This window comes from Streptomyces dryopteridis, assembly GCF_049606955.1.
In the GTDB taxonomy this organism is placed as follows: Bacteria; Actinomycetota; Actinomycetes; order Streptomycetales; family Streptomycetaceae; genus Streptomyces.
In genome coordinates, this window is record NZ_CP187113.1 from 5,280,466 (window position 1) to 5,335,788 (window position 55,323).

Genomic DNA, 55,323 nt, shown 5'->3' on the forward strand with positions numbered 1-55,323 from the left:
GTACGGCCGACATCCGACACCGCCGGGCGCGATGAGGGGCCGTCAGTCCCGCACCTGGGCCGGGATGTCCAAGGCCCTCCGGATCCGCTCGACCCGGTCCTCCCCGAGCAGCTCCCGGCACCGCTCGTACAGGGCCCGCAGCTCGGCCCGGTCGAGAGCCTTCGCCCGGTACACCGCCTGCCACGCGCCCCGGTCGATCACCTCGCGCTCCGCCCACCGCGCGATCTCGGGGTCCGGATCCGTCAACAACCCCACCCACGACCGCAGCCGCTCCCCGCGTCCCTGATCCGGGGTCAGCCGGATCCCGGCCCGGCGTACGTGCGCGGGCCGGTCGGGCGCGCGCCAGGCCGCCAGGTCCTCCGGGCGCACGCGGTCCGGCCAGGCCCGCAGGGTCAGCGTCGCCTCCCGGGTCACCGCCGGCCACGGGTCCGCGACCAGCTCCGTGATCCGCGCAGAGGGGACCACCTCGAAGGCGCGCAGCCCGGCCACCGCCGCCGCCCGCACCCGGCCCTCCGGGTGGTCGAGCAGCCCGATCAGCAGCGGTACGTCCGTGCCCCGGTCCCCGGACTCCGCCAACGACGCCACCAGCGGCCCCGTCACCGTCGCCGGGTCCGCGACCAGGGCGCGCACCCGGGCCACCGGATCCCCGCCGTCCTGCCGGCACAGCCACCGGGCGCAGGCCCGCACCAGCCCGGAGCGGTCCCCGAGCCAGGCCCCGGCCTCCGCGCCCCGCCCCGCCCCGCGCAGCGAGGTGATCCCCACCGCCCGCACCTTCGCCGAGCGCGCGCCCAGCAGCAGCTCCCGCGCCCGTTCCCGGCTCCCGGGCTCCTCCGCCCGGTCGGCCGGCGCAGCCAACGCGGTGGCGGCGGCCTCGGCGTACCAGACCCGGATCAGGGAGTCGGACTCCGAGGCGGCCTCCCGGGCCAGGGCCTCGGCCCCCGGGTCGGTGCCGGCGAGGGTGTGCCGCACGGCGAACCGGCGCGTCCACCGGTCCGGGTGGGCCCGCAGCTCGGTGAGCGCGGTGTAGGAGAGGCCGGCCACGGCCTCCTCGAAGCGGGCGGCGAGCCACCGCCCCCGCTCCCGCCGGGCCACCCGCAGGGCCGGCGGCAGCAGCTCGGGCACGGCCCGGCCCGGGGCCTCGGCCAGGATCCGCTCCAGCTCCCGCCGGGCCGCCGTCCGCACCGGCTCCACCCAGTCCGCGCACCGCACCACGACCAGCGGCCACAGTCGGGGTTCGGCGGCGGCCCCGAGGAGGGCGGCCTGCCGCTGCCGGCCGTCGTGGTGGCACAGCCGGGTCTCGGGCAGGTCCACGCGGGCCCGCAGCCGCCGGCCCGTCCAGGTCACGTCCGCGCGCATCGCCGCGTCGAAGGCCGGCCAGGTCGCGCCGTCCGTCACGTCGAGGACCTCGGCGGCGGGCGCGCCGGCCGCCATCCGGTCCACGGCCCGCGTCCACGCCTCCCAGTCGGCCCCGGCCCGTACCGGCCCGTCCCGCTCCGTCGTCTCGGCTCCCATGGGCGCCCACCCCTCTCGTCGCTGTCGCTCACCGCGATCGTAGGATCGGCCGCACCGCGCCCACCTCGGGTTTTTCCCTGACCCGACCCGGGCCGGGGGCAGCGCGCCCCCTAGGGGCCGCTCGCGGGTTCGACCGCATCATCATGCGGAGGCCCGCATGATCTCGCGGGTCGGGGGCGTGGCGTGTCGGTGCCTTCGCCCGCCCCGACCCCTCCAGGGATCCCCTGATCGCGGGGGTTCTCCGGCGAAAGGCCAGGTCAAAGGGCCCGCCGAAAAGCGCTTTGACGAAACATGCGGAGTGATGCATAGTTATGCCTTGCCAGTGATTGCACCGTAAGGAGAAACCCGTGACCGAGCGCGTCGTACTCGCCTATTCGGGCGGTCTTGACACGTCCGTGGCCATCGGTTGGATCGCCGAGGAGACGGGCGCCGAGGTCATCGCCGTCGCCGTCGACGTCGGCCAGGGCGGCGAGGACCTCGACGTCATCCGCAAGCGCGCCCTCGCCTGCGGTGCCGTCGAGGCCGAGGTCGCGGACGCCAAGGACGAGTTCGCCGAGGAGTACTGCCTCCCCGCGATCCAGGCCAACGCCCTCTACATGGACCGCTACCCGCTCGTCTCGGCCCTCTCCCGCCCCGCGATCGTCAAGCACCTCGTCGCCGCCGCGAAGAAGCACAACGCCTCGATCGTGGCCCACGGCTGCACCGGCAAGGGCAACGACCAGGTCCGCTTCGAGGCCGGCATCCAGGCCCTCGGCCCCGACCTCACCTGCATCGCCCCGGTCCGCGACTACGCCATGACCCGGGACAAGGCCATCGCCTTCGCCGAGGCCAAGGACCTGCCGATCGCCACCACCAAGAAGTCCCCGTACTCCATCGACCAGAACGTCTTCGGCCGGGCCATCGAGACCGGCTTCCTCGAGGACATCTGGAACGCCCCGATCGAGGACATCTACGAGTACACCGCGAACCCGGCCGAGCCCCGCGAGGCCGACGAGGTCGTCATCTCCTTCAAGGAGGGCGTCCCGGTCGCCATCGACGGCAAGCCCGTCACCGTGCTCCAGGCGATCCAGCAGCTCAACGAGCGGGCCGGCGCCCAGGGCGTCGGGCGGATCGACATGGTCGAGGACCGGCTCGTGGGCATCAAGTCCCGCGAGGTCTACGAGGCCCCCGGCGCGATCGCCCTGATCACCGCCCACCAGGAGCTGGAGAACGTCACCGTCGAGCGCGAGCTGGCCCGCTACAAGCGGCAGGTCGAGCAGCGCTGGGGCGAGCTGGTCTACGACGGCCTGTGGTTCTCCCCCCTCAAGCGGGCCCTGGACGGGTTCATCACGGAGGCCAACCAGCACGTCACCGGCGAGGTCCGGATGACCCTGCACGGCGGCCGCGCCGTCGTCACCGGCCGGAAGTCCCCCGAGGCCCTCTACGACTTCAACCTCGCCACCTACGACACCGGCGACACCTTCGACCAGTCCAAGGCCCAGGGCTTCATCGACATCTTCGCCCTGTCCGCCAAGATCGCCGCCAAGCGCGACCTGGGCTGAGCCGGCGGTGCGCCCGTCGCACCGGCCCGTGCCGCCTCCCCGGAACCTCCGCGCCGGGGAGGCGGCCCCGCACCCCCCTTCTTCCCTTCCTGCCATTCGAGGAGCAGCGCAGTGAGCAGCAACAACGGTGACGTCCGGCTCTGGGGCGCCCGGTTCGCCGACGGCCCCGCCGAGGCCCTGGCCAAGCTTTCCGCCTCGGTCCACTTCGACTGGCGACTGGCCCCCTACGACATCGCCGGCTCCCGCGCCCACGCCCGCGTCCTGCACAAGGCCGGCCTGCTCACCGCCGACGAACTCCAGCGCATGATCGCCGGCCTCGACGCGCTGGAGGCCGACGTGGCCGCCGGCACCTTCGTCGGCACCATCGCCGACGAGGACGTGCACACCGCCCTGGAGCGGGGCCTGCTGGAGCGGCTCGGCCCGGACCTCGGCGGCAAGCTGCGTGCCGGCCGGTCCCGCAACGACCAGATCGCGACCCTGTTCCGGATGTACCTGCGCGACCACGCCCGGATCATCGGCGGCCTGATCGCCGACCTCCAGGACGCCCTGGTGGGCCTGGCCGAAGCGCACGCCGACGTGGCCATGCCCGGCCGCACCCACCTCCAGCACGCCCAGCCGGTGCTCTTCGCCCACCACGTGCTGGCCCACGCGCAGGCCCTGTCCCGGGACGCCGAGCGGCTGCGGCAGTGGGACACCCGCACCGCCGTCTCCCCCTACGGTTCGGGCGCCCTGGCGGGCTCCTCCCTCGGGCTGGACCCGGAGGCCGTGGCCGCCGAGCTGGGCTTCGAGCGGGGCTCGGTCGGCAACTCCATCGACGGGACCGCCTCGCGGGACTTCGTCGCCGAGTTCGCCTTCGTCACCGCGATGATCGGGATCAACCTCTCCCGGATCGCGGAGGAGATCATCATCTGGAACACGAAGGAGTTCTCCTTCGTCACCCTTCACGACGCCTTCTCCACCGGCTCCTCGATCATGCCGCAGAAGAAGAACCCGGACATCGCGGAGCTGGCGCGCGGCAAGTCCGGCCGGCTGATCGGCAACCTGACCGGCCTGCTCGCGACCCTCAAGGCCCTCCCGCTCGCCTACAACCGCGACCTCCAGGAGGACAAGGAGCCCGTCTTCGACTCCTGCGACACCCTGGAGGTCCTGCTGCCGGCCTTCACCGGCATGATGGCCACCCTCACCGTCCACCGGGAGCGCATGGAGGAACTGGCCCCGGCCGGCTTCTCGCTGGCCACCGACGTGGCCGAGTGGCTGGTCAAGCAGGGCGTGCCGTTCCGGGTCGCGCACGAGGTCGCGGGCGAGTGCGTGAAGGTGTGCGAGGCCGAGGGCATCGAACTCGACCAGCTCACCGACGAGCAGTTCGCGAAGATCTCCGAGCACCTGACCCCCGAGGTCCGCGGCGTGCTCAACGTGCCCGGCGCGCTGGCCTCGCGCAGCGGCCGGGGCGGCACCGCGCCGAGCGCGGTCGCGACCCAGCTCACCGAGGTGAAGGCCGATCTGGTCATCCAGCACGCCTGGGCGGCGCACAAGCGCTGACCGGGCGCCACACGGCGGCGACAGGGGCGGTACGGGCGGACGGGCCCGGACCGCCCCTGTCGCGTGCCCGCTCAGTCGAGCCCGCGGGCCCACGCGGCGAGCAGCGCGAAGTCCTCGTCCACGAGCCCGATCCGCTCGTCGATCCGGTGGGCCAGGGCGTGCGCGGGGTGGTGCAGCTCGATGTACTCGCGGTCGGCCGCGGTGATGTCGTCGTCGATCCACGCGAAGGGCCGCAGGCCCGCGTACCGCACGATGTACTGGGTCTTCCAGAAGGTGCCGCGCGGGGCCCGGCCGTGCATCGTGGGCCACTCGATCACCGGCAGTCTCGGCAGTCCCAGGTGCGGGCCTATCCATTCGTTGGCCTCCTCCTTCCACGTGGTGGCCCACACCAGCTCGTAGTGCTCGGCCAGGGCCAGGAGCCGGGGCCCGTGCCCGTGATCGAGCCAGACCCGCAGTGGGCGGGGTGTGTGCTGCCACCCGGTGGGCCGCATCCGGTGCGTGGTGTACCCGGCCGGACGCCGTTGCGGCTTCGCGGCGTAGGGGTTGAGCGGGCCGTCCACGTCGATCAGGAGCAGGGGACGGCTGCCCGGCCCGGCTGTCCGAAACGCGTCGTTCATGGTGTGATCGTCTCCTCATCGCCTCAAAGGATTGAGACATCGTCGTCTCATTTGGGTTATGGTTGTCTCATGGCTTTGGATCGAGACCGCGTGCTCCGCGACGCCGCCGCCCTGCTGGCCCGAAAATCCACCGCGACGATGGACGAGGTGGCCAAGGCCGCCGGCATCAGCCGCGCCACCCTCAACCGGCACTTCGCGGGCCGGGACGCGCTGATCCGCGCGCTGGAGGACCTCGCCATCCGCGAGTTGGAGGCCGCCCTCGACGCCTCCCGGACCGACGAGGGCCCCGCCGACGAGGCCCTGCGGCGCCTCGTGGCCGCGAGCCAACCCTCCGCGCAGCTCCTCGCGTTCCTCGTCACCGAGAACCAGCTCTTCGAGGGCGACGCCGTCCACGCCGGCTGGGCCCGGATGGACACCCGCATCGCCGAGCTCTTCAAACGCGGTCAGGCCGAGGGGCGGTTCCGCATCGACCTCAGCCCCGCCTGGCTCACCGAGGCCCTCTACGGGCTGATCGGCGCCGCCGCCTGGGCCGTGCAGGACGGGCGGGTGGCCGGCAAGGACTACCAGTACATGATCACCGAGTTGCTGCTCGGCGGCGCACGACGGAGTGTGGAGAAATGACCCGAACCGAGCGGACACGCGAGGAACCCGGGACCGAGGTGAAGAGCCGCGGCAGGTGGCTCGCGCTCTCCGTGCTCGTGCTGGCCGTCCTCCTGGTCGCCGTCGACGCCACGGTCCTCGGCCTCGCCACCCCCTCCCTCAGCGAGGACCTCAAGCCCACCGGGGCCCAGCTCCTGTGGATCGGCGACATCTACTCCTTCGTCATCGCCGGTTTCCTCGTCTCCATGGGCTCCCTCGGCGACCGCATCGGCCGCAAGAAGCTGCTGCTGATCGGCGCCACCGCCTTCGGCTTGGTCTCGGTGCTCAACGCCTACGCCAACAGCCCCGAGATGATGATCGTGGCCCGCGCCCTGCTCGGTGTCGCCGGCGCTACCCTGATGCCCTCCACCCTCGCGCTGATCCGCAACATCTTCCACGACCCGCGCGAACGCAGCCTCGCCATCGGCATCTGGGGCGCCACCGCCTCGGCCGGCGCCGCCGTCGGACCCGTCGTCGGCGGATTCCTGCTCCAGCACTTCTACTGGGGCTCGGTCTTCCTCATCAACCTCCCCGTCATGGTCGTCCTCGTGGTCGTCGGCGCCAAGCTGCTGCCCGAGTCCAAGAACCCGGTCTCGGGCCCCTGGGACCTGCTCAGCGTCGCCCTCTCCCTGGTCGGCGTGATCGGCGTGGTCTACGCGATCAAGGACGCCGCGACCCACGGCGCGACCTGGGGCGTGGGCCTCGCCGCCGTCCTCGGCATCGGCTGCCTGTGGGCCTTCGTCCGCCGCCAGACCACCCTGGAGTCCCCCCTCCTGGACATCAGGCTGTTCCGGCACCGGGGCTTCTCCGGCGCCGTCCTGGCCGACCTGCTGACCGTCTTCGGCCTCTCCGGCCTGGTCTTCTTCCTCTCCCAGTTCCTCCAGCTCGTGCAGGGACGCGAGCCCTTCGAGGCGGGCCTGGCCGAACTGCCCGCCGCGATCGGCGCGGTGGCCACCGGCCTGGTGGCGGGATCGTACGCCCGCAAGTACTCCGTCCGCGTCATCGTTTCCGGCGGCCTCGCCGCGATCGGCCTGGCCCTGGGCGTGCTGACGGTCATCCACCGCGAGACCGGCTACCCGCTGCTCGGCGCGGCCCTGCTGGTCGTGGGCCTCGGCGCCGGCTTCTCGTTCACCGTCACCGCCGACGTGATCCTCTCCAGCGTCCCCAAGGAACAGGCCGGTTCGGCCTCGGCCGTCTCCGAGACCGCCTACGAACTCGGCGCGGCCCTCGGCATCGCCCTGCTCGGCTCCATCGTCACCGGCGTCTACCAGGGCTTCACCGCCCCCGCCGGGGTCCCGACGCAGGTCGCCGACGCCGCGCACGAATCCCTGGGCGGCGCCGTCGAGGCGGCGGGCGCGCTGGACCCGGCCACCGGCACCGCGATGGTCACGGCCGCGCAGGACGCGTTCGTCGACGGCCTGCGGATGGCGGCCGGGGTGGGCTCGGTGGTCCTGCTGGCCACCGCCGTCGCCGCCTGGTTCCTGCTGCGCGGCCAGAAGCTCCAGGACGGCATCGAACACTGACCCGGCCCCCGGCCGGACCCGGCGCCGGCGCGCACCCCCGACCCGGGGACGGTGCGCGCCGGCGCCGCGTGACATCCGTTCCCCGGACGAACCGTTGACATGATCACCGCGCCCGGCGACGATCCGGTCGGTGGAGATCACCGACCTGACCCCGGCCGAGGCGCGCGTGCGCGACGCGTTCACGCGCGGCCTGCCCGCCCACTTCGACCCGACGGCCCCGGTCGCCGAGCGGACCGTGCGCGGCGAGGTGCTGCGGGCCCTGCTCGTGGACGGGCCCGGCGAGGAGATCTCGGGGGCCATACCCGCCCTCGACGTGCGGCACGCCCGGGTCTCGGGCCGGTTCAACCTCAAGTTCGCCGAGGTCGCGCACCCGATCCGGCTGCGCGAGTGCCGCTTCGAGCGCCGCGTGCAGCTCTACAACGCCCGGCTGTACTCCCTCGTGCTCTCCGACTCGCACCTGCCCGCCCTGACCGCCGCGTCCCTGCGGGTGGAGTCCGCCCTGCGGCTCTCGCGCTGCCGCGTCGAGGGCCCGGTCCGCCTCACCGGGGCCCGCATCGACGGCGGCCTCTTCCTCGGCGGGGCGGTGCTCGGCGCGCCCGAGGACCGCGAGCGGGGAGAGGAGGACGAGGCGGGAGCGCGGGAGGCCACCCTCCAGATCAACCACGCCGAGATCCGCACCGACGTGATCGCCTGCCGGATGACCGTGCACGGGCAGACCCGGGCCAACGGGGCGGTGATCGGCGGCCTGCTCGACCTGGAGGACTCCGTCCTGGAGCACCCGGACGGGGTGGCCCTGCACGCCATCACCCTGACCGTCGGCAGCCACGTGCGGGCCCGGGGCCTGCGCGCCCGGGGCACCGTCGATTTCGCCGGCGCCCGCGTGCCCGGCCAACTGGTGCTCACCGGAGCCGAGTTGAAGACGCCCGGCAGGACCGCCCTGCGGGTCTCCAGCGCGACGGTCGGCGAACTCTGGCTGCGTTCCGGCCCGCCCGTCGAGGGCGCCGTCAACCTGCGCCGGAGCACCCTCGACCGGCTGCACGTCACCCCCGAGGCATGGCCCGGGACGGTCAAGCTCGAAGGGCTCGGGTACGGCTCCCTGCTCCCGCACCTGCCCGCCGCCGAACGCCTCGACGTCCTCGACCGCGACGAGGCCGGGTACCTGCCGCACTCCTACGAGCAGTTGGCGGCCGTGTACCGGAGCGTGGGCGACGAGGCCGGGGCCCGCGAGGTGCAACTGGCCCGGCTGCGCCGACACCGGGGCACCCTGCCCGCCCCCGCCCGCCTGTGGGGCCTGCTCCAGGACGTGACGGTCGGCTACGGCTACCGGCCCGCGCGCGCCGCGCTCTGGCTGCCGGCCCTGCTGCTGCTCGGCGCCGCGGCCTTCGGCGCGCACCCGCCGCGCGCCCTCAAGCCCGACGAGGCCCCCGAGTTCAACCCGATCTTCTACACCCTCGACCTGATGCTGCCCATCATCGGCTTCGGCCAGGAGGGGGCGTTCGCGCCGGCCGGTGCCTACCAGTGGCTCTCGTACCTGCTGATCGTGCTCGGCTGGGTGCTGGCCACCACCACCGCCGCCGGCATCAGCCGCGCTCTGCGCCGCTCCTGACGCCCCCGGCACGCGCGGACGCCCGCCCCCGGAGCCGGCGGGGACGGGCGTCGCGAACGAACGGGAGGGGCGGGCCTCAGGCGGCCTTGGCCTTCGTGGCGTACATGTCCACGTACTCCTGGCCGGACAGGCGCATGACCTCGGCCATCACCGAGTCGGTGACGGCGCGCAGCACGTACCGGTCGCGGTCCATGCCCTCGTAGCGGGAGAACTCCATCGGCTCGCCGAAGCGGACCGTCACCCGGCCCGGGCGCGGCATGCCCTTGCCGCCGGGCTGGAGCTTGTCGGTGCCGATCATCGCGAACGGCACCACCGGGGCGCCGGTCATCAGGGTCAGCCGGGCGATGCCGGTGCGGCCCCGGTACAGCCGGCCGTCGGGGGAGCGGGTGCCCTCGGGGTAGATGCCGAAGACCTTGCCCTCGTCGAGGATCCGGCGGCCCGTCATCAGGGCCGCGACCCCGCCGTTGGCGCCGTCACGGTCCACCGGGATCATGCCGGAGCCGGTGAAGAACCAGGCCATCAGACGGCCCTTGAGGCCCTTGCCGGTCACGTACTCGTCCTTGCCGATGAAGTGCACGGTGCGGTCGCACAGCAGCGGCAGGATCATCGAGTCGATGAACGTGAGGTGGTTGCCGGCGAGGATCACCGGACCGGTGCCCGGGATGTTCTCCACGCCTTCCACCTTGATGCGGAACATCATCCGCATCACGGAACCGACGGTGGCTTTGATGAACGCGGTACGGAACAACGGGGACCCTCCGGCGTCTGGACAAGGCTCGCGCACCACGACGCGTCCGTCACGGGGACGGCGGGCGCGGGTGCAGGTGAGGACCATACTCGTGGGTCACCTCCACGCGCACATCGGGTTCACGAGGTGGATACGCGGTGTTGACGTGCGTTGCGTTCATGTTCCGCCGTCGCTCGCCCGTCCGTCACCCGACACTCCCTACGATCGGCCCACCGAATCGGGCCCTTCGCCCCGGACCCCCGGAGCCTTGAGGCCCGTGCTCCCCCGAACCGGGGGGACACAACCGACGGATCGGTGCGAACCGACCGGGGCGCCGTGCCGTGCGCCCCGGTTGGCGCCGGGGCGCGCGCGACACCGCGCGTCGTGGCACCGGACCGCACGAGGCGACACGAGGCGAGGAGACGGGCCGATGACGGAACACGGGCGGGCCGAGACGGGCGCGGGACGACGCACGGTGCTGGGCGCGGCGGCGGCCCTGGCCGCGGGCGCGGGCGCGGCCCTGGCCCCGGCCGGGCGGGCGGCGGCCGCGCAGGCCGCCCCGCAGGCGGGCGCGGGCGGCGGCCGGGGCGGATACCGGAGCCTGCCGACCCCGACCGTGATAGGCCACCGGGGCGCGAGCGGGTACCGGCCCGAACACACCCTGGGCTCGTACCGGCTCGCGCTGGACCTGGGCGCGGACGTGATCGAGCAGGACCTCGTGCCCACCCGGGACGGGCACCTGGTGTGCCGGCACGAGAACGAGATCGGCGGGACCACCGACGTGGCCGCGCACCCCGAGTTCGCGGGCCGCCGCACCACGAAGACGGTGGACGGGGTCGCGGTGACCGGCTGGTTCACCGAGGACTTCACCCTGGCCGAGCTGAAGCGGCTGCGGGCCAAGGAGCGGATCCCGGCGGTCCGTCGGCGCAACACCCTCTACGACGGCCGCTGGACCGTGCCCACCTTCGAGGAGGTGCTGCGCTGGGCCGAGGCGGAGGGCCGGCGGCGCGGGCGCCCGGTGTGGCTGCACGTGGAGACCAAGCACCCCACGTACTTCCGGGGCCTGGGCCTGCCGCTGGAGGAGCCGCTGGCCCGGCTGCTGCGCCGGTACGGGCGCGACGGCCGCGACGCCCCCGTGTTCCTCCAGTCCTTCGAGCCGTCCAGCGTGAAGCGGTTGGCCGGGCTGGTCTCCGCGCCCGGCGTGGTCCTGCTGGGCGCGGCCGACACCCGGCCCTGGGACTTCGAGGCCGGCGGGGACCGGCGGACGGTGGCGGACCTGGTGACCCCGGCCGGGCTGCGGTGGATCGCCTCCTTCGCGCGGGGCATCGGCCCGACCCTGGACCTGGTGATCCCGCGCACGCCCGAGGGCCGGCTGGGCACGCCGACCACCCTGGTGCGCGACGCCCACGCCAAGGGGCTGATCGTGCACCCGTACACGGCGCGCAACGAGAACTCCTTCCTGCCCGTCGAGTTCCGTCGCGGGACGGACCCGGCCGAGTACGGGGATGTGTTCGGGGCGTTGAAGGTGTGGTTCGCGCAGGGCATCGACGGGATCTTCACCGACCAGCCGGACACCGCGCTGCTGGCGGCGCGGGAACCGAGCGCGCCCTGAGCGGGAAGCGGAACCTCCCCTTCGGGTGACTCGGCTCTTCCGTCAGAACCGTCCCGCCCGCCCCACGCGTCCAGCCCGTCATGGATACCGTCCCCGTCCCGACGCTGCCCTCCCCCCGGCCGGCGGCCGCGTTCGACCCCCTGCTGAGCGCGTGGGGCCCGCTGCTCGCGGCGGAGGCCGCGGCCGAGGCCCCCGCCGCCGGCCTCGACCCGGCCGATCTGGAGCAGGCGGTGTGGTTGCGCCTGCTGGAGGGGGAGCCGCCGGCGGGGGAGTCGGGGCGCTGGGTGGCCCGCGCGGTCCGCGAGGAGGCCCGCGCGGCTCGGCGGCGGGCCCGGCGCGAGGTCCCGTGCGCCGATCCGGCCCGGCCGCCGGGGGCCCGCCGGCCGCAAGGGCCGGTGCCCGAGGAGGAGGTGGTGCACCGGGAGCAGGAACGGGTGGTCCGTTCGGCCGTCGCCCGCTTGCCCGGCCGCTGTCCGCAGCTCATCGGGGCACTGCTGTCCCCCCGGGACCTCACCTACCGTGAAATCGCAGGAGAGTTGGGTATCTCACAGGGAAGCCTGGGGCCGGTTCGTTCCCGTTGCCTGGGATGTCTGCGCAGAATGCTCGCCGGCAAGGTTCCGGCTCCCGGCGCGTGGGGAAGGGAGCCGTAGACCGACGGGCAACAGGTGAGCGGGAGGCATCGCACATGGGCACGAGCGTGACGATTTCGGCGGCGACCGTCGAGGACGCCGAGCAGGTCTTCAAGCTGCGCCACCTGGCCTTCCAGAGCGAGGCCGCGCGCTACGACAACTGGCGGATCGAGCCGCTCACCCAGTCCCTGGACTCCGTCCGCGCGGAGCTGGCCGCCGGCGCGGTGGTGGTGGCCCGGCTCGGCGAGGAGGTCGTGGGCGCGGTCCGGGGATCGGTGGGCGAGGACGGCACCGGCGTGATCGGCGGGCTCTGCGTGCACCCCCGGCTCCAGGGCCACGGGCTCGGGGCCCGGCTCCTGACCTCGATGGAACGGGCCCTGGCCGAGGCCGTCGCCGACCGTGCGCCCGCCGCCCGCTTCCGGCTCCTCGCGGGCACCCGCGCCGATTCGGACCTGCGGCTGTACCGGCGCGCCGGCTACGTCCGCGTCGGGGACCGGGTCGCGGAGGACGGGGTGGAGATGGTGGTGCTGGAGAAGGAGGCCGGGGAGTACGTGGTCAGCGCCTGAGGGCCGCCCCCGCACGCCCTTCGGGGCGTGCGGGCCGCGTCCGCCGGCTCAGCGCTTGGCGCGCAGCCAGAGCATGCCGGTGATCGGCAGGATCACGGGGATGAACAGGTAGCCCATGCCGAAGTCGGACCAGACGGTGGCGTCGGGGAACGCCTCGGGCGAGATCAGCGTCCAGGTGCCCACGATCAGCACCCCGGCCAGTTCGGCCGCGCAGCACCCCAGGGCCGCCCGCCGGGCCGTCTCCCCGCCGCGCACCAGCGAGTACGTGATGAAGGCGTAGGCGAGGGCGGCCAGCGCGGACAGCGAGTAGGCCAGCGGGGCCCGGTCGAACTCGGTCGCGATCTGGTAGACCGAGCGGGACAGGGCGCCCACGACCATCACCCCGTACAGCCACACCAGCAGCAGTCCGGGCCCGGTGACGAGCCGCTTGCGCCCGCCGGGCGCGGCGGGGGCGGAGGTCGCGGCCGGGTCGCCGGCGGCGGTGGACGTGGTGCGCGCGTCGGCGTCAGGCACCGGGGCCTCCCCAGATGTCGTGGAGTCGTACTTCGAGGACCGCGAGGACGACCGCGCCCGCGGCCACCGTCACCGATCCCCACTTGGTCCGCTCGGAGAGCGAGAGCACGCCGGCCGCCGGGACCGCCGCGAAGGCGCCGAGCAGGTAGGCGACGAAGATCACGCCGCCCTCGTCGGGCTCGTCCCCGGCCCCGAGCCGCACCAGCCCGATCACGAGCTGGACCAGCGCCAGCAGGGTGACGACCGCCATCCCGCCGAAGTGCCAGTCCTTGGTCGGCTGGTCCTTGAGGGCGGCGTGCCCGCACCAGGCGGCGAGGGCGAGGGCGGCGATCCCGAGGGTCACCGTGAGCGCGACGTACATGGTGCGAGGGTATTACGGGCCGAAAGACCCGATGCGCGCGGCCCGGCCCCCGCGCTTTGCTGGAAGGCATGACCATGCACGCCGAAGCCCTGCTGTTCGACAACGACGGAACCCTGATCTCCTCGATGGACTCCGTCCACCGTTGCTGGACCCGGTGGGCGGGGGAGTTCGGCATCACCGAGGAGGCGTTCGCGGCCGTCGAACTGCACGGCCGGCCGGCCGTCGAGATCATCGCCGACCTGCTGCCCGCCGAGCGGATCCCCGAGGCGCTGGCCCGCATCGAGGCGCTGGAGATCGAGGACGTGGCGGGCGGGGTCGTGCTGCTGCCCGGCACCGAGGACCTGCTGTCCGCGCTGCCCGCGCACCGCTGGGCCGTGGTCACCTCCGCGACCCGCCCGCTGGCCGAGGCGCGGCTGGCCGAGGTCGGGGTGACCCCGCCGGAGCTGGTCGCGGCCGGGGACATCACGCGCGGCAAGCCCGACCCCGAGCCCTTCCTGCTCGCCGCCGCGCGGCTGGGCGTGGACCCGGCGGCCTGCGTGGTCTTCGAGGACGCGCCGGCCGGTCTCGCGGCGGGCCGGGCGGCCGGCATGCGGACCGTGGCCTTGACCACAACGCACCGGGCCGAGGAGCTGGTGGCGGACCTGGTCGTCACCGACCTGTCGGCGGTGTCCGTGCAGGTCAGCGACGGGGGAGTGGAGATCCTGACCCGGGGCTGAGCCGAGGTCGGCGTCCGGATGGCGGCGGAAAACTGTCCGCTATCCGGACACTTCTGATCGTTGAACCGACAGGTCTGCTTTACTGGGCCCATGACCACGACGAGCAGCCGCACCCTTGCGACCGAGGCGATCACGACGCCCGGTGCTCGTTGTATGTGTCGAATGTGCGCCTTCTGAGGGCCCCTCCCGCACGCCTCGCGCCCCGAAGCGAGCACCGGCCGCCGCCGCCCGCGCCGCATCCCCGCGACCCCGTCGCCCCCGATGCCCGCCACCGGCCGCCGCCCGCACCGCGACCGACCCGAGACACCTTTTCCTCCCGGTTTCGCCGCGTTCGCGTCCCCCAGATGTTTGCCCCGTGCCCGGCGCCCGCACCGCCGCGCACTCGACAGCGACGGAAATCCTGTGATCACCACATCGGGCCTCACGAAGGTCTACCCAGCCCGCGGCCGCGAGGTCACCGCCCTCGACGGCGTCGACCTGCACGTCCGCGAGGGCGAGGTCTTCGGCGTCATCGGCCAGAGCGGCGCCGGAAAGTCCTCCCTCATCCGCTGCGTGAACCTGCTGGAGCGCCCCACCGCCGGCACCGTCACCGTCGACGGCGTGGACCTCACCGCCCTCGCCGGTCGCGGCCGCCGCGCCGGCAAGGAACTGCGCGCCGCCCGCAGCCGCATCGGCATGGTCTTCCAGCACTTCAACCTGCTGTCCTCGCGGACCGTGCGGGACAACGTGGAACTCCCGCTGGAGATCCTCGGCGTCTCCGGCCGCGAGCGCACCACCCGCGCCCTGGAACTCCTCGACCTCGTCGGCCTCGCCGACAAGGCCGCCTCCTACCCCGGACAGCTCTCCGGCGGCCAGAAGCAGCGCGTCGGCATCGCCCGCGCCCTGGCCGGCAAGCCCAAGGTGCTCCTCTCCGACGAGGCCACCAGCGCCCTGGACCCCGAGACCACCCGCTCCATCCTCCAGCTGCTGCGCGACCTGAACCGACAGCTCGGCCTCACCGTCCTCCTCATCACGCACGAGATGGACGTGGTCAAGACCGTCTGCGACTCCGCCGCCCTCATGAAGCGCGGCCGGATCGTCGAGTCCGGCACCGTCGCCGAACTGCTGGCCACCCCCGGCAGCGAGCTGGCCGCCGAACTCTTCCCGCTCTCCGGCGGCCCCAGCGGCGAGGCGCACACCGTCGTGGACGTCACCTTCCACGGCGAGACCGCCGGCCGCCCGGTGATCTCCCAGCTCGCCCGCACGTACAACATCGACATCTCGATCCTGGGCGCCGCCATGGACACCGTCGGCGGACGCCAGATCGGCCGGATGCGCATCGAGCTGCCCGGCCGCTACGAGGACAACGTCGTGCCCGTCGGCTTCCTGCGCGAGCAGGGCCTCCAGGTCGACGTCATCGACGCCGACCCCGCCGGCCCCCGCGCCGACCACGAGCCGACCGTCCTCGCCGCGACCCCGGAAGGTGCCAAGTGACCTGGTCCGAGATGCAGCCCCTGCTCAGCCAGGGCACGTACGACACCCTGTACATGGTCCTGTGGGCCACCCTCGTCACCGTCCTGATCGGCCTGCCGCTCGGTGTCCTCCTCGTCCTCACCGACAAGGGCGGACTGCTGCAGAACCGGGCGGTCAACAAGATCGTCGGCGTGATCGTGAACATCGGCCGCTCGCTGCCGTTCATCGTGCTGCTGATCGCCCTGATCCCGGTCACCACGGCCATCGTCGGCACCTTCATCGGCCCCACGGCCATGATCGTGCCCCTCGCCATCGGCGCCATCCCCTTCTTCGCCCGGCTCGTCGAGACCGCCGTCCGCGAGGTGGACCACGGACTGGTCGAGGCCGTCGAATCCATGGGCGGCGGCGTCCCCACCCTGGTCTGGAAGGTGCTGCTCCCGCAGTCCCTGCCCTCGCTCCTCGCCGCGGGCACCACCACCGTGATCACCCTGGTCGCCTACTCGGCCCTGGCCGGCGCGGTCGGCGGCGAGGGCCTGGGCTCCATGGCCATCACCTACGGCTACCAGCGCTTCGAGACCGGCTTCATGCTCGCCACCGTCGTCGTGCTGATCGTCCTGGTCACCCTCGTCCAGCTCCTCGGCGACCTCGCCGTCCGCCTCCTCGCCCGCCGGGGCCGCACCGCCTGAGCCCCACCGGCACCGCGAACCACCGGCGCCCCAGACCACCCGCACCACCTCTGCCACGGGGTCACCACCCCGCACAGCCCGCACTTGTCGTGCTCGGGCCTGAAAAGAACGGGCCACCGCCCGATCGGAACGAAAGGCACTCTTCGTGCGCAAGAACACCAAGCTCACCGCCCTGGCCGCCACGACCGCCGCCCTGGCGCTGGGACTCACCGCCTGCGGCAGCTCCTCCGACCCGGCCTCCGCCGGCTCGGACACCGCGGGCAAGAAGGACGACACCAAGGCCCTCGTCGTCGCGGCGTCCCCGACCCCGCACGCCGACATCCTGAAGTTCGTCAAGGACAACCTCGCCGAGAAGGCCGGCCTCAAGCTGGAGGTGAAGGAGTTCACCGACTACGTCCTGCCCAACACCGCCACCGAGCAGGGCCAGGTCGACGCGAACTACTTCCAGCACAAGCCGTACCTCGACGACTTCAACAAGAAGAACAACACCCACATCGTCCCGGTGGTCAACGTCCACCTGGAGCCCCTGGGCCTGTATTCCAAGAAGGTCAAGTCCCTCGCCGACATCAAGGCCGGACAGACCGTCGCCGTCCCCAACGACACCACCAACGAGGGCCGCGCCCTCCAGCTCCTCGCCGCGAACAACCTCATCACCCTGAAGGAAGGCGTCGGCACCAGCGCCAAGCTGTCCGACATCACCGACAAGAAGGGCCTGGAGTTCAAGGAGCTGGAGGCCGCCACCGTCCCGCGCGCCATCAACGACGTGGACGCCGCCGTCATCAACGGCAACTACGCCCTGGAGGCCGACCTCAACCCGGCCAAGGACGCCCTGGCCCTGGAGAAGGCCGAGGGCAACCCCTACGCCAACTTCCTCGCGGTCAAGGACGGCAACCAGAACGACCCGCGGATCCAGAAGCTCGCCAAGCTCCTGAACTCCCCCGAGGTCAAGAAGTTCATCGACGACACCTACAAGGGTTCCGTCATCCCCGCCTTCGGCAAGCCCGTCGCCTGACCGGCGCGCGCCCGGCCCCGCACGCCCACCGGCGTGCGGGGCCGCCCGACGTCCGGCCCCCTCCGGCCGTCCCCCGGACACGCCCGGGGCCCGGACCCCGCGCCCCGACCATGCGCACGGCCGCGTCGATGTTGCATCCTGTGGACCTCATCACCGCCCAGACGCCGACCGGCCGCATGGAGTTGCGCATGACCCCCACCTTCCCGGACGTCACGATCAGCACGGACCGGTTGGTGCTGCGCCCCTTCGAGGCCGCCGACGTCCCCACCCTCACCGAGCTCATGAACGACGAGCTCGTCACGGCCTGGACCGACACCCCGCACCCCTGCACCGCCGCCGACGCCCACGCCTTCGTCACCCTGCGGGCCCCCGCCGCCCGCGCCACCGGCCGCGGCCTCGTCCTCGCCGTCACCGAGTTCCTCACCGGCCGCCTCGTCGGCCTCGTCACCCTCCGCGGCACCGACTGGCGGGTCCGCAGCACCGAGGCCGACGTCGTCACCGCCCCCTGGGCCCGCGGCGAGGGCTACGCCGGCGAGGCCCTCCTCGCCCTCGCCCACTGGCTGTTCACCGCCCGGGGCTTCGAACGCGTCGAACTGCGCACCGCCGCCGAGAACACCGCCGGCCAACAGATCGCCCAGAAGATCGGCGCCATCAGCGAAGGCGTCCTGCGCGGCGCCGGCATGGCCCGCGTGCCCACCGTCGAGGGCGGCTGGAGCGAACTGCGCACCGACCTCATCCTGTGGGGCCTGCTCCCCGAGGACCTCGACGACCCCGACGCCCTCGACACCGACGAGCCCCACGTCGCCTGGGACGAGGCCCCCGCCCCCAAAATCCCCGCCGGCCGCCGCCCGCGCGGCCGCGCCGTGCCCGTCGAACGCGGCTGACCTGCCCGGAACCGGGCCCACCGACCGGTAGTCTCACGACGTGTCGGGCCGGCAGCCGGCCCCCACCCCCCACCAACGAGGAGCGCAGAGGACGATGGCCGACCGGGTCACGGTGATCGGCTGGGACGGATCCCCCCTCGGCCGCGCGGCCCGCTCCGCGCTCGGCGCCGCCACCCTCGTGGCCGGCGCCGGCCACCACCTCGACCTCCCCGAGATCCCCGCCGGCGCCGAACGCGTCCGCCTCGGCAGCCTCGACCTCGCCGCCCGCCGCATCGCCGCCCACCGCGGCACCGCCGTGGTCCTCGCCGACGGCGACCCCGGCTTCTTCGGCCTCGTCCGCACCCTGCGCGCCCCCGAACACGGGCTGGAGGTCGAGGTGGTGCCCGCCGTCTCCGCCGTCGCCGGCGCCTTCGCCCGCGCCGGCATGCCCTGGGACGACGCCCAGGTCGTCGTCGCCGGCCGCCGCACCCTGCGCCGCGCCGTCAACGTCTGCCGCGCCCACCCCAAGGTTGCCGTCCTCACCTCGCCCGGCGCCGGCCCCGCCGAACTCGCCCTGCTCCTCGACGGCGTGCACCGCACCTTCGTCATTTGCGAGGAACTCGGCACCGATCGCGAACAGGTCACCGTCCTCACCTCCGACAAGGCCGCCGACCACACCTGGCGCGACCCCAACGTCGTCATCGTCATCGGCGGCACCCCCACCACCCCCGGCCCCGCCCCGACCGGCGCCCCCACCGGCCCCGCCGCCGGCTGGCTCCTCGGCCAGACCCCCGGCGTCGGCACCGCCGCCACCGGCCGCGGCTGGGCCCGCGCCACCGGCATCCCCGGCGCCGCCGAATCCCCCGAACTCCGCGCCCTCCAACTCGCCCGCCTCGGCCCCCGCACCGGTGACCTGCTGTGGGACATCGGCACCGGCTCCGGCGCCCTCGCCGTCGACGCCGCCGCCCTCGGCGCCGCCGTCATCGCCGTCGACGCCGACGCCCGCGCCTGCGAATGGGTCGACGCCGAGGCCCGCAAGCGCGGCGTCCGCCTCCAGACCGTGCACGGCCGCGCCCCGCACGCCCTCGAATCCCTCCCCGAACCCGACGTGGTCCGGATCGGCGGCGGCGGACCGGAGGTGGTCGAGGCCGTCGTCGAGCGCCGCCCCGAACGGATCGTCACCCACGCCTCCACCCGCGACGCGGCCGAGGAGATCGGACGCACCCTCGTGGAGCACGGGTACGCCGTCGAGTGCGCCCTCCTGCAATCCGTCGGACTCGACCCCCGCACCTGGACCGAACAGGCCCGCTCCGTCGTCTTCTCCCTCTGCGCCGAACGTCCCGCCGCCCGCTGAGGCGCGCCCCCCGACGGGAGTTCGGACCGGCCGGCGGAACAGGTACGGGACCCTCGACCCCCGGTGCCCGGATCACCCGGACATCCCCCCTGTCGGCGGGCCGGGGTAGGCTGGCCGATCGTCGTACCGCCTCCGGACCCGTCCGCGGGGCACCGCGACACCGCGGGGTGCGCGACGTGGCGCAGTCCACAGCCGACCGTGGCGAATCCGGCCGTCGGGTCGGGCGAACGGGCGCGACAATGCATGTGGGTTGCACCCGTCGCCGACCGAGGCGGACACCGGGTGACGAAGGAAGCACAACCGATGGGCGAGGGGTACGCATGACCGACACCGGCCAGGTTCCGGGCGAGGGGCTCCCGGACAACACGGGCACGGTGGACCCGCACGCCGTCCCCGAGCCGATCCCGTCTCAGGTCCCGGGCGGCTACGCCTTCCAGGACCTCGCCGACAACCCCGGCGACGAGGACGAGGTGCTGCTGATGCCCAGCGGCACCGGCCAAGGCGCCTGGAGCGACCCGCAGATCGTCCCGCAGGCCCCCGAGGTCCCCCTCGGCTACCCGACGGACCCCGCCCACCAGCACTACCAGCCCTACCCCGAGGCCGGCTACCCGCAGGCCGGCTACCCCGCCACCCCCGCCCCCGGCACCGGCTGGGTCGACCAGGGCTGGTCCGACACGGCCCACGAGGCCGGCGGCCGCGACTCCGGCTCCCTCGACCTCGGCGGCCTGCACGTGCCGCCGCCCGCCGTCGACCAAGGCGCCCCGCACCTGGCCCCGCACGCGGCGGCGCCGCTGCCGCAGGACGCGCGCCGCGCCCCGCACCTGGCCCCGCCCACCCCCGAGGCCGCCGGCGCCGGCGTGGTCCGCTCCCTGGCCGACCGCGGCCCGGCCGTGGCCCCGCAGCCCCTCGCCGTGCCGCAGCCGGCCGTCGCCCCGCTGTTCGCGGCCCCCGCCGCGCAGCCCGCGCCGGTCGCGCCCGCCGCCGAACCGGAGCCCGGCACCCTGCTCACCGCCGAGGCCCCGGCCGAGACGCCCGGGCAGGCCCCGATCGCGCAGCCCGTAGTCCCGGAGCAGCCCGCGGGTCCCGAATACCTCGACGCGAACGGCCCCGCGCCGGTGTGGCCCGAGCCCGCCCCGCCGTTCGACGAACCCGCGCCGATGGCGGCGGCCGCCGCCGCTGCCGCCGCGCAGGAGGCCCAGGCCGCCCCCGCCGCCGAACCGACCCCGGAGCAGTTCACCCCCGAGCAGGCCGTGGCACGGCACGCGCTCGCCGAGGCCGCCGCCGACGCCCTGGCCGCCGGGCACGCCCCGATCGCACCCGAGGCCGAGCAGTCGCCCGCGACCGCCGCCCCCACCGCCGCAGCCCAGGCCGTCCAGAACCCGGCCGAGCCCGCGCCACTCGCGGAGCCGACCACCGACGCTCCCATCGAAGCCGTCGGCGCCGCGGACGCCACCCCCACCACCGACCCGACGGCTCCCACCACACCGGCCGAAGCCACCGCGGAGCCCGCCCCCGCCGACGCGGTGCCCGCCGGCGCCGCCCCCGCATCCGCAGCGGTCGCGCCCGCCGCGTCCGCCCCGGTCCCCGCCGCAGACCTCGCGTCCACGGACGCCGCCATGGCGTCCGCCGCTCCCGACACCGCACCCCCGGCCGGCGCCACCACGGAGGCCGCCGCTGCCGCCGCAACGGCCGCCGGTGCTCCCGCGTCCGCCGACGCCGCCGTCGGCCCCGCCGCCGACGCCGCCGCAACCGCCGGCCCTGCCGGCGCAGAGGCCGACTCCGCTGCTGCTGCCGCGCCCGCCGCCCGCGTCCCCGCGTCCGCCGGCGCCGCCTCCGCAGCCGCCGTCGACGCCCCCGCGTCCGCCGACGCCCCCGCGTCCGCCGACGCCGCCGCAACCGCCGGACCCGCCGCCGCAGAGGCCGACTCCGCTGCTGCCGCGCCCGCCGCCGGCGTCCCCGCGTCCGCCGACGCCGCCTCCGCAGCCGCCGCTGGCGTCCCCGCGTCCGCCGACGCCGTCGCAACCGCCGCCGACCTCACGTCGGCCGACGCGTCCGTCGCGCCCACCGGCGCCGACACCGTGCCCGCCGACGCCGCCGCCGTGGCGCCTGCCAACGCGGAGGCCGCCGTTGCCGCCGTCGGCGTTGCCGCGTCGACCGACGCGGCCCTCGTGCCGGGCGGTGCCGACGGCGCGCTCGCCGCTGACGCCGTCCCGGCGCCTGCCACTGCCGACCCCGCGTCGGCCGCTGCGGCCGACGCGCCCGCCGACACCGACAGCGCGCTCGCCGCTGACGCTGCCGTAGCGGCTGCCAACGCTGAGGCCGCCGTTGCTGCCGCGCCCGCCACCGGCGTCCCCGCGTCGCCCGACGCGGTCGTCGCACCCGCCGGTGCCGATACCGTGCCCCCCGCCGACGCCGCCGGACCTGCCGCCGCAGAGGCCGCGCCCGTCGTCGACCCCGCGTCCGCCGACGTGGAGGGCGCCGACGCCGCCGCCGGGGTTCCCGGGTCGGCCGACGCGTCCGTCGCGCCCGCCGGTGCCGACACCGTGCCCGCGACCGAGGCCGTCGCGCCCGCCGCCGCAGCGGCCGTGGACGCCGACGCCGCGCCCGTCGCGGGCCTCGCGTCCGCCGAATCGGAGGGTGCCGCCGGCGCCGGCGTGCCCGCCGCCGACCTCGCGTCGGCCGACGCGTCCGTCGCGCCCGCCGGTGCCGACACCGGGCCCGCCACCGAGGGCGTCGCGCCCGCCGCCACAGAGGCGGCACCTGCCGACGCCGCGACCGTCGAGCCGGCCGACGGCCTCACCGTCACCAACCCCACGTCCGCCGACGGGTCCGCGCCGGCCGGTGCCCTTGCCGCCGCGGACGCGGCAGCCGTCGACGCCGGCACCGCGGCAGCGGACGCCGTGCCCGCCGCCGAGGCGCCCGCACCGGTCGACCCCGCGTCCGCCGAGGCCGCGCCGTCCGACGCCACCGCCGCGCCCAACGTCGCGCCCGCCGCCGAGGCGCCGGCCGAGGGCCTCGTCGCCGACGCCGCGCCGACCGGGGAGCCCGCGCTCGCGGCCGGCCCCGCCGCGCCGGGGAACCCGGCCGAGTCGGCGTCCGCCGACGCCGACCCCGCCGTCACGCCCGCCGCCGAGGCGCTCGTCGAGGACGAGCCCCGCCCCGCCCCGGCCCCCGGCTACGCCGACGCCGAGCGCGAGGCCGTGCTGCGCGTGATGCGCGAACGCCGCGACATCCGCAACGGCTTCCGCACCGACCCGATCCCGCACGAGGTGCTGCTGCGCGTGCTGGAGGCGGCCCACACCGCCCCCAGCGTCGGCCACTCCCAGCCCTGGGACTTCGTGGTCATCCGGTCCGCCGAGACCCGCCGCACCATGCACGAACTGGCCGAACGCCAGCGCGAGGCATACGCCAAGTCCCTCCCCAAGGGCCGCGCCAAGCAGTTCAAGGAACTGAAGATCGAGGCCATCCTCGAAACCCCGGTCAACATCGTGGTGACCGCCGACCCCACCCGCGGCGGCCGGCACACCCTCGGCCGGCACACCCAGCCGCAGATGGCCCCCTACTCCTCCGCCCTCGCGGTCGAGAACCTGTGGCTCGCCGCCCGCGCCGAGGGCCTCGGCGTCGGCTGGGTCAGCTTCTTCGACGAGCGCGAGATGGTCCGCGCCCTCGGCCTGCCCGAGCACCTGGAGGTCGTGGCCTACCTCTGCGTCGGCTACGTGGACGAGTTCCCCGACGAGCCCGAGCTGGCCCAGGCCGGCTGGTCCAAGCGCCGCCCGCTCTCCTGGGTCGTGCACGAGGAGACCTACGGCCGCCGCGCCCTGCCCGGCGAGGAGCCGCACGACCTGTTCGCCGAGACCGTCGCGAGCATCCGCCCCCTCGACGCCAAGGCCCTCGGCGAGGCGTGGGAGCGGCAGAAGCGGATGACCAAGCCGGCCGGCGCCCTCGGCATGCTGGAGATCATCTCCGCGCAGCTCGCCGGCCTGTCCCGGGTCTGCCCGCCGCCGATCCCCGAGCCCGCCGCCGTCGCCATCTTCGCCGGCGACCACGGCGTGCACGCCCAGGGGGTCACCCCCTGGCCGCAGGAGGTCACCTCGCAGATGGTCGCCAACTTCCTGGGCGGCGGCGCGGTCTGCAACGCGTTCGCCAACCAGGTGGGCGCCGAGGTCTGCGTCATCGACGTCGGCGTCGCCGGCGAACTGCAGCCGAGCCCCGGCCTGCTGCCCCGCAAGGTCCGCCCCGGCACCGCCGACTTCACCACCGGCCCCGCCATGACCCACGACGAGGCCATCGCCGCGATCGAGGTGGGCATCGAGACCGCCCGCGACCTCGTGGCCGCCGGCAACAAGGCCCTCCTCACCGGCGAGATGGGCATCGCCAACACCACCGTCTCGGCCGCCCTCATCTCGGTGTTCACCGACACCGACCCGGTCGAGGTCACCGGCCGCGGCACCGGCATCAACGACGAGACCCACGCCCGCAAGGTGGACGTGGTCCGCCGCGCGCTGGACCTGCACCGGCCCGACGCGAACGACCCGCTAGGCGTCCTCGCCGCCCTCGGCGGCCTGGAGCACGCGGCCATGGTCGGCCTGATCCTCGGCGGCGCGGCCCTGCGCACCCCCGTCATCCTCGACGGGGTCAGCGCCGGGGCCGCCGCCCTCGTGGCCCGGGCCATCGCCCCCGAGGCGCTGTCGGCCTGCATCGCCGGCCACCGCAGCGCCGAACCGGGCCACGTCGCGGCCCTGAACACCCTGGGCCTGCGCCCGCTCGTCGACCTCGACCTGCGGCTCGGCGAGGGCACCGGCGCCCTCCTCGCCCTGCCCCTGGTGCAGAGCGCGGCCCGCGCCATGCACGAGGTCGCGACCTTCGACGCGGCCGGGGTCACCGAGAAGTGAGCACGCGGTCGGGCCCGCCCCCCTCGGGAGGCGGGCCCGACCCGTACCCGCCCCCGGGCCCGCGGAACGACGTTCACGCACGTCACCGGGGCCCTTCCGGTCCGGGCCCGGGCGCGCGCCCGCCCCGGTGCGCCGTATCGTGGAGCCGAACAACCGCACACCCGAACGGGCGCCGCGTCCCCGCGCGGTCGGCCCGGCCACGCCGCTCCGACGCAGCAGCGGCACATACGCGCCCCAGCCGCCCCAGCCGTCCCAGGAGCCCCACAGCCATGACCCACCCCGCCTACCCCGTAGGACTCCGCCTGACCGGCCGTCGCGTCGTCGTCGTCGGTGGCGGGCAGGTCGCCCAGCGCCGGCTTCCCGCGCTCATCGCGGCCGGCGCGGACGTCCTGCTGATCTCCCCGTCCGCCACGCCCTCCGTGGACGCCATGGCCGAGACCGGCGAGATCCGCTGGGAGCGCCGCCGCTACGCGGACGGGGACCTGGCCGGCGCCTGGTACGCGCTGATCGCCACGCAGAACCGCGAGGCCAACGAGCTGGCCTCGGCCGAGGCCGAGCGCGAGCGGGTCTGGTGCGTGCGCGCCGACGACGCCTCCGCCGCCACCGCCTGGACCCCGGCCACCGGCCGCGTCGACGGGGTCACCGTGGCAGTGCTCACCGGCAACGACCCGCGCCGCTCCGCCGCCGTCCGCGACGCCGTGGTCGAGGGCCTGCGCGACGGCTCGCTGACCGCCCCCGCCCACCGGACCCGGCCCCGCACCCCCGGCGCCCCCCGGGTGGCCCTCGTCGGCGGCGGCCCCGGCGACCCCGACCTGATCACCGTGCGCGGCCGCCGGCTGCTCGCCGAGGCCGACGTGGTCATCGCCGACCGCCTCGGCCCCCGCGACCTGCTCGACGAGCTGCCCCCGCACGTCGAGGTCATCGACGCCGCGAAGATCCCCTACGGCCGGTTCATGGCCCAGGAGGCCATCAACAACGCGCTGATCGAGCACGCCAAGGCCGGTCGCGCCGTGGTCCGCCTCAAGGGCGGCGACCCGTACGTGTTCGGGCGCGGCATGGAGGAGCTCCAGGCCCTCGCCGAGGCCGGCATCGCCTGCACCGTCGTGCCCGGCATCTCCAGCTCCATCTCGGTCCCCTCGGCCGCCGGCATCCCGGTCACCCACCGGGGCGTCGCCCACGAGTTCACGGTCATCAGCGGCCACGTGGCCCCCGAGGACCCGCGCTCCCTGGTGGACTGGGCCGCCCTGGCCCGGCTCACCGGCACCCTCGTCATCCTCATGGGCGTGGACAAGATCGGCGCGATCGCCGAGGCCCTGGTGCGCCACGGCAAGTCCCCCGACACCCCCGTCGCGGTGGTCCAGGAGGGCACCACGGCCGCCCAGCGCCGGGTCGACGCGACCCTGGCCACGGTCGGCCACACGGTCCGCGCCCAGGAGGTGCGCCCCCCGGCGGTCATCGTGATCGGAGATGTCGTGAAGGTCGGCCTTCCCCTCTGACCGCCCCGTTCCCCCTTCCCGACGGACAAGGCAGTATCACCCTGTGGCCGATCTCATCACCATCGAGGACCCGAACGACCCGCGCCTGCGCGACTACACGGGCCTGACCGACGTCGAACTGCGCCGCCGGCGCGAACCCGCCGAGGGACTGTTCATCGCCGAGGGCGAGAAGGTCATCAGACGCGCCAAGGGCGCGGGCTACGAGATGCGCTCCATGCTGCTCTCCGCCAAGTGGGTGGACGTCATGCGCGACGTCATCGACGAACTGCCCGCGCCGGTCTACGCGGTCACCCCCGAGCTCGCGGAGCGGGTCACCGGCTACCACGTGCACCGGGGGGCCCTCGCCTCCATGCAGCGCAAGGCCCTGCCCACGGCCGAGGAGCTGCTCGTGGACGCCCGCCGCGTGGTGGTCATGGAGTCCGTCAACGACCACACCAACATCGGCGCCATCTTCCGCAGCGCCGCCGCCCTCGGCATGGACGCCGTGCTGCTCTCCCCGGACTGCGCCGACCCGCTCTACCGGCGTTCGGTGAAGGTCTCCATGGGCGCGGTCTTCTCCGTGCCCTACGCGCGGCTGGAGGCGTGGCCCAAGGGCCTGGACTCGGTGCGGGAGGCCGGTTTCAAGCTGCTGGCCCTGACCCCGCACCAGAAGGCGTCCGCCATCGACGCGGTGGCCCCGCACACCCTGGACCGGGTCGCGCTGATGCTCGGCGCCGAGGGCGACGGGCTGTCCACGCAGGCCCTCGTGGCCGCCGACGAATGGGTCCGCATCCCGATGGCGCACGGGGTGGACTCGCTCAACGTCGGGGCGGCCGCCGCCGTCGCCTTCTACGCGGTCGCCGGACCCGGCCCCGCGCACTGACGGCGCCCCGCACACGCGAACGGGCCCGGCAGCCCCTCCCAGGGGGCTGCCGGGCCGTTCGCGTGCGCGGGGGAGGGCTCAGAACTGCTGGGCGAGCCAGATGCCGGCGGCGACCAGCAGGGTCACCACCACGAACACGAAGATCCGCTGCCGCAGCAGGCGCGGATCGGCGGGCCGGCCCGGTCGCCGACCGGCCGACGTGGGACGCCCGGCGGGCCGCTTGCCCCGGGCCTCGTCCGCCGGCCGCCGCCCCGTGCCGCCCCGCGCGCCCGGGGGACGCCCCGGAGCGCCGGTGGGCCGGGCGCCGGTGCCCCGGGCGCCGGCCGCGGTGCCCGATCCGGTCCGCTCGGACCGGCCGCCCTCGGTGCGGCGCTCCGGCCCCGGCCCGAGCCGGGTCTCGGCGAGCGGGCCCGTGGGCCGGTCCGCCGTGCGCGGCCGGGGCGGGGCGGAGCGCACCTCGGACAGGCCCTGGGCCTCGCGCGCCGCGATCTCCTTCAACCGCATCGACAACTGCAGGGTGCTCGGCCGGTCCTCGGGGTCCTTGGCCAGACAGGCGGCGATCAGCGGGGCCAGCGCGTCCGGCACCCCCTGCAACTGCGCCTCCTCGTGCACCACGCGGTACAGCATCACCTCGGAGCTGCCGTGCCCGAAGGGGGAGTCCCCGGTGGCCGCGTAGGACAGGGTCGCGCCCAGCGAGAACACGTCGGTGGCCGGGGTCACCAGGGCCCCGCGCACCTGCTCGGGGGCGAGGAAGCCGGGGGAGCCCACGGCCGTGCCCACGTGGGTCAGGGTGGAGGCCCCGGTGGCCCAGGCGATGCCGAAGTCGATGATCCGGGGGCCCTTGGGGGAGAGCAGGATGTTCGAGGGCTTGAGGTCCCGGTGCACGACCCCGGCCTCGTGCACGGCCACCAGGCCCTCCGAGAGGGCGGCGCCCACGGCCGCGATCTGAGCCGCCGTCAGTGGACCCTCCTCGGCCACCTTGTCGTGCAGGGAGGGCCCGGGCACGTACTGGGTCGCGAACCAGGGCCGCTCGGCCTCCAGGTCCGCCGCCACCAGCCGCGCCGTGCACCCGCCCCGGATCCGCCGGGCCGCCGACACCTCGCGCGCGAACCGGGAGCGGAACTCCTGGTCCTCGGCGAGATCGGGCCGGATCACCTTGAGCGCCACGCGCTGCCCGCGCCGGTCCGAACCCAGGTACACCACGCCCATGCCGCCGGCCCCCAGCCGTCGGTGCAACCTGAACGTCCCGACGACACGCGGGTCCTCGCGCCGGAGCCGCATCATCGCCATGTCCACCCCGCCGGCCGTCCGTCCACTCTTGACGTGGCACAGCTTACGGACGATCCGGCACGCGCGCTCAGAGGCCGGGCCCTCGCCGCGACATTCGATTGTCAGTGCGGGGTGGGACACTTGAGGGGTACTCAGGAACGGTCGGGACAACCCGGCCGAACCCGACTTCGGGAGTCAACGCACGTCTGTCGAAGGGGGATTGACCATGAAGGGCGACAGGGTCGAGATCGTCGTGGACGCGGGGGACACGACACGGACGTACGAGGTGGTGGCCACCCGCGCGGGCCGCCGGGTGGAGACCGCCGTCCGCCGGGGAGTGGTCGAAGTGAGCGAAGTCACGAGGACCGGACAGGTGGTCCGGACCGCCCGTTTCATGGCGGCCAGGGTCCTCGCGCTGGTGGAGGAGCCGGTACCGGGGGATCCCCTGGGGGATGACCCCCAGGCCGCGTGAGGGATCTCCACCCAGGGGAGTACGCGGGAGGGGCCCGTGTCATCCTCCGGGAGGCGTCCAGGTCGATACGCGGGCATGACGCCCGGGGCGCCGCGCGCTCCTAGTCTTGAATCAAGCGGCGGGTGGTCACACTCGTCCCCCGAGGTCACACACCCGCCGCTGTTTTCCAAGACGACAGGGAGAGGTCCCATGGCCGACACGGCACGGCGGGCGCGCAAGGGTTTCGGGTTCCACACCCACGACTCCGGCACGCGTCATCCGGCGGTGGCCGCCGCCATGGTCCTCCCCCTGGCCGCGCTCCTGCTCTTCCTCTTCGGAGGCTTCGACCAGGTCGCGGCGCAGGCGTCGTCCGTGGGAGCCATGCTGGGGCGCTGAGCGGCGCCCCGGATCCGGGAGAGCGGCCCGGATCGGGACAGGGCTCCCGTCAACCCCGTGGGGACGGGGGTGCGGCGGACGACAGGTGAAGGGTGTTGTCGGCACGGCTGGGGAGTCGTGTCGACAACACCCTTCTTCGCGTGCCGTCCCGGAGCGTGCCGTCCTGGACGGGAAACGCCACAGGGCCCGACCGTCGAGACGGTCGGGCCCTGTCGGATCCGGTGCGCGATACTGGGATTGAACCAGTGACCTCTTCCGTGTCAGGGAAGCGCTCTCCCGCTGAGCTAATCGCGCGGGTCGATCCACGAGGGATCAAGGTACTGCGTGCGCGATACTGGGATTGAACCAGTGACCTCTTCCGTGTCAGGGAAGCGCTCTCCCGCTGAGCTAATCGCGCGGGGGATCCGAGGATCCGGGACCCGAGGGTCCAGTGGACGATACTGGGATTGAACCAGTGACCTCTTCCGTGTCAGGGAAGCGCTCTCCCGCTGAGCTAATCGTCCTTGGAGGTGGAGACGGGATTTGAACCCGTGTACACGGCTTTGCAGGCCGTTGCCTCGCCTCTCGGCCACTCCACCATGGAGCTGTAGGGGTTCGGGAAGATCCCCCACTTCGAGCGGACGACGAGATTCGAACTCGCGACCCTCACCTTGGCAAGGTGATGCTCTACCAGCTGAGCCACGTCCGCATGCCGCCGTTTTGCTTGGGGTTTTTTTCCTTCGCTCCCCGGCGACGTGTTGAACTCTAGCGGATTTCAGGGCCAGCTCAAAAACGCGTTTCCGCAGCGTGCTGCCACCCCGTCTCCGGAGGTGCCCGTGACCGCGGTCCCCCCTCGGCCCGCCGGCGGCGGTCATAGACTCGCAGCCGTGCTCGACCTCCCCCCCATGGCCCGCTTCGGCGGCCTCCTCGCCACCGATCTCCGTGACGTCACCCACGACCCCGCCGCCCTGGACTCCTCCGGGTTCTGGGCCGTGGCGGCCGATTTCGAGGGCCGTCTCACGTGCGCGCGCTTCGGCGACGTGCGCCCCGCCCCCGTGCCCGCCCCGGTGCCCGGTGCCTGGCGGGGGCCCGCGGCGGACGCCTGGCGCACCTCCCTGGACCGCGCGGGATACACGGCCGGGGTGCGCGCCATCCGCGAGCACATCGCCGCCGGCGAGGTCTACCAGGCCAACCTCTGCCGGGTGCTCTCCGCGCCGCTGCCCGATCCGGCCGCGGCCGACGTGGACGCGCTGACCGCGCTGCTCGCCCGGGGCAACCCGGCCCCCTATGCCGGAACGATTCGCCTGCCCGCCCGGGGCATCGAGATCGCCACCGCCTCGCCCGAGCTGTACCTGCGCCGCACCGGCCCGCTGATCGAGTCCGGCCCCATCAAGGGCACCGGCCGCACCGCCGAGGACCTCCTGGAGAAGGACCACGCCGAGAACGTGATGATCGTGGACCTGGTCCGCAACGACCTCGGCCGGGTCTGCGCCACCGGCACCGTGACCGTGCCCGCCCTGTGCGCCGTCGAGGCCCACCCCGGGCTGGTGCACCTGGTCTCCACCGTCAGCGGCCGGCTCGCCGAGGGCGCCGGCTGGCCCGAGCTGTTCGCCGCCACCTTCCCGCCCGGCTCCGTCACCGGCGCCCCCAAGTCCTCCGCCCTGCGGATCATCGAGGCCCTGGAGACCGCGCCCCGGGGCCCCTACTGCGGGGGGATCGGCTGGGTGGACGCCGACCGGGGCACCGCCGAGCTGGCCGTCGGCATCCGCACCTTCTGGATCGACCGCGAGGCCGCCGGCGGCCCCCGGCTGTGCTTCGGCACCGGGGCCGGCATCACCTGGGGATCCGACCCCGAACGCGAGTGGCAGGAGACCGAACTCAAAGCGAACCGCCTGTTGGGGGTAGCGTCGGGGACGTACCGACCCAGCGGAAGGACCCTCCGGTGAAAATCTGGCTCGACGGGGCGCTGCGCGACAGCGGCGACGCCCGGGTGTCCGTCCTCGACCACGGCCTGACCGTGGGCGACGGCGTATTCGAGACGGTGGAGACGCGCCGCGGCGCGCCCTTCGCCCTCACCCGCCACCTGGCCCGGCTCGCCCGCTCCGCGCGCGGCCTCGGACTGCCCGAGCCCGACCTCGACGAGGTCCGGCGCGCCTGCGAGGCCCTGCTCGCCGAGGACGCCCCGACCCGGGGCCGACTGCGGATCACCTACACCGGCGGGGTCGCCCCCCTCGGCTCGGACCGCGGCGACGCACCCCCCACCCTCGTCGCGGCCCTCGGCGAGATCGGGCCCAGCGCCCCCACCTCGGCCGCCGTCACGGTGCCGTGGGTGCGCAACGAGCGCGGCGCCCTGTCCGGGCTGAAGACCACCTCCTACGGCGAGAACGTGGTGGCCCTGGCGCACGCCCAGCGCGCGGGCGCCTCCGAGGCCCTGTTCGGCAACACCGTCGGCGCCCTGTGCGAGGGCACCGGCTCCAACGTGTTCGTCGTCCTCGACGGGGAACTCCTCACCCCGCCGCTGTCCTCCGGCTGCCTCGCGGGCATCACCCGCGAACTGGTCGTCGAGTGGAGCGGAGCCACCGAGCGGGACCTGCCGCTGGAGGTGCTGACACGGGCCGAGGAGGTCTTCCTCACCGGCACCCTGCGCGGGGTGCAGGGGCTGCACCGGGTCGACGACCGGGAACTGCCCGGCGCGCCCGGCCCCGTCACGGCCAAGGCGCAGGCCGTGTTCGCCGAGCGTTCGGCGGCCGACATCGACCCGTGACCGGCGGCGCCCGCCCGCCGGCGCCGTCCGCCCCCGCACCGCCCGCCGGTGCGGGGGCGGACGGCGTCCGGGGGCCGGCGGCTTCGGGGCCCCGGCGGGTAGAACAACGGGATGACCACGACTCTGCGGCCGGCCGGGCCGCTCCAGCAGACGCCCGACGGGGCGCGCTCCCGCCCCTACGAGGTCCGCGTCAACAGCCGGCGGGTCGGTGCGGTCGTCCTGGCCGCCGACACCGCGTTCGGCCCCAGCGTGGGCGTGATCCGCGGGCTGAACGTGGCCGAGGGGGACCGGCGGCGCGGCCGGGCCACCGTGGCCGCGCTCGCCGGCGAGGAGGTGCTGCGGGGCTGGGGCTGCCGGGAGATCCGGGCGGAGGTGCCGGCCGAGGCGACGGCCGCGCTGCGCATGGCCGACGGGCTCGGCTACCGGGAACTCGGCCGCTACCTGGCCAAGGACCTGACCGAGGGGGCGGCGGAGCCGCTGCCCGAGGGGGTGCGGGACCGGGCGATGACGGGGGAGGAGTACGCGGCCTGGGAGGCGGCCGACCGGATCGAGTACGCCGGGACCTGGATCGCGCGCGGGCTGTCCCCCGAGGCGGCGCGCCTGAAGGCCGAACGCGACCACGCGGTGATGCTGCCCGCGGGCCTGGACAGTCCCGGGGTGGCGTTCCGGGTGCTGGAGGCGGCCGGGGAGCCGGTCGGGCAGGTGTGGGTGGCGCCGGGGACCGCCGGCGGACCCGAGGAGGGGCACGGCTACGTGTTCGACGTGGCGGTGCGCGAGGGACACCGGCGGCGCGGCCACGGCCGGAGCCTGATGCGGGTGGCCGAGCGGGTGGCGCGGGAGGCCGGGCACACGACCCTGTCCCTGCACGTCTTCGCCGACAACACCGGCGCCCGCGAGCTGTACCTGTCGCTGGGCTACCGGCCGACCCGGGTGGTGTTCCGCAAGGAACTGTGGTGAGCCGCGGGGCCCGGGCGCCGTACGAGCGGTGCCCGGGCCGGTCGGTTCAGCCGAGCAGGCCGTCCACGAGCTCCTCGATCCGGGCCCGCAGCCCCTCCTGGCTCTTGCCGCCGTCCAGCCGCTGCCCGGCCACGATCCAGGTGGGGGTGCCGGTGACCTTCAGGGCCTTGCCCTCGGCGTCGTCGGCGTCCACCGTCAACAGGTGCCGGCCGTCGATCAGCGCCGTGTCGAACTCCTCGGCGTCCAGGCCGAGTTCACGAGCCACGTCGATCAACACGGGCTCCCCGCGCCGGCCCAGCTCCTCGGTCCGCGCCAACAGCGCCTCCGCGTAGGGCCATCCGGCGCCCTGCTCGGCGGCCTCCTCGGCGGCCTGCGCGGCGGCGAAGGCCCACTTGTTCTTCGGCAGCGGGAAGTGCCGCAGCACGATCTCCAGCCGGTCGCCGTAGCGCTCGCGCAGCGCGCGCACGTCGTCGAGGGCGCGCGTGCAATCGGGGCACTGGAGGTCGCACCAGAACTCCAGGACGGCGGGGGCGGGGGTGTGGGTATCGCTCATGGGCCCAGTCTCCCAGCCGGCCGACCCCCGACCCAAGCCGGGCGGACCCGGCCGCCCCGACCCTGAGATCTCCCGGAGATCGTCCGCGCGGGCCTCCGATCCCTGGCCCCGGGTCCCGGGGCCGAGGCAGGATGGACGAGGACGGGAAAACGGCCCAAGCCAGGAGGAATCATGCTCGCCGAGACCATCTGCTCCGCGGTGTCCGCCGCCGGTCTGGGGATCGCGGCGATCACGGCCTGGCGCCGGCGCGCGCTCGCCGCCGTGAAGATCGCCGCCTGGTCCCTCGTGCCGGTGGCCCTCGTGCTCACCGGGGCCGTGCAATGGCTCTCCGGGCTGGCCTTCAAGCCCGCCGTCTGGGTCGGCGTCGGACTGCTGGGCCTGTCCTGGCTGCTGCTCACCGTGACCCGGGCCGTGGAACGCCGCCGCGCCGGCAAGGAACCCGCCGAAGCGGTCGAGGGCGGGCCGGCCCGCGCGCCCCGGGGCCGCGCCCCCCGCGCCGCCACCGCCCCCGACGCCTCCGCCCCGGCCCTGGGCGGGACGGCCCCGGGCCACGCCGCGCCCCCCGCCGCGCCCGCCGGACGCGGGGCCGCCGCCGAGGACGACTTCTCCGACATCGAGGCGATCCTGCGCAAGCACGGCATCTGAGCGGGCCGAACGGGTCACCGGTGACGGGTACCACGAGATCCGGTGAACCCGTTCGGCGGTGGGGCGTGTTGGGCGCCCGGGCCCGTGTGCACGAGTAACCATCGGGCCCAAATGATCGACACATCCTCCGGTGACCCCACCGGACCCGCCGCGTCCGCCCTGCCCGTCGTCGCCGAGGAGCCCCGGGGCTGCCTCTTCGCCCTCTCCCAACCGCCGCTGATGATCTTCCTCGCGGTGGTCGGGGTGCTACTGGCCGGCGCCGCCGTCCTCGACCTGCGGCTGCTCTGAGCCGCCGGCCTCCCCGGCCTCCCGCCGCCGCGCCCGGTAGGCCGCCACGTGCAGACGGTTGCCGCAGGTCCGGCTGGAGCAGTAGCGGCGCGAGCGGTTGCGCGAGAGGTCCACGAAGGCCCGCCCGCAATCGGGGGCCTCGCACCGGCGCAGCCGCTCCCGCTCCCCGGAGACGAGGATGAAGGCCAGGGCCATGCCGCCGTCGGCCGCGAGGTGGTCGCCGACCGAGGCGCCCGGCGCGAAATAGTGCACGTGCCAGTCGTAGCCGTCGTGGTTGGTCAACTGCGGGGTGGTGCCGGCCGTCGCGACCAGCTCGTTGACCAGCCGGGCGGCCTCGTGCGCGTCCGCCGCAGCGAACACCCGCGCGAACAGTCCGCGCACCGCCCGCACCCCGGCCAGATCGCGCACCGCCAGCTCGCCCACGTCGCTCACCTCGTGCTCGCGCACGAAGGCGGCCAGGGTGTGGAGGTCCGCGAGGGCGTCCGGGCGGTCCCCGCCCGGGGCGGTGTTCACGAGGGCGACGACGACGTCGAGGGCCCGCCGGGTGTCGTGGGGGATCTGCACGGTGGTCGCTCCCTGAGCCGGTCCCGGACGGCGCGGAGGTCCCGTTGGCCGTCGGCGGCTGACTTTAGGGCATGCCCACGTCGAACCCGACGCCCCCGCCGGCCCGGAACGGGCCCGGACGCGCACCGGCGCCGCCCCGCGGGTGGATCCCGCGGGTGCGACGCCGGTACCGCCGTATGTCGTTGTCCGCCTCACGCCATCGCCCCGAGTCGGACGGCGTGCGACGGGCGCGGAGCTGGTTCAGCTCTCCGCCAGGATGTGCGACAGCTCCTTGTCGAGATCGAAGTGCCGATGCTCCGTCCCCGGCGGGACGGCGGCGTCCGTGCGCTTGAGGAACGATTCGAGGGCTCGGGCGGGGGCTTCGAGCAGGGCTTCTCCCTCCGGGGAGCTGAGGGCGATGCAGACGACGCCCTGACCGTGACTGCGCGACGGCCAGACCCGGACGTCGCCGGTGCCGGTGGGCCGGTGCAGGCCCTCCGCGAGGAGGTCGCGGGCGAAGACCCATTCGACGGTCTCCTCCGCACCGGTGTGGAAGGTGGCGTGCACGGCGTAGGGGTCGGCCGTGTCATACCGCAGGCCCGCGGGAACAGGCAGTGAGGACTCGCTCGACACAACGAGGCGCAGGTGCAGCTCGCAGCTGACCGTGGTGTTCATAAGCGCCAGGGCCTTTCGCTCAGTGTGCGCTCGGGGATTCGCACGTCGGCGAAATCGACATGCCACCGCAGGTGCCGTTGTAAACCCCTCTGACCGTTTTGCGGACCTCTGGGTCCCTCTGTCGGCGGATCGCCGGCGTCCTGCCCCTGTGCTTTCCCCTCCGGTAGATTCGGATCATGAACACGGGGAGTGAGCAGCGGGGGCAGGCCCCCGAGCCGACCGATCCGGACGCCGGGAAGCCGTCCGGAGACGACCGCGAGGGGCGTGCCGACGCCCCCGACGGTGACCGAATCGATATCGACGGGAAGCCGACCGAGGAGGAGCCCGAACACATCTCGAAGGCGCCCGCCTTCATCAAGGCCCGACGCGGCCTGCACCTCAGCTGGCAGGTCGGCGTGTTCGTCGTCGGCCTCGCCGTCATCGGCGCCGGCGTGGCCATGCTGGTCCTGCCCGGACCCGGCTGGTTCGTGATCTTCGCGGGCCTCGCGATCTGGGCCACCGAGTTCGTGTGGGCCCGACTCGCCCTGCGCTGGACCAAGCGCAAGGTCACCGAGGCCGCCCAGCGCGCCCTGGACCCCAAGGTCCGACGCCGCAACATCATCCTGACCGCCACCGGCCTCGTCATCGCCGGCGTACTGATCACCGTCTACCTCGTGAAGTACGGGTTCGTCCTGCCCTGGTCCCTCGACGAGGGCTGAGCCCCACCGCCCGGGGTGATCACGGACGTGGTCGAAGGCACCGCTGACATGGGGTAATGTTCTGTCTGTGCCCGGGCGATTAGCTCAGCGGGAGAGCACTTCGTTCACACCGAAGGGGTCACTGGTTCGATCCCAGTATCGCCCACCCGGGTCCGCAGGCCCCGGAGACCGACAAAGTCTCCGGGGCCTGCGGCGTTTCCGCCGCGATCCCCCGGCCCCGCCCCGCGCGGTCAGCTCCAGCGGCCCAGCGCCGCCCGCAACCGCCGCGCGTCCCGCAGCCGCCGCTCGTACGTGGCCCCCACGCCCAACAGCAGCGCCCCCGCCAGCGCCGGCGGCAGCCACCTCGGCAGCACGCCCACCAGCTGCACCACGTACGGCGCCAGCTCGTGCCCCGCCGTCAGCGCCAGCACCGCCCCGCCCAGCAGCAGCGGCGCCCGCAGCCGGGACCGCGCCCCCCACAGGGTCACCCCCAGCGCCACCAGCCCCAAGGCGAGCGGACGCGCCCAGCCGCCCTCGCCCCACAGCGCGAACAGCGAGGGCGCGAGCGCGAGCGCCAGCCCCGGCCCGTACGCCGACCAGGACCCCGACACCGGCTCCCGACGCCGCCGCAGCGCCCCGAGCCCGAGCAGCAGCAGCGCCGGCGGCGCCGTGTACGCCTCGATCCACGACACCTCCCACCCCGCCAAGCGCACCCACAGCCCGAGCACCCCGAACACCGCGCCCGCCACCGAACCCACCCGCCGCCGGTCCGGCCGCAGCGCCGCCCCCGCGCACACCGCCGCCGCCAGCCCCAGTGCCAGGGACAGCGTCCCCGCACCGCCCGCGAGAGCCGCCCCGAGCAGCGCGCCCAACCCCACGACCCCCGCCGTGAGCTCCACCGACAACCGGTCCCCGGCCGCCCAGCGCGGCCCCGGACGCCAGGCAGCCAGGGCCGGCGGCGCCAACAGCGCCACGGCCGCCCACACCACCGGAACCCCCACCAGGCGCGCCCCCGTCCACACCGGCCCCGCCGCGAGCACCACGGCCGTCGCCGCGTGCGCCCGCCGCACCGGCCCCTCCGTGCCCCGCCGGATCGCCGCGCCCCCGTGCGCCGCCGCCAGGACCGCCCACACCGACAGCGCCCACCACGGGCCCTCGTGCCAGGCCGCGGCGGCCGTCGTCACCGTCGCGAGCAGCGCCGCCGGGGAGACCACCCACGCCGAGACCGAATCCCGCGCCAGGGCCGCCACCGTCGCCACCCCGCCGAGCGCCAGGGACACCGACAGCCACACGCCCACCACCACCGCGAACGGCGCCCCCAGCGCCCCCGGAGCCGCGAACGCCCCGGCCGCCGCCACCACCACGAGCGAGGCCAAGGCCCCCCGCCGCCGGGTGAACCACCGCGTCGCCAACCCCAGACCGGCCGCCGCGAACAGGGTCACCGTCGCCGCGAGACGCTCCGCCCCCGGCATCAGCCCACCGGTCACGGAGTCCGCGAGCCACGGGTCCGTGGCCGCCAGGACCGCCACCGGCAGCGCCGTGACCACCGCGAACCCGCCCGCGATCAACGCCGCCCACGACAGCCCCCGCCGCACCGGGCCCGGCGCGCCCACCCGCTCCGCCGCCGCCCCGGCCGCCAACGCCGCCGCCGGCAGCACCGTCGCCGGCACCACCCAGGCCACCGGCAACACCGGCCCCAGCAGCCCCGTCAGCACCCCCACCGGGGCCAGGGCACCGACCGTCGCGAGCGCCGCCGCCGCGCCCCCGGCCCCGCCCCGCGATACGACCCGCAGCCCCGCCACGACCAGCGCGACCCCCCACAACCCCAGCAGCGCCGCCGCCGGGGCCGCCCCCGCCGGCGCATCCGCCGCCCCCGACACCGTCAGGGCGAACAGTCCCGACAGCGCCGCCGCCGCGATCCCACAGGCCACCGCGAACCCGCGCACCACCCCGGGCCCGGCCCGGTCCACCAGCACCCCGTACCCGACCGCCGTCACCAGCAGGGCCGCGCCCGTCGCCACCGCGTCCCCGCCCGCCGCGTACAACGCCAACGGCGCCGGCAACAGCGCCATCGGCACCGCCCCCACCCGCGACACCGACAACCCCGTCCAGTGCCCGTGCCCCGCCCACCCGGCCGTCAGCACCGCCGCCGCCACCGCCGCGAACGCCGAGTCCGACCACGCGGTGACCTCCAGCGCCCACAGCGCCCACGCGTCGAGCACCGACACCAGCAGCGCCACCCCGGTCAGGGCCCGCGCCGTCGCCCGCAGCCCCCGCCCCGCCAACGGCACCGTCGCCCCGAACAGCGCCGCCGTCACCGACCCCAGCACCAGGGCCCGCCCGCCGATACCCAAGGAACCCCAACTCACCACCGCGAACGCGGCCGCCGCCACCCCGAGCAGCACCGCGCCCAGGGTCAGCAGCACATTGCGCGCCCCGCGCCCCGAGGTCTCGGGCCGAGCCGCCGGAACCGGCGCGGACGGCGTGGCCGGCCCGGCCGGGGCGGCCTGGCGCGCGAGCACGGCGACCAGCCAGGCACGTCGGCGCAGCAGCGCCGCGCGACGGCCGTCGAGGGCGAGCAGTTCCCGATCGACGAGCGCCAGCTCCTCGGCCGGCGACAGGGTGTGGTCCATGGCCGCAGTGTGCTCCCGGCCCCGCCCGGCGGACATGGGCACGGATACTCATTCCCGGTCGAGTACCCCCGGCGCACACTGGGGGCGTGAGCGACCTCTTCCGATTCCGGGCCCACTGGACCCTGGCCGTGTCCCCCGAGCGGGTCTGGGCCGTGCTCGAACGGGTCGAGGAGTACCCCCAGTGGTGGCCGCAGGTGCGGCGGGTGCGCCTGGACCCCGGGGGCCGCTCGGGCACCGCCGAGTTCCGCTCCGCGCTGCCCTACGCGATCCGGCTCGGGGTGAGCGTGCGCCGGCACGACCCCGAGGCCCGGGTCCTCGACCTCGCCCTCACCGGGGACCTCGACGGGTGGGCCCGCTGGACCCTGCGGGAGGAGGACGGCGTCACCCTGGTCCGCTACGCGCAGGAGGTGCGGGTGGTCCGGCCGCTGCTGCGGGCCTTGGCCCGCCCCGCCCGACCCCTGCTCGTGCTCAACCACACGCTGATGATGCGGGCCGGTCGACGCGGTCTGGCCCGGCGGCTGGGAGCGGTTTGAAGGATCGGCCCGGAGCTGTGTATTGTTCAGTGCGTTCCCGGGCGATTAGCTCAGCGGGAGAGCACTTCGTTCACACCGAAGGGGTCACTGGTTCGATCCCAGTATCGCCCACCGGGACAGGCCGGTCCGTCACAGACGGACCGGCCTTCCGCATGTCAGGGCCCCGTTCGGGCCCCCGCGCGGCCGGTCACGCCGCCGGCGACAGCTCCGGCCGCAGCGGCCAGTGCGGGTCCACCGCCTCCGGGGTCCCCTGCCGCGCGAACCACGCCTGCAACCCGCGCGCCTGCGCCGCGTGCCACACCTCCTGGAGGGTGTGCAGCTCGGTGGGGGAGAGCCGCTCCAGCCGGCCCGCGAACCGCCGGCCCACCGCCCGCACCAACTCCAGGGAGGCCAGGGCGTCCGCGCTCGCGTCGTGCGCCCCCGTCAGCTCCACCCCGTAGTGCTCGCACAGCGCCGTCAGCGTGCGCCGGCCCTTGCGGTAGCGGTCGAGGTGCTTGTCCAGGACCCGGGGGTCCAGCACCGTCAACGGGCGCTCGTCCAGGTAGTGCGCGAGCGAGGACGCCCGGTGCCGGCGCAGCTCCCGGTCCAACAGGGTCAGGTCGAAGGGCGCGTTCATCACCACCACCGGCCGGCCCGCCGACTGCTGCTCGGCCAGCCCCCGGGCTATCTCCTCCACCACCGGGGAGGGCCAGCGCCCGTTGTGCTGGAGGTGTTCGTCCGTCAGCCCGTGCACCTCGGTGGCCTCGCGCGGCACCGGGATCCCGGGGTTCACGAGCCAACGGGTGGTGCGCACCCGCCCGCCCGCGCACTCCTGCACCACGAGGGCGGCGGAGACGATCCGGTCCCGCTCGACGTCCACCCCGGTGGTCTCCGTGTCGAACGCGGCCAACGGGCCCTCGTACCAGCGTGTCATGGCCAACTCCTCGGATGTGTGCGCGTCGCGGCGTCGGACGCCCCGGTCCGTCGCGGTCGACGCCGAACGACGGGAACGGTGCCGGCGCCCCGCCCGATTCCGTGATACCCGGGCCGTTTGCCCCGTACGCCGTTTGGCGCAACCCGACCCGGGAGACAACAGCCATGGGGGCGCGCCCGGGTGACCCGCCGTCACCGTGACGGCGCGTGGGGACGGGCATCCGACGCGAGGCGCCCCCCACCAATCCGCAGCACGTTCCGTAGAGCCCGGAAGGCGACGGGGAGCCGGCCATGGCGCTCGCAACACCCGAACCCGGTCCCGTTCCCGAACCCCTGCGGGGTTCGCTGGCGATGACCGCCTGCATGGAGACCCTCCAGGTGGGATACCTGCACGCCGTGGTCGCGGCGGCCGGCTGCTCGCTGTCCCAGCCCTTCCCCGACAACGGGATCGACTGGCACGTCAGCCACGGCGCGCCCGAGCACGCCATCGACGACGAGGTCACCGTGAAGGTGCAGTTGAAGGCCACCTACCAGGTGGCCCCCGAACCGGCCGGGACCAGCTTCGGTTTCACCCTCGACAACGAGCACCTGACCAAGCTGGCCCGGACCCCCGTGGTCGTGCCCCGGATACTCGTGGTGATGGTCGTGCCCCGGATCCGGGCCGACTGGCTGGCCGCCGAGCCCGGCGCGCTGGCCCTGCGCCACTGCTGCTACTGGACCAACCTGGCCGGACATCCGGTGACCGGCCGGCGCCGCACCACGGTGCGCGTCCCGACCGCGCGGATCTTCGACGACCGGGCCCTGTGCGAGATCATGACCCGGGTCGGGTCGGGAGGGACACCCTGATGGCCACGCGACACCCCCTGCACGAGGTCGGGCCCGGCGGCGCGGTCCCCTTCGGCCCCGTCGAGGGCCGCCCGCCCGCGCCCCCGGACCCCGAACGCGTGGACCCCGGGGTGCTCGGCGCCCTGCTGGCGCGGCACGGCTGGCGCCGGCGCGGCGGGCCGGCCGGACGCTACGGGCGGTGGACCCCGCCCGGCCCCGGCGGGGCCCGCACCAGCCTGCTGATCCCCGAGTCCCGGGCGGGCGCCGACTGCGTGGACCTGGTGGAGGAGGCGCTCACGGCCCTGGCCCGGGGCGGGCTGCCCGCCGGGCGGGAGGTGCTGTTCGGGCTGAGCGTGCCCAGCGACGAGATCCGCTGGACCCGGGAGGTCGGGGCGGGGGAGGAGGACGCGTGGGTGGCGCGCGAGCGGCTGTGGGCGGCGGCCCGCCGGATGCTGATCGCGTGCGCCCTGGCCGAGCGGGCCCGGGTCGGCTACCACGGGGCCCGGCACCGGGAACGGGCCGAACGGGCCCTGGACCGAGTGCTGGTCGCGCCCGCCGGGGCGGCCGGCGGCGGCCGGGAGCTGACCGTGTACGTGCCGGTGGTCGGCGGGCGCACCCTGGTGACCCTGCTGCACCACGCCGCGCACGCCGCCCGGGAGGCGGTGGACCTGCGGCGGGCCACCGCCGGGGCGGGCCTGGAGGCGTTCGACGCGGCGGTGGCCGCCGGAGTCGGCCGCGAGTTCACGGACGCGCTGATCGCGCTGGTCACCGGCGCGGAGGGCGGTTCGGTCGCGCCGACCTGGGCCCCGGCCGCGGGCGCCCCGGCGGGCTGCGCGGCCCGGCCGGAGCCGGTGGAGTTCTCCCCCGGGGACCTGCCGACGCTGCGGGAGGCCGCCGTCCGCTACACCACCGCCGAGCCCTCGGTGCCGGTGCGGATCGACGGGGCGGTGCAGCGGCTGCGGCGGCGCAGCGCGGGCGGCGGGGGCACGGTGCGGATCCGGGTGCTGGCCGGGGCCGAGGTGTCGGTGGTGCGGGTGGCCCTGGACGAGGCCGCGTACCGGACCGCCGGGGAGGCCCACCTGCGGGGCCTGCCGGTGCGGGTGGAGGGCCGGCTGCAACGGCGCGGCGGCTTCCGCCGGCTGGCCGACCCGCACGGGCTGACCGTGCTGCCGCTGGACGCCGTGGAGCGCGACCGGCTGATGAAGTCCCTGGGGGAGGAGTCCGACGCGGGCTGAATCGTCCTAGCGGGCCGGGACGGTGAAGGCGGCCAGGGTGAGGCCGGGCGCGGGGGAGAGGTCCGCGCCGCGCGGGAAGCCGAAGCGGGTGTAGAGGGCGACGGCCGGGGCGTTGGCCGCCCCCGTGGTCAGCGACAGCGGTCCGGCGGGCCGCCCGGGGTGCGCGAGGAAGGCGGTGAGCAGCCGGGAGGCCACCCCGCGCCGGAAGAGGGCCGGGTCCACGCACAGCCGGTCCACGGCCGTCTCCTCCCAGGCCAGGAAGCCGGCGAGGGCGCCGTCGGGGGTGCGGGCGCCGAGCCAGGTCAGCTCCCGGGCCCGCAGCTCGGCCTCCGATTCGCGCAGCGCCGGCAGGTCGGGGAAGCCGATCAGCTCGGCCTCCACCGCGTAGGAGGCCCGCCCCAGCCGGTGCGCGGCGGTCAGGGTGGCGGGCTCGGAGAGGTCGAGGGGGCCGAGGACGAGGGGCTGCTGGGCGTCGGGCATGATCGCGAGCCTACGGGTCGTGGGCCCGGCCCCGGCAAACCGTTTCGCGACCCGGTGCCTCGGCTCGGTACGATTCCTTTCGCGCGCAGTGACCACACTGCGGCAAGCCTGAGTACCAAGGAGAAACCGGTGTCGGACGTCCGTGTGATCATCCAACGCGATTCCGAGCGGGATGAGCGAGTGGTGACCACGGGCACCACGGCCGCCGAACTCTTCGCCGGCGAGCGCACCGTCGTGGCCGTGCGCGTCGCGGGGGAGCTGAAGGACCTGGCGTACGCGCCGGCCGAGGGCGAGGTCGTGGAACCGGTCGAGGTCTCCTCGCCCGACGGCCTCGACATCCTGCGCCACTCCACCGCGCACGTGATGGCCCAGGCCGTGCAGGAGCTGTTCCCGGAGGCCAAGCTCGGCATCGGCCCGCCGGTCCGCGACGGCTTCTACTACGACTTCGACGTGGCCCGGCCCTTCACCCCGGAGGACCTCAAGGCCGTCGAGAAGAAGATGCAGGAGATCGTCAAGCGCGGTCAGCGCTTCTCGCGCCGCGTGGTGACCGACGAGGCCGCCCGCGAGGAGCTGGCCGGCGAGCCGTACAAGCTGGAGCTGATCGGCCTCAAGGGCTCCGCCTCCGCCGAGGACGGCGCGGACGTGGAGGTCGGCGCCCCCCCCCCCCCCCCCCCCCCCCCCCCCCCCCCCCCCCCCCCCCCCCCCCCCCCCCCCCCCCCCCCCCCCCCCCCCCCCCCCCCCCCCCCCCCCCCCCCCCCCCCCCCCCCCCCCCCCCCCCCCCCCCCCCCCCCCCCCCCCCCCCCCCCCCCCCCCCCCCCCCCCCCCCCCCCCCCCCCCCCCCCCCCCCCCCCCCCCCCCCCCCCCCCCCCCCCCCCCCCCCCCCCCCCCCCCCCCCCCCCCCCCCCCCCCCCCCCCCCCCCCCCCCCCCCCCCCCCCCCCCCCCCCCCCCCCCCCCCCCCCCCCCCCCCCCCCCCCCCCCCCCCCCCCCCCCCCCCCCCCCCCCCCCCCCCCCCCCCCCCCCCCCCCCCCCCCCCCCCCCCCCCCCCCCCCCCCCCCCCCCCCCCCCCCCCCCCCCCCCCCCCCCCCCCCCCCCCCCCCCCCCCCCCCCCCCCCCCCCCCCCCCCCCCCCCCCCCCCCCCCCCCCCCCCCCCCCCCCCGGCGAGCTGACCATCTACGACAACCTGGACGCCAAGACCGGCGAGCTGTGCTGGAAGGACCTCTGCCGGGGTCCGCACCTGCCCACCACCCGCGTCATCCCCGCGTTCAAGCTGATGCGCAACGCCGCCGCCTACTGGCGCGGCAGCGAGAAGAACCCGATGCTCCAGCGCATCTACGGCACCGCCTGGCCCTCGAAGGAGGAGCTCAAGGCGCACCTCGACTTCCTCGCCGAGGCCGAGAAGCGCGACCACCGCCGGCTCGGCGTGGAACTCGACCTGTTCTCCGTGCAGGACGAGATCGGCTCCGGCCTCGCCGTCTTCCACCCCCGGGGCGGCGTCATCCGCCGCACCATGGAGGACTACAGCCGCAAGCGGCACGAGGAAGAGGGCTACGAGTTCGTCTACACCCCGCACGCCACCAAGGGCACCCTCTTCGAGAAGAGCGGCCACCTGGACTGGTACGCGGACGGCATGTACCCCCCCATGCAGCTCGACGGTGGTACCGACTACTACCTCAAGCCCATGAACTGCCCGATGCACAACCTGATCTTCGACGCGCGCGGGCGCTCCTACCGTGAGCTGCCGCTGCGCCTGTTCGAGTTCGGCACCGTGTACCGGTACGAGAAGTCGGGCGTGGTGCACGGCCTGACCCGCTCGCGCGGGTTCACCCAGGACGACGCGCACATCTACTGCACCAAGGAGCAGATGGCGGAGGAGCTCGACCGCACCCTCACCTTCGTGCTCAACCTGCTGCGCGACTACGGTCTGACCGACTTCTACCTGGAGCTGTCCACCAAGGACCCGGAGAAGTACGTCGGCTCCGACGAGGTGTGGGAGGAGGCCACCGCCACCCTCGCCCAGGTCGCCGAGAAGCAGGGCCTGCCGCTGGTCCCGGACCCGGGCGGCGCCGCGTTCTACGGCCCGAAGATCTCGGTCCAGTGCCGCGACGCCATCGGCCGCACCTGGCAGATGTCCACCGTGCAGCTCGACTTCAACCTGCCCGAGCGCTTCAACCTGGAGTACACCGCCGCCGACGGCTCGCGGCAGCGTCCGGTCATGATCCACCGGGCCCTGTTCGGTTCGATCGAGCGCTTCTTCGCGGTGCTGCTGGAGCACTACGCGGGCCACATGCCGCCGTGGCTGGCCCCCGTGCAGGCCGTGGGCATCCCGATCGGCGACGCGCACGTGGACTACCTCCGCGAGTTCGCCGCCGAGGCCCGCAAGAAGGGGCTCCGCGTGGACGTGGACGCCTCCTCGGACCGGATGCAGAAGAAGATCCGCAACCACCAGAAGCTGAAGGTCCCGTTCATGATCATCGTCGGTGACGAGGACATGGCCGCGGGCACCGTCTCCTTCCGCTACCGCGACGGCTCCCAGGAGAACGGCGTGCCCCGCGAGGAGGCGCTGGCCAAGCTCGTGGACGTGGTCGAGCGGCGCGTGCAGGTCTGAACCGCCCCGTGACCCGCGGGGGAGGGCCCCCGGTCGGCGACCGCCGACCGGGGGCCCTCCTCGTCCCCGCCCGCGAGGTCATATGCTGCACACCATGACGATTGAGCCGGAGCAGCAGATCGGTGTGGGCACGCAGGACGCGTTCCAGCGGCTGTGGACCCCCCACCGGATGGCCTACATCCAAGGGGAGAACAAGCCCAGCGGCCCGGAGGCCGGCGACGGCTGTCCGTTCTGCGGGATCCCGGCCATGTCCGACACCGACGGACTCGTGGTGGCCCGCGGCAAACACGTCTACGCCGTGCTCAACCTCTACCCGTACAACGGCGGCCACCTGATGGTCGTGCCCTACCGGCACGTGGCCGACTACACCGAGCTCGACGCCGACGAGACCCTCGAACTCGCCGACCTCACCAAGCGCGCCATGGTCGCCCTGCGGGCCGCCTCCGGCGCGCACGGGTTCAACATCGGCATGAACCAGGGCGCCGCCGCCGGCGCGGGCATCGCCGCCCACCTGCACCAGCACATCGTGCCGCGCTGGGGCGGGGACACGAACTTCATGCCGGTGGTCGGCCACACCAAGGTGCTCCCGCAGCTCCTCGCCGACACCCGGCAGATGCTCGCCGACTCCTGGCCCACGGACTGACCCGGCCCTTCCCCTTCCGCGTGACGCGGTCCGGCCCCGCCCCCGACGATCCGGGGGCGGGGCCGGAGCCGTCTCAGCCGTCGTGGACGTCGGCCTTGCGGGGGCTGGGGTCCTGGGCGAAACCGTTGACGATCATCGAACGGGTCGCGAAGCGCTCGGTGTCGCAGCCGTTCTCCTCCAGTACCTTCATGGCCGCCGCGTGCACCACCCGCAGCACCGGGGTGGCCGTGCGCATCGCGTCGTCGGCCATGAACCGGTGGCGCCACATCGACCCGGCCCACACGTGCCGCACCCCGAAGGGCTCCGGCAGCACCAGCTTGCCGCCCAGGTACTCCAGCAGCGGCGGGTACCAGGTCAGCGGGGCCCGCACCATCAGCCGGACCACCTCCTCGGTGTCGCAGACCGGCAGGGTCCGCTCCACCGTCTGCCAGAACTTGACGGTCTTGGGCACGTCCACGGTCTTGGCCTTCGGCTTGGTGGTGAACAGCCCGTGCACCGGCCCCAGCGAATGCCCCGTCACCTCCACCCGCAGGGTCTGGTAGAGCACCGTCACCGTCACCATCATCGTGATCACCAACTGGCCGTCCCACAGCGGCCACTGGATCCCCAGGTAGTGCCGGTCGCCCGCGCTGAACTGCTGCTCGTTGCAGATCCGGGTGACCTCGTGCGGCTTGATCACGAACTGGTCCACCGAGTCCCCCGAGGGCCGGGTGACCTCCTTGGCGCCCTCGCCGATCGGGCTGACCACCCAGTGCCGGATCGAGGGGGCCGGGAAACCGCCCGTGTGCAGGGGCCCGCGGTCGATCATCCGGAGCTGGTCGTGGATCACCCGGATCACGTCCCAACTGCGGAACGGGTGGATCTCGCCGCCCTCCTTGGCGGGCACCAAGTCCTCGGCCATCTGCCAGGAACCCCACCGGCTGCCCATGCCGAGCACGCCCTTGGGGCCGGCGTAGAACACCGCGTTGCTGTCGTCCTCGGCCGTCAGCCGGGCCAACTGCTGCCGCAGCTCCTCCCGGGCCTTCTCGTTCGGATTGCCCGGCACCGCGTCCGGGACCTTCGCCGTGACCGCGCCGCCGCCCAGCAGACCGTCCCAGTGGGCCCGCAGGTCCACCGCCGTCCGCTCGCACAGCCGCCGGGCCAGGAACCAACCCACCGCCGGCGCGATCAGCATCGCCCGCAGGTATATGCCCCAGAACCCGTCCACCGGCAGCCGGAACATCGCCACCGCCGCGAGTATCCCCACGCCCACCAGCAGGGCCGTGCCCGCCCAGGAACCGTGCTTGCGGCCCTCCGAGGTCAGCGTGCGACGCAACTGGAACAACACCAGCCACAGCAGCAGCCCCGGCAGGAAGAGCACCCCGCACAGCACCGTGATCCACCGCAGCCGCCGGTCCCGCTCCCGCCGGATCCGCGAGGCCGACAGGCTGTGCTCCACCACCGTGCGCGGATCCGCGCCGAAGGACTGGATCAGCGGCTTGCGCCCGCCCCCCAGCATCCGGGCCTCCACCGCGCGCGAGAACGCCTCGCCGAGATTGGGCGCGAAGATCGACAACCGGCCCTTCTTCACCTCGGAGGCGTGGTACTCGTTGTCGGCCTCCAGGATCGTCTCGACCTTGTCGTCCCGGTACGCGGCCGAGGCCAGCGCGTTCGTCGCCGCCGTGCGCCCGCCCCCGCCCTGGAGGGGGACCTGAGCCCCCGGCCTGAAGTCGAAACCGTCGTCCGCCACCGCTGCCCCCATCACCACGCTCGTCGCTGCCGGGCCCACCCGATGTGTCTTCCCCGCCGACGGACGAGCCTATCGGCGGAGATCGGGCCACGGCGACGGGACCGGAAAACGCGCGCCCGCACTCGAACAGGACCCCGAACGGAATGTGGCGTTATGTCAATTCCGTTCCCTTCTCGGCCAGTTCGCGCAAGCGGGCGACCGCCCCCGGCGGCACCGGCTCGTGCCGCGCGTGCCCCCGCCCGAACCGCCCGCTGCCGTGACTGAGCGCCCGCAGGTCCACCGCGTACCGGTCGATCTCCGCCTCCGGCACCTCCGCCCGCACCACCGTCCGCCCCGGCCCCGCCGGCTCCGAACCCACCACCCGGCCGCGCCGCCCGGACAGATCGCTCATCACCGGACCCACGAACTCGTCCGGCACCAACACCGTCAACGCCGCCACCGGCTCCAACAGCGCCGGTCCGGCCGCCGCCACCGCCTCCCGCAGCGCCAGCGCCCCGGCCGTCTGGAAGGCCGCGTCCGAGGAGTCCACCGCGTGTGCCTTGCCGTCCACCAGCGTCACCCGCAGGTCCACCAGCGGCCGGCCCTCCGCGAGCCCCCGCGCCGCCTGCGCCCGCACCCCCTTCTCCACCGAGGGCACGAAGGCGCGCGGCACCGCCCCGCCCACCACCCGGTCCACGAACTCGATCCCGCTGCCCGTCGGCAACGGCTCCACCTCCACCGCGCAGATCGCGAACTGCCCGTGGCCCCCGGACTGCTTCACGTGCCGACCGCGTCCGACGCCCTTCGCCGTGATCGTCTCGCGCAGCCCGATCCGGTGCGGCTCGGCGTCCACCCGCACCCCGAACCGACCCCGGAGCCGCTCCAGGGCCACCTCCTGATGGGCCTCGCCCAGACACCACAGCACCAACTGCCGGGTGTCGGGGTTCTGCTCCAGCCGCAACGTCGGGTCCTCGGCCAGCAGTCGCGCCAGCCCCTGCGAGAGCTTGTCCTCGTCGGCCTTGCCGTGCGCCCGGATCGCGACCGGCAGCAGGGCGTCCGGACTGTCCCACGGGGTGATCAGCAGCGGCTCCTCCTTCGCCGCGAGGGTGTCCCCGGTCTCGGCCCGGGCGAGTTTGGCCACGCACGCCAGATCGCCCGCCAGGACCTCCGGGACGGGCCGCTGGTGCCGGCCGAAGGGAGAGGTGAGCGCCCCCACCCGCTCGTCCGCCTCGTGCGGCCGGTCCGACGTCCGCCCCAGCCCCCGGCCGCAGACGTGCACCGCCGCGTCCGGCCGCAGGGTGCCCGAGAACACCCGCACCAGGCTCACCCGGCCCACGTACGGGTCGGAGGAGGTGCGGATCACCTCGGCGGCCAGCGGGCCCTCCGGATCGCAGGGCAACGGGGGGCGCGGGCTCCCGTCCGGCCCGGTCACCGGCAGCGGGGCCCGCTCCTCGGGGGAGGGGAAACCGCCCGCGATCAGCTCCAACAGCTCGGCCGTGCCCAGCCCGCGCGCCTCCGGGGCGCCGCCGGGGGCCGCCGGCAGCACGGGGTGGAACCCGCCCCGGGCCACCGCCCGCTCCAGGTCGTCCACCAGGGTCTTCAGGTCGATCTCCGCGCCCGCCAGGTAGCGGTCCATCAGGGACTCGTCCTCGCTCGCGGCGATGATCCCCTCGATCAGCCGGGCCCGCGCCGGCTCCAGGGCCGCCGCCTCCGACGCCGTCGGCTCCCGTTCCACCAGGACGCCGCCCGAGTAGTCGCGGACCGTCCGCGACAGCAGCCCGATCAGCCCCACCACCGGGGCGTGCCCGTCCGGACCCGCCGGCCCGTGCAGGGGCAGGTGCAGGGGGAGCACGGAGTCCGGGTCCGCCCCGCCGAAGAGGCCGCCGCAGGCCGCGTGCACCGCCGCGAGATCGGCCCGGGCCGCCTCCAGGTGGGTCACCACGATCGCCCGGGGCATCCCCACGGCCGCGCACTCCTCCCACAGGCCGCGCACCGCCCCGGTCGGGCCCTCGGCGCCCTCGGCCGCCGAGACCACGAACAGGGCGGCGTCGGCGGCGCGCAGTCCGGCCCGCAGCTCGCCCGTGAAATCGGACCGGCCGGGGGTGTCCAGCAGATTGATCTTCAGCCCCTCCCAGGCCACCGGGGTGAGGGAGAGCTGGAGCGAGCGGTGCCGGCGCTGTTCGAGTTCGTCGTGGTCGGAGACGGTGCCCCCGTCCTCCACGCGGGCGGCCCGGGTGATGGCCCCGGTCGCCAGTGCCAGTGCCTCGACGAGGGTGGTCTTCCCGGACCCGGTGGGGCCGACCAGCACCACGTTGCGCAGGGCGCGCGGGTGGTCGACCGTCGGGGCGCCGCCCGCGGCGCCGGGGGGCTGATGGTGTGCGGAGCCGGCTCCCATGACGTGTTCCTCCCGTTCGTCGGCGGATCGTCCGCGCGGGACCGATCTCGACGGAAGTGCGCCATTCGAGCTTTGCACCACCTCCACACCGCGTCCAGATGACGTACGCCCGCCGCCCCCGGCGGGTGCGGCCGAGGTGCGGACGCCGTGCGGCCCACGTGGGCCGGCTACGATGGGCGGGGCCGGCCCCACAGCCGACCCGGGCCCCCTCCGCCGGCTCCACCGGTCGAAGGGGACCCAGCCCGCCGCCGAGGGGTCGCGGGCCCACCGAACCCCGGGAAGGCCATGCTGAACAAGTACGCGCGTGCATTCTTCACGCGTGTTCTCACACCATTCGCCGCGTTCCTCCTGCGTCGGGGGGTGAGCCCGGACGCGGTCACCCTCATCGGCACGGCCGGCGTGGTGGCGGGCGCGCTGTGGTTCTTCCCGCGCGGCGAGTTCTTCTGGGGGGTGATCACGATCACCCTCTTCGTCTTCTCAGACCTCGTCGACGGCAACATGGCCCGCCAGGCCGGCATCTCCAGCCGGTGGGGCGCCTTCCTCGACTCCACCCTCGACCGGGTGGCCGACTCGGCGATCTTCGGCGGGCTGGCCCTCTGGTACGCGGGCGGCGGCGCCGACAACACCCTGTGCGCCGTGGCCGTGTTCTGCCTCGCGAGCGGCCAGGTGGTCTCCTACACCAAGGCCCGGGGCGAGGCCATCGGCCTGCCGGTGGCCGTCAACGGGCTGGTGGAACGGGCCGAACGGCTCGTCATCACCCTCGTCGCGGCGGGCCTGTCGGGTCTCCAGCTCTTCGGGGTGCCCTCGTGGATCGGGGTGCTGCTGCCGATCGCCCTGTGGGTGGTCGCGGCCGGCTCCCTGGTGACCATGATCCAGCGCGTGGTCACGGTGCGCCGCGAGGCCGCCGAGGCCGACGCGGTCGCCGGCGAGGAGGCGACCGCCTGATGCCCACGGCACGCGAGAGACTTGTCGACGGGGCCTACGCGGCGGGCTGGGCCGGGGTCAGGCGCCTGCCCGCCCCGGCCGCCGCCGCCCTCGGTCGCACCGTCGCCGACGCGACCTGGAGACGGCGCGGGGCCGGTGTGCTGCGCCTGGAGTCCAACCTGGCCCGGGTGGTGCCGGACGCCTCCCCTGAGCGGCTGCGCGAGCTGTCGCGGGCGGGCATGCGCTCCTACCTGCGGTACTGGATGGAGTCCTTCCGGCTGCCCGCCATGGACCCCAAGGGCTTCGGCCGCGCGGTGGAACTGGAGGACGACCACCGGCTGCGCGAGGCCATCGCCTCGGGTCGCGGGGTCGTGGCCGCCCTGCCGCACCTCGCCAACTGGGACCTCGCCGGCGCCTGGGTCACCGGCCACCTCGGGGTGCCCTTCACCACCGTCGCCGAACGCCTGAAGCCGGCCTCCCTCTTCGACCGGTTCGTCGCCTACCGCGAGAGCCTGGGCATGGAGGTGCTGCCGCACACCGGCGGCGCCGCCTTCGGCACCCTGGCCCGCAGGCTCCGCGCCGGCGGCCTGGTCTGCCTCGTCGCCGACCGCGACCTGTCCTCCTCCGGGGTCGAGGTCGACTTCTTCGGCTCCGCCGCCCGGATGCCCGCCGGCCCCGCCCTGCTCGCCCAGCAGACGGGCGCCGTGCTGCTGCCCGTCACCCTCCACTACGACGGCCCCGTCATGCGCGGCCGGTTCCACCCCGAGGTCGAGGTGCCCGCGGAGGGCACCCGCCGGGAGAAGACCCACGCCATGACCCAGCGCGTGGCCGACGCCTTCGCCGAGGGCATCGCCGCCCACCCCGAGGACTGGCACATGCTCCAGCGACTGTGGTCGGCGGACCTCGACCCCCGGCCCCGAGGGGACCACACGTGAAGATCGGCATCGTCTGCCCGTACGCCTGGGACGTCCCTGGCGGGGTGCAGTTCCACATCCGCGACCTCGCCGAGCACCTGATCCGGCTCGGCCACGAGGTGTCCGTCCTGGCGCCCGCCGAGGACGACACCCCGCTGCCGCCCTACGTGGTCTCCGCCGGCCGGGCCGTCCCGGTGCCCTACAACGGCTCGGTGGCCCGCCTCAACTTCGGGTTCCTCTCCGCCGCCCGCGTCCGCCGCTGGCTGCACGACGGGATCTTCGACGTGGTCCACATCCACGAACCCGCCTCGCCCTCCCTCGGCCTGCTCACCTGCTGGGCCGCCCAGGGGCCGATCGTGGCCACCTTCCACACCTCCAACCCCCGCTCCCGCGCGATGATCGCCGCCTACCCGATCCTCCAGCCCGCCCTGGAGAAGATCAGCGCCCGGATCGCGGTCAGCGAGTACGCCCGCCGCACCCTGGTGGAACACCTCGGCGGCGACGCCGTGGTCATCCCCAACGGCGTGGACGTGGACTTCTTCGCCGCCGCCGAGCCCAAGGCCGAGTGGCGGGGCACCACCCTCGGCTTCATCGGCCGCATCGACGAACCCCGCAAGGGCCTGCCGGTGCTCATGGCCGCCTTCCCCGAGATCGTCCGCGCCGTCCCCGACGTGCGGCTGCTGGTGGCCGGGCGCGGGGACGAGGAGGAGGCCGTGGCCACGCTGCCGCCCGAACTGCGCGAGCGGGTGGAGTTCCTCGGCATGGTCTCCGACGAGGACAAGGCCCGCCTGCTGCGCAGCGTGGACGTGTACGTGGCGCCCAACACCGGCGGCGAGAGCTTCGGCATCATCCTCGTCGAGGCCCTGTCGGCCGGGGCGCCCGTCCTCGCCGCCGACCTCGACGCCTTCGCCCAGGTCCTCGACCAGGGCGCGGCCGGGGAGCTCTTCGCCAACGAGGACGCCGAGGACCTCGCGCGGGCCGCCGTCGCCCTGCTGCGCTCGCCCGAACGCCGCGCCGAGCTGAGCGAACGCGGCTCCGCCCACGTGCGCCGCTTCGACTGGACCACCGTCGGCGCCGACATCCTCGCCGTCTACGAGACCGTCACCCAGGGCGCGGCGGCCGTCGGACCCGACGAGAAGGTGCCGCTGCGGACCCGGATGGGCCGCTCCGGAGGCGGCTCCTCCGGCTTCTGAACGGGCCGCCCGGGCCGGCCCGGTAGAGTCACCCGGCGTGATCGAAACAGTGGTGTGGGTCGTCCTCGCTCTCGGGGTCCTCGGCGTCATCGGCGTGTACCTCAGTTGGACGGCCGGCCGCCTGGACCGGCTGCACACGCGGATGGACGCCGCGCGGGCCGCCCTGGACGCGCAACTGCTGCGCCGCTCCTCGGTGGTGGCCGAGGTGGCCGCGTCCGGGGCCCTGGACCCCGCCTCCTCCCTGGTGCTCTACGAGGCCGCCCACGCGGCCCGGCAGGCCGAGGAGGACCGCAGGGAGGTGGCCGAGAGCGAACTGAGCCAGGCCCTGCGCGCCGTGTTCGCCGACGCCGACCAGGTCGAGGCCCTCAAGTCCGCGCCGGGCGGCGAGGCCGCCGCCCTGGAGCTCGCGGCGGCCGTGCGCCGGGTGCCGATGGCCCGCCGCTTCCTCAACGACGCGGTCCGCGCCGCCCGCGCCCTGCGCCGGCACCGCAAGGTCCGCTGGTTCCGGCTGGCCGGCCACGCCCCGTTCCCGCTGGCCTTCGAGATGGACGACGAGCCCCCGGCGCACCTCGCCGAGCGCCCCTGACGGGAAACGGGCGCCGGCCGAAAGGGTGAGATCCGGCCGGCCAGGGGGCCGATGGGGCCGATGTGGCCCGGGTGGGGGCCAGGTGGCCGGGTCCAAAGGGGCCACCGCTCCCACATTGGCCCTTGCAGTGGCCCGGCCCACGGGAGTTTGCTCCTCCTCGGAGCACCACCGGTGCTCCCCGTTCCTTCTTCGAGTGAGGTCCCCGTGAGCACGCAGTCCCCCACCCCGCAGACCCCTGAGACCGGTACCGCTCGCGTCAAGCGCGGCATGGCCGAGCAGCTCAAGGGCGGCGTGATCATGGACGTGGTCACCCCGGAGCAGGCCAAGATCGCCGAGGACGCCGGCGCCGTGGCCGTCATGGCCCTGGAGCGGGTCCCCGCCGACATCCGCAAGGACGGCGGCGTGGCCCGGATGTCCGACCCCGAGATGATCGAGGGCATCATCGACGCGGTCTCCATCCCCGTCATGGCCAAGTCCCGCATCGGCCACTTCGTCGAGGCCCAGATCCTCCAGTCCCTCGGCGTGGACTACATCGACGAGTCCGAGGTCCTCACCCCGGCCGACGAGGTCAACCACTCCGACAAGTGGGCCTTCACCACCCCCTTCGTCTGTGGCGCCACCAACCTGGGCGAGGCCCTGCGCCGCATCGCCGAGGGCGCGGCCATGATCCGCTCCAAGGGCGAGGCCGGCACCGGCAACGTCGTCGAGGCCGTCCGCCACATGCGCCAGATCAAGAACGAGATCGCCCGCCTGCGCGGCTTCGACAACAACGAGCTGTACGCCGCCGCCAAGGACCTGCGCGCCCCCTACGAGCTGGTCAAGGAGGTCGCCGAGCTGGGCAAGCTGCCCGTCGTGCTGTTCTCCGCCGGCGGCGTGGCCACCCCGGCCGACGCGGCCCTGATGCGCCAGCTCGGCGCCGAGGGCGTGTTCGTCGGCTCCGGCATCTTCAAGTCCGGCGACCCGGCCAAGCGCGCCGCCGCCATCGTCAAGGCCACCACCTTCTTCGACGACCCGAAGATCGTCGCCGACGCCTCCCGCAACCTGGGCGAGGCCATGGTCGGCATCAACTGCGACACCCTGCCCGAGGCCGAGCGCTACGCGAACCGGGGCTGGTGATGACCACTCCCGTGATCGGTGTCCTGGCACTCCAGGGCGACGTCCGGGAGCACCTGATCGCCCTGGCCGCGGCGGACGCCGTGGCCAGGCCGGTCCGGCGCCCCGAGGAACTGGCCGAGGTCGACGGCCTGGTGATCCCGGGCGGCGAGTCCACCACCATGTCCAAGCTGGCCGTGCTCTTCGGGATGCTGGAGCCGCTGCGCGAGCGGGTCCGCGCCGGGATGCCCGTCTACGGCACCTGCGCGGGCATGATCATGCTCGCCGACAAGCTGCTCGACGGCCGCGAGGACCAGGAGACCCTGGGCGGCGTGGACATGATCGTGCGCCGCAACGCCTTCGGCCGGCAGAACGAGTCCTTCGAGGCGGCCGTCGACTTCGCCGGCATCGAGGGCGGCCCCGTGGAGGGCGTGTTCATCCGCGCCCCGTGGGTGGAGTCGGTCGGCGCGCGGGTCGAGGTGCTCGCCGTGCACGAGGGCCACACGGTCGCCGTGCGCCAGGGCAACGTCCTCGCCACCTCCTTCCACCCGGAGCTCACCGGGGACGTCCGGGTACACGCGCTGTTCGTCGAGATGACGCGCGCGGGGACCCGACTCCCGTGACCCGATAGGATCGGGCGAGAACACAGATGGTTGAGCGAAGGAGACAGGCGGATGTCCGGCCACTCTAAATGGGCTACGACGAAGCACAAGAAGGCCGTGATCGATG

The 55,323-nt window shown here is 74.8% G+C and carries 50 protein-coding genes, 7 tRNA genes and 2 pseudogenes (1 of these 59 only partly in view); 40 read left to right on the plus strand and 19 right to left on the minus strand.

Features of this window, described 5'->3' with window-relative positions; all coding sequences use genetic code 11:
- Positions 1 to 42: 42 nt before the first annotated feature.
- A complete protein-coding gene (locus tag ACN20G_RS22655; protein ID WP_424214644.1) occupies positions 43 to 1,512 on the minus strand; it encodes a hypothetical protein in 1,470 nt (489 codons plus the stop codon).
- Positions 1,513 to 1,859: 347 nt separating this feature from the next.
- On the opposite strand from ACN20G_RS22655, the gene ACN20G_RS22660 reads away from it, so the two are divergent.
- A complete protein-coding gene (locus ACN20G_RS22660) occupies positions 1,860 to 3,053 on the plus strand; it encodes an argininosuccinate synthase (protein ID WP_424214645.1) in 1,194 nt (397 codons plus the stop codon).
- A gap of 111 nt (positions 3,054 to 3,164) precedes the next feature.
- A complete protein-coding gene (gene argH / locus ACN20G_RS22665; protein WP_424214646.1) occupies positions 3,165 to 4,592 on the plus strand; it encodes an argininosuccinate lyase in 1,428 nt (475 codons plus the stop codon).
- A gap of 71 nt (positions 4,593 to 4,663) precedes the next feature.
- Here argH and ACN20G_RS22670 read toward each other — a convergent pair whose 3' ends face one another.
- Complete coding sequence (locus ACN20G_RS22670) at positions 4,664 to 5,209, minus strand: hypothetical protein (RefSeq protein ID WP_424214647.1); 546 nt, start codon at positions 5,207 to 5,209, stop codon at positions 4,664 to 4,666.
- 69 nt (positions 5,210 to 5,278) lie between these two features.
- Between ACN20G_RS22670 and ACN20G_RS22675 the strand changes: the two genes are divergently transcribed.
- From ACN20G_RS22675 to ACN20G_RS22685, 3 genes are all read left to right on the plus strand, one after another.
- The gene (locus ACN20G_RS22675) at positions 5,279 to 5,830 is read left to right on the plus strand and encodes a TetR/AcrR family transcriptional regulator (protein WP_424214648.1); all 552 of its coding nucleotides are present in this window, start codon (positions 5,279 to 5,281) and stop codon (positions 5,828 to 5,830) included.
- Positions 5,827 to 7,371 carry an MFS transporter gene (locus ACN20G_RS22680; RefSeq protein ID WP_424214649.1) on the plus strand — a complete coding sequence of 515 codons (1,545 nt, stop codon included), beginning with the start codon at positions 5,827 to 5,829 and terminating at the stop codon, positions 7,369 to 7,371. The genes ACN20G_RS22675 and ACN20G_RS22680 overlap by 4 nt, the downstream gene beginning before the upstream one ends.
- A gap of 130 nt (positions 7,372 to 7,501) precedes the next feature.
- Positions 7,502 to 8,977, plus strand: a complete 1,476-nt coding sequence (locus tag ACN20G_RS22685) for a membrane-associated oxidoreductase (protein ID WP_424214650.1) — start codon at positions 7,502 to 7,504, stop codon at positions 8,975 to 8,977.
- A gap of 76 nt (positions 8,978 to 9,053) precedes the next feature.
- Here ACN20G_RS22685 and ACN20G_RS22690 read toward each other — a convergent pair whose 3' ends face one another.
- Positions 9,054 to 9,683 (minus strand): lysophospholipid acyltransferase family protein, encoded by a 630-nt coding sequence (locus ACN20G_RS22690; protein ID WP_424215642.1) that lies wholly within the window; start codon positions 9,681 to 9,683, stop codon positions 9,054 to 9,056.
- 451 nt (positions 9,684 to 10,134) lie between these two features.
- On the opposite strand from ACN20G_RS22690, the gene ACN20G_RS22695 reads away from it, so the two are divergent.
- The 3 genes from ACN20G_RS22695 to ACN20G_RS22705 all read left to right on the plus strand — a co-directional run bounded on the left by ACN20G_RS22695 (position 10,135) and on the right by ACN20G_RS22705 (position 12,511).
- On the plus strand, positions 10,135 to 11,316 hold the full coding sequence (locus ACN20G_RS22695; RefSeq protein WP_424214651.1) for a glycerophosphodiester phosphodiesterase: 1,182 nt from the start codon (positions 10,135 to 10,137) through the stop codon (positions 11,314 to 11,316).
- An 80-nt stretch (positions 11,317 to 11,396) separates the two neighbouring features.
- Positions 11,397 to 11,966 carry a sigma-70 family RNA polymerase sigma factor gene (locus ACN20G_RS22700; protein WP_424214652.1) on the plus strand — a complete coding sequence of 190 codons (570 nt, stop codon included), beginning with the start codon at positions 11,397 to 11,399 and terminating at the stop codon, positions 11,964 to 11,966.
- Between the two features lie 35 nt (positions 11,967 to 12,001).
- Positions 12,002 to 12,511 (plus strand): GNAT family N-acetyltransferase, encoded by a 510-nt coding sequence (locus ACN20G_RS22705; RefSeq protein ID WP_424214653.1) that lies wholly within the window; start codon positions 12,002 to 12,004, stop codon positions 12,509 to 12,511.
- A 48-nt stretch (positions 12,512 to 12,559) separates the two neighbouring features.
- Here the strand turns inward: ACN20G_RS22705 and ACN20G_RS22710 are convergent, their stop codons facing one another.
- The gene (locus tag ACN20G_RS22710; protein WP_424214654.1) at positions 12,560 to 13,024 is read right to left on the minus strand and encodes a hypothetical protein; all 465 of its coding nucleotides are present in this window, start codon (positions 13,022 to 13,024) and stop codon (positions 12,560 to 12,562) included.
- The gene (locus ACN20G_RS22715; RefSeq protein WP_424214655.1) at positions 13,017 to 13,385 is read right to left on the minus strand and encodes a hypothetical protein; all 369 of its coding nucleotides are present in this window, start codon (positions 13,383 to 13,385) and stop codon (positions 13,017 to 13,019) included. The genes ACN20G_RS22710 and ACN20G_RS22715 overlap by 8 nt, the downstream gene beginning before the upstream one ends.
- 68 nt (positions 13,386 to 13,453) lie before the next feature.
- Between ACN20G_RS22715 and ACN20G_RS22720 the strand changes: the two genes are divergently transcribed.
- The 9 genes from ACN20G_RS22720 (at position 13,454) to ACN20G_RS22760 (ending at position 26,718) form a co-directional block, all read left to right on the plus strand.
- On the plus strand, positions 13,454 to 14,101 hold the full coding sequence (locus ACN20G_RS22720; protein WP_424214656.1) for an HAD-IA family hydrolase: 648 nt from the start codon (positions 13,454 to 13,456) through the stop codon (positions 14,099 to 14,101).
- A gap of 402 nt (positions 14,102 to 14,503) precedes the next feature.
- Complete coding sequence (locus ACN20G_RS22725; RefSeq protein ID WP_424214657.1) at positions 14,504 to 15,574, plus strand: methionine ABC transporter ATP-binding protein; 1,071 nt, start codon at positions 14,504 to 14,506, stop codon at positions 15,572 to 15,574.
- Positions 15,571 to 16,239, plus strand: a complete 669-nt coding sequence (locus ACN20G_RS22730) for a methionine ABC transporter permease (RefSeq protein ID WP_424214658.1) — start codon at positions 15,571 to 15,573, stop codon at positions 16,237 to 16,239. Before ACN20G_RS22725 ends, ACN20G_RS22730 begins: the two co-directional genes overlap by 4 nt.
- Before the next feature lie 145 nt (positions 16,240 to 16,384).
- Complete coding sequence (locus ACN20G_RS22735) at positions 16,385 to 17,251, plus strand: MetQ/NlpA family ABC transporter substrate-binding protein (protein ID WP_424214659.1); 867 nt, start codon at positions 16,385 to 16,387, stop codon at positions 17,249 to 17,251.
- Positions 17,252 to 17,427: 176 nt separating this feature from the next.
- A complete protein-coding gene (locus ACN20G_RS22740) occupies positions 17,428 to 18,135 on the plus strand; it encodes a GNAT family N-acetyltransferase (RefSeq protein ID WP_424215643.1) in 708 nt (235 codons plus the stop codon).
- 94 nt (positions 18,136 to 18,229) lie between these two features.
- A complete protein-coding gene (gene cbiE / locus ACN20G_RS22745) occupies positions 18,230 to 19,468 on the plus strand; it encodes a precorrin-6y C5,15-methyltransferase (decarboxylating) subunit CbiE (RefSeq protein ID WP_424214660.1) in 1,239 nt (412 codons plus the stop codon).
- Positions 19,469 to 19,788: 320 nt separating this feature from the next.
- Positions 19,789 to 24,360, plus strand: coding sequence for a nicotinate-nucleotide--dimethylbenzimidazole phosphoribosyltransferase (gene cobT / locus ACN20G_RS22750; RefSeq protein ID WP_424214661.1), 4,572 nt, complete (start codon positions 19,789 to 19,791; stop codon positions 24,358 to 24,360).
- A gap of 269 nt (positions 24,361 to 24,629) precedes the next feature.
- Positions 24,630 to 25,856 (plus strand): uroporphyrinogen-III C-methyltransferase, encoded by a 1,227-nt coding sequence (gene cobA / locus ACN20G_RS22755; protein WP_424214662.1) that lies wholly within the window; start codon positions 24,630 to 24,632, stop codon positions 25,854 to 25,856.
- Positions 25,857 to 25,899: 43 nt separating this feature from the next.
- Complete coding sequence (locus ACN20G_RS22760) at positions 25,900 to 26,718, plus strand: TrmH family RNA methyltransferase (protein WP_424214663.1); 819 nt, start codon at positions 25,900 to 25,902, stop codon at positions 26,716 to 26,718.
- Positions 26,719 to 26,796: 78 nt separating this feature from the next.
- Here the strand turns inward: ACN20G_RS22760 and ACN20G_RS22765 are convergent, their stop codons facing one another.
- Entirely contained in the window at positions 26,797 to 28,014 is a 1,218-nt protein-coding gene (locus ACN20G_RS22765; protein WP_424214664.1) for a protein kinase domain-containing protein, read from the minus strand.
- Between the two features lie 199 nt (positions 28,015 to 28,213).
- Between ACN20G_RS22765 and ACN20G_RS22770 the strand changes: the two genes are divergently transcribed.
- The gene (locus ACN20G_RS22770; protein ID WP_424214665.1) at positions 28,214 to 28,459 is read left to right on the plus strand and encodes a hypothetical protein; all 246 of its coding nucleotides are present in this window, start codon (positions 28,214 to 28,216) and stop codon (positions 28,457 to 28,459) included.
- A 189-nt stretch (positions 28,460 to 28,648) separates the two neighbouring features.
- The gene (locus ACN20G_RS22775) at positions 28,649 to 28,834 is read left to right on the plus strand and encodes a hypothetical protein (RefSeq protein ID WP_424214666.1); all 186 of its coding nucleotides are present in this window, start codon (positions 28,649 to 28,651) and stop codon (positions 28,832 to 28,834) included.
- 222 nt (positions 28,835 to 29,056) lie between these two features.
- Here the strand turns inward: ACN20G_RS22775 and ACN20G_RS22780 are convergent.
- The 5 genes from ACN20G_RS22780 to ACN20G_RS22800 form a co-directional block, all read right to left on the minus strand.
- Positions 29,057 to 29,128 (minus strand) — tRNA-Val (locus ACN20G_RS22780).
- 31 nt (positions 29,129 to 29,159) lie between these two features.
- A tRNA-Val gene (locus tag ACN20G_RS22785) sits at positions 29,160 to 29,231 on the minus strand.
- 34 nt (positions 29,232 to 29,265) lie between these two features.
- Positions 29,266 to 29,337 (minus strand) — tRNA-Val (locus ACN20G_RS22790).
- A 1-nt stretch (position 29,338) separates the two neighbouring features.
- A tRNA-Cys gene (locus ACN20G_RS22795) sits at positions 29,339 to 29,412 on the minus strand.
- A 37-nt stretch (positions 29,413 to 29,449) separates the two neighbouring features.
- A tRNA-Gly gene (locus ACN20G_RS22800) sits at positions 29,450 to 29,522 on the minus strand.
- A 178-nt stretch (positions 29,523 to 29,700) separates the two neighbouring features.
- Here ACN20G_RS22800 and ACN20G_RS22805 point away from each other — a divergent pair.
- The 3 genes from ACN20G_RS22805 (at position 29,701) to ACN20G_RS22815 (ending at position 32,534) form a co-directional block, all read left to right on the plus strand.
- Complete coding sequence (locus tag ACN20G_RS22805) at positions 29,701 to 30,759, plus strand: chorismate-binding protein (protein ID WP_424214667.1); 1,059 nt, start codon at positions 29,701 to 29,703, stop codon at positions 30,757 to 30,759.
- Complete coding sequence (locus tag ACN20G_RS22810; protein WP_424214668.1) at positions 30,756 to 31,577, plus strand: aminotransferase class IV; 822 nt, start codon at positions 30,756 to 30,758, stop codon at positions 31,575 to 31,577. The genes ACN20G_RS22805 and ACN20G_RS22810 overlap by 4 nt, the downstream gene beginning before the upstream one ends.
- Before the next feature lie 111 nt (positions 31,578 to 31,688).
- On the plus strand, positions 31,689 to 32,534 hold the full coding sequence (locus ACN20G_RS22815; RefSeq protein WP_424214669.1) for a GNAT family N-acetyltransferase: 846 nt from the start codon (positions 31,689 to 31,691) through the stop codon (positions 32,532 to 32,534).
- A 46-nt stretch (positions 32,535 to 32,580) separates the two neighbouring features.
- On the opposite strand, the gene ACN20G_RS22820 is transcribed toward ACN20G_RS22815, so the two are convergent.
- Positions 32,581 to 33,087 carry a DsbA family protein gene (locus ACN20G_RS22820; protein ID WP_424214670.1) on the minus strand — a complete coding sequence of 169 codons (507 nt, stop codon included), beginning with the start codon at positions 33,085 to 33,087 and terminating at the stop codon, positions 32,581 to 32,583.
- A gap of 171 nt (positions 33,088 to 33,258) precedes the next feature.
- Between ACN20G_RS22820 and ACN20G_RS22825 the strand changes: the two genes are divergently transcribed.
- Both ACN20G_RS22825 and ACN20G_RS22830 read left to right on the plus strand, forming a co-directional pair.
- Positions 33,259 to 33,732, plus strand: coding sequence for a hypothetical protein (locus tag ACN20G_RS22825; RefSeq protein WP_424214671.1), 474 nt, complete (start codon positions 33,259 to 33,261; stop codon positions 33,730 to 33,732).
- 111 nt (positions 33,733 to 33,843) lie between these two features.
- Positions 33,844 to 34,020 carry a hypothetical protein gene (locus tag ACN20G_RS22830; protein ID WP_424214672.1) on the plus strand — a complete coding sequence of 59 codons (177 nt, stop codon included), beginning with the start codon at positions 33,844 to 33,846 and terminating at the stop codon, positions 34,018 to 34,020.
- Here the strand turns inward: ACN20G_RS22830 and ACN20G_RS22835 are convergent.
- Positions 33,979 to 34,584 carry a CGNR zinc finger domain-containing protein gene (locus ACN20G_RS22835; RefSeq protein WP_424214673.1) on the minus strand — a complete coding sequence of 202 codons (606 nt, stop codon included), beginning with the start codon at positions 34,582 to 34,584 and terminating at the stop codon, positions 33,979 to 33,981. The genes ACN20G_RS22830 and ACN20G_RS22835 overlap by 42 nt on opposite strands.
- A 240-nt stretch (positions 34,585 to 34,824) precedes the next feature.
- Positions 34,825 to 35,238 (minus strand): SsgA family sporulation/cell division regulator, encoded by a 414-nt coding sequence (locus ACN20G_RS22840; RefSeq protein WP_030011909.1) that lies wholly within the window; start codon positions 35,236 to 35,238, stop codon positions 34,825 to 34,827.
- A 176-nt stretch (positions 35,239 to 35,414) separates the two neighbouring features.
- On the opposite strand from ACN20G_RS22840, the gene ACN20G_RS22845 reads away from it, so the two are divergent.
- Complete coding sequence (locus ACN20G_RS22845) at positions 35,415 to 35,936, plus strand: TIGR02611 family protein (RefSeq protein ID WP_424214674.1); 522 nt, start codon at positions 35,415 to 35,417, stop codon at positions 35,934 to 35,936.
- Between the two features lie 73 nt (positions 35,937 to 36,009).
- A tRNA-Val gene (locus tag ACN20G_RS22850) sits at positions 36,010 to 36,081 on the plus strand.
- Positions 36,082 to 36,166: 85 nt separating this feature from the next.
- On the opposite strand, the gene ACN20G_RS22855 is transcribed toward ACN20G_RS22850, so the two are convergent.
- Entirely contained in the window at positions 36,167 to 38,548 is a 2,382-nt protein-coding gene (locus ACN20G_RS22855; protein ID WP_424214675.1) for an SCO7613 C-terminal domain-containing membrane protein, read from the minus strand.
- Positions 38,549 to 38,634: 86 nt separating this feature from the next.
- Between ACN20G_RS22855 and ACN20G_RS22860 the strand changes: the two genes are divergently transcribed.
- A complete protein-coding gene (locus ACN20G_RS22860; RefSeq protein WP_424214676.1) occupies positions 38,635 to 39,081 on the plus strand; it encodes an SRPBCC family protein in 447 nt (148 codons plus the stop codon).
- Between the two features lie 39 nt (positions 39,082 to 39,120).
- Positions 39,121 to 39,192: transfer RNA gene (locus ACN20G_RS22865), tRNA-Val, on the plus strand.
- A gap of 76 nt (positions 39,193 to 39,268) precedes the next feature.
- Here the strand turns inward: ACN20G_RS22865 and ACN20G_RS22870 are convergent.
- Complete coding sequence (locus ACN20G_RS22870) at positions 39,269 to 39,994, minus strand: 3'-5' exonuclease (RefSeq protein ID WP_424214677.1); 726 nt, start codon at positions 39,992 to 39,994, stop codon at positions 39,269 to 39,271.
- Positions 39,995 to 40,284: 290 nt separating this feature from the next.
- Between ACN20G_RS22870 and ACN20G_RS22875 the strand changes: the two genes are divergently transcribed.
- Both ACN20G_RS22875 and ACN20G_RS22880 read left to right on the plus strand, forming a co-directional pair.
- A complete protein-coding gene (locus ACN20G_RS22875; RefSeq protein WP_424214678.1) occupies positions 40,285 to 40,839 on the plus strand; it encodes a DUF4365 domain-containing protein in 555 nt (184 codons plus the stop codon).
- Positions 40,839 to 42,053, plus strand: a complete 1,215-nt coding sequence (locus ACN20G_RS22880) for a hypothetical protein (protein ID WP_424214679.1) — start codon at positions 40,839 to 40,841, stop codon at positions 42,051 to 42,053. Before ACN20G_RS22875 ends, ACN20G_RS22880 begins: the two co-directional genes overlap by 1 nt.
- Positions 42,054 to 42,059: 6 nt before the next feature.
- Here ACN20G_RS22880 and ACN20G_RS22885 read toward each other — a convergent pair whose 3' ends face one another.
- Positions 42,060 to 42,533 carry a GNAT family N-acetyltransferase gene (locus tag ACN20G_RS22885; protein WP_424214680.1) on the minus strand — a complete coding sequence of 158 codons (474 nt, stop codon included), beginning with the start codon at positions 42,531 to 42,533 and terminating at the stop codon, positions 42,060 to 42,062.
- A 129-nt stretch (positions 42,534 to 42,662) separates the two neighbouring features.
- Between ACN20G_RS22885 and thrS (ACN20G_RS22890) the strand changes: the two are divergent.
- From thrS (ACN20G_RS22890) to ACN20G_RS22900, 3 genes and pseudogenes are all read left to right on the plus strand, one after another.
- Positions 42,663 to 43,187 (plus strand): annotated as a pseudogene (gene thrS, locus ACN20G_RS22890) (threonine--tRNA ligase); the annotation flags it as partial.
- 503 nt (positions 43,188 to 43,690) lie between these two features.
- A pseudogene (thrS, locus tag ACN20G_RS22895) lies at positions 43,691 to 45,139 on the plus strand (threonine--tRNA ligase); the annotation flags it as partial.
- 82 nt (positions 45,140 to 45,221) lie between these two features.
- On the plus strand, positions 45,222 to 45,782 hold the full coding sequence (locus ACN20G_RS22900; protein WP_424214681.1) for an HIT family protein: 561 nt from the start codon (positions 45,222 to 45,224) through the stop codon (positions 45,780 to 45,782).
- 73 nt (positions 45,783 to 45,855) lie between these two features.
- Here ACN20G_RS22900 and ACN20G_RS22905 read toward each other — a convergent pair whose 3' ends face one another.
- Both ACN20G_RS22905 and ACN20G_RS22910 read right to left on the minus strand, forming a co-directional pair.
- Positions 45,856 to 47,511, minus strand: a complete 1,656-nt coding sequence (locus ACN20G_RS22905; RefSeq protein ID WP_424214682.1) for a hypothetical protein — start codon at positions 47,509 to 47,511, stop codon at positions 45,856 to 45,858.
- A 151-nt stretch (positions 47,512 to 47,662) separates the two neighbouring features.
- Complete coding sequence (locus tag ACN20G_RS22910; RefSeq protein ID WP_424214683.1) at positions 47,663 to 49,885, minus strand: elongation factor G-like protein EF-G2; 2,223 nt, start codon at positions 49,883 to 49,885, stop codon at positions 47,663 to 47,665.
- A gap of 285 nt (positions 49,886 to 50,170) precedes the next feature.
- Between ACN20G_RS22910 and pgsA the strand changes: the two genes are divergently transcribed.
- The 7 genes from pgsA to ACN20G_RS22945 all read left to right on the plus strand — a co-directional run.
- A complete protein-coding gene (gene pgsA / locus ACN20G_RS22915) occupies positions 50,171 to 50,830 on the plus strand; it encodes a phosphatidylinositol phosphate synthase (RefSeq protein WP_424214684.1) in 660 nt (219 codons plus the stop codon).
- Positions 50,830 to 51,744, plus strand: coding sequence for a phosphatidylinositol mannoside acyltransferase (locus ACN20G_RS22920; protein ID WP_424214685.1), 915 nt, complete (start codon positions 50,830 to 50,832; stop codon positions 51,742 to 51,744). The genes pgsA and ACN20G_RS22920 overlap by 1 nt, the downstream gene beginning before the upstream one ends.
- Complete coding sequence (locus tag ACN20G_RS22925) at positions 51,741 to 52,916, plus strand: glycosyltransferase family 4 protein (protein ID WP_424214686.1); 1,176 nt, start codon at positions 51,741 to 51,743, stop codon at positions 52,914 to 52,916. The genes ACN20G_RS22920 and ACN20G_RS22925 overlap by 4 nt, the downstream gene beginning before the upstream one ends.
- Before the next feature lie 37 nt (positions 52,917 to 52,953).
- Entirely contained in the window at positions 52,954 to 53,502 is a 549-nt protein-coding gene (locus tag ACN20G_RS22930; protein WP_424214687.1) for a hypothetical protein, read from the plus strand.
- A 204-nt stretch (positions 53,503 to 53,706) separates the two neighbouring features.
- Positions 53,707 to 54,618 (plus strand): pyridoxal 5'-phosphate synthase lyase subunit PdxS, encoded by a 912-nt coding sequence (gene pdxS / locus ACN20G_RS22935; protein WP_424214688.1) that lies wholly within the window; start codon positions 53,707 to 53,709, stop codon positions 54,616 to 54,618.
- Complete coding sequence (gene pdxT, locus ACN20G_RS22940; protein ID WP_424214689.1) at positions 54,618 to 55,217, plus strand: pyridoxal 5'-phosphate synthase glutaminase subunit PdxT; 600 nt, start codon at positions 54,618 to 54,620, stop codon at positions 55,215 to 55,217. Before pdxS ends, pdxT begins: the two co-directional genes overlap by 1 nt.
- Positions 55,218 to 55,268: 51 nt before the next feature.
- A protein-coding gene (locus tag ACN20G_RS22945) for a YebC/PmpR family DNA-binding transcriptional regulator (protein ID WP_424214690.1) crosses the window boundary here: on the plus strand, positions 55,269 to 55,323 show its 5' portion. It continues 698 nt past the right edge of the window; only the first 55 of its 753 coding nucleotides appear in the window; it begins with the start codon at positions 55,269 to 55,271; its stop codon lies beyond the right edge, outside the window.

Excerpts from the sequence above, each read along its gene's own strand:
- pdxT (WP_424214689.1), top strand. The coding sequence starts at position 54,618 with ATGACCACTCCCGTGATCGGTGTCCTGGCACTCCAGGGCGACGTCCGG.
- ACN20G_RS22690 (WP_424215642.1), bottom strand. The coding sequence starts at position 9,683 with ATGCGGATGATGTTCCGCATCAAGGTGGAAGGCGTGGAGAACATCCCG.
- ACN20G_RS22715 (WP_424214655.1), bottom strand. The coding sequence starts at position 13,385 with ATGTACGTCGCGCTCACGGTGACCCTCGGGATCGCCGCCCTCGCCCTC.
- ACN20G_RS22740 (WP_424215643.1), top strand. The coding sequence starts at position 17,428 with ATGGAGTTGCGCATGACCCCCACCTTCCCGGACGTCACGATCAGCACG.
- ACN20G_RS22815 (WP_424214669.1), top strand. The coding sequence starts at position 31,689 with ATGACCACGACTCTGCGGCCGGCCGGGCCGCTCCAGCAGACGCCCGAC.
- ACN20G_RS22870 (WP_424214677.1), bottom strand. The coding sequence starts at position 39,994 with ATGACACGCTGGTACGAGGGCCCGTTGGCCGCGTTCGACACGGAGACC.
- ACN20G_RS22700 (WP_424214652.1), top strand. The coding sequence starts at position 11,397 with ATGGATACCGTCCCCGTCCCGACGCTGCCCTCCCCCCGGCCGGCGGCC.
- pgsA (WP_424214684.1), top strand. The coding sequence starts at position 50,171 with ATGCTGAACAAGTACGCGCGTGCATTCTTCACGCGTGTTCTCACACCA.
- ACN20G_RS22680 (WP_424214649.1), top strand. The coding sequence starts at position 5,827 with ATGACCCGAACCGAGCGGACACGCGAGGAACCCGGGACCGAGGTGAAG.
- ACN20G_RS22830 (WP_424214672.1), top strand. The coding sequence starts at position 33,844 with ATGATCGACACATCCTCCGGTGACCCCACCGGACCCGCCGCGTCCGCC.
- ACN20G_RS22885 (WP_424214680.1), bottom strand. The coding sequence starts at position 42,533 with ATGCCCGACGCCCAGCAGCCCCTCGTCCTCGGCCCCCTCGACCTCTCC.
- ACN20G_RS22910 (WP_424214683.1), bottom strand. The coding sequence starts at position 49,885 with ATGGGAGCCGGCTCCGCACACCATCAGCCCCCCGGCGCCGCGGGCGGC.
- ACN20G_RS22840 (WP_030011909.1), bottom strand. The coding sequence starts at position 35,238 with ATGAACACCACGGTCAGCTGCGAGCTGCACCTGCGCCTCGTTGTGTCG.
- ACN20G_RS22875 (WP_424214678.1), top strand. The coding sequence starts at position 40,285 with ATGGCGCTCGCAACACCCGAACCCGGTCCCGTTCCCGAACCCCTGCGG.
- ACN20G_RS22880 (WP_424214679.1), top strand. The coding sequence starts at position 40,839 with ATGGCCACGCGACACCCCCTGCACGAGGTCGGGCCCGGCGGCGCGGTC.
- ACN20G_RS22695 (WP_424214651.1), top strand. The coding sequence starts at position 10,135 with ATGACGGAACACGGGCGGGCCGAGACGGGCGCGGGACGACGCACGGTG.
- ACN20G_RS22675 (WP_424214648.1), top strand. The coding sequence starts at position 5,279 with ATGGCTTTGGATCGAGACCGCGTGCTCCGCGACGCCGCCGCCCTGCTG.
- cbiE (WP_424214660.1), top strand. The coding sequence starts at position 18,230 with ATGGCCGACCGGGTCACGGTGATCGGCTGGGACGGATCCCCCCTCGGC.
- cobA (WP_424214662.1), top strand. The coding sequence starts at position 24,630 with ATGACCCACCCCGCCTACCCCGTAGGACTCCGCCTGACCGGCCGTCGC.
- ACN20G_RS22820 (WP_424214670.1), bottom strand. The coding sequence starts at position 33,087 with ATGAGCGATACCCACACCCCCGCCCCCGCCGTCCTGGAGTTCTGGTGC.
- ACN20G_RS22900 (WP_424214681.1), top strand. The coding sequence starts at position 45,222 with ATGCTGCACACCATGACGATTGAGCCGGAGCAGCAGATCGGTGTGGGC.
- ACN20G_RS22770 (WP_424214665.1), top strand. The coding sequence starts at position 28,214 with ATGAAGGGCGACAGGGTCGAGATCGTCGTGGACGCGGGGGACACGACA.
- ACN20G_RS22920 (WP_424214685.1), top strand. The coding sequence starts at position 50,830 with ATGCCCACGGCACGCGAGAGACTTGTCGACGGGGCCTACGCGGCGGGC.
- cobT (WP_424214661.1), top strand. The coding sequence starts at position 19,789 with ATGACCGACACCGGCCAGGTTCCGGGCGAGGGGCTCCCGGACAACACG.
- ACN20G_RS22705 (WP_424214653.1), top strand. The coding sequence starts at position 12,002 with ATGGGCACGAGCGTGACGATTTCGGCGGCGACCGTCGAGGACGCCGAG.
- ACN20G_RS22670 (WP_424214647.1), bottom strand. The coding sequence starts at position 5,209 with ATGAACGACGCGTTTCGGACAGCCGGGCCGGGCAGCCGTCCCCTGCTC.
- ACN20G_RS22845 (WP_424214674.1), top strand. The coding sequence starts at position 35,415 with ATGAACACGGGGAGTGAGCAGCGGGGGCAGGCCCCCGAGCCGACCGAT.
- ACN20G_RS22720 (WP_424214656.1), top strand. The coding sequence starts at position 13,454 with ATGACCATGCACGCCGAAGCCCTGCTGTTCGACAACGACGGAACCCTG.
- ACN20G_RS22655 (WP_424214644.1), bottom strand. The coding sequence starts at position 1,512 with ATGGGAGCCGAGACGACGGAGCGGGACGGGCCGGTACGGGCCGGGGCC.
- ACN20G_RS22855 (WP_424214675.1), bottom strand. The coding sequence starts at position 38,548 with ATGGACCACACCCTGTCGCCGGCCGAGGAGCTGGCGCTCGTCGATCGG.
- ACN20G_RS22825 (WP_424214671.1), top strand. The coding sequence starts at position 33,259 with ATGCTCGCCGAGACCATCTGCTCCGCGGTGTCCGCCGCCGGTCTGGGG.
- ACN20G_RS22775 (WP_424214666.1), top strand. The coding sequence starts at position 28,649 with ATGGCCGACACGGCACGGCGGGCGCGCAAGGGTTTCGGGTTCCACACC.